This window comes from Streptomyces roseoviridis, from assembly GCF_039535235.1.
In the GTDB taxonomy this organism is placed as follows: Bacteria; Actinomycetota; Actinomycetes; order Streptomycetales; family Streptomycetaceae; genus Streptomyces; species Streptomyces roseoviridis.
Genome location: NZ_BAAAWU010000001.1, coordinates 1,426,738 through 1,484,408, shown reverse-complemented (window position 1 = coordinate 1,484,408; position 57,671 = coordinate 1,426,738). Strand labels below are relative to the sequence as shown.

General features: G+C 74.8%; 47 protein-coding genes, 1 pseudogene and 1 riboswitch (1 of these 49 running past the window's edge). Of the genes and pseudogenes, 26 read left to right on the top strand and 22 right to left on the bottom strand.

What is annotated here, in order from left to right:
* Positions 1-50: 50 nt before the first annotated feature.
* Positions 51-314 carry a hypothetical protein gene (locus ABD954_RS06745; RefSeq protein ID WP_345484866.1) on the top strand — a complete coding sequence of 88 codons (264 nt, stop codon included), beginning with the start codon at positions 51-53 and terminating at the stop codon, positions 312-314.
* On the opposite strand, the gene ABD954_RS06740 is transcribed toward ABD954_RS06745, so the two are convergent.
* The 5 genes from ABD954_RS06740 to ABD954_RS06720 form a co-directional block, all read right to left on the bottom strand.
* A complete protein-coding gene (locus tag ABD954_RS06740; protein WP_345484865.1) occupies positions 311-3,547 on the bottom strand; it encodes a HAMP domain-containing protein in 3,237 nt (1,078 codons plus the stop codon). The two genes, ABD954_RS06745 and ABD954_RS06740, sit on opposite strands and share 4 nt — an antisense overlap.
* Positions 3,548-3,704: 157 nt before the next feature.
* The gene (locus ABD954_RS06735; protein WP_345484864.1) at positions 3,705-4,133 is read right to left on the bottom strand and encodes an ATP-binding protein; all 429 of its coding nucleotides are present in this window, start codon (positions 4,131-4,133) and stop codon (positions 3,705-3,707) included.
* 56 nt (positions 4,134-4,189) lie between these two features.
* Positions 4,190-4,732, bottom strand: a complete 543-nt coding sequence (locus tag ABD954_RS06730) for an ATP-binding protein (RefSeq protein ID WP_345484863.1) — start codon at positions 4,730-4,732, stop codon at positions 4,190-4,192.
* A complete protein-coding gene (locus ABD954_RS06725; protein WP_345484862.1) occupies positions 4,729-5,169 on the bottom strand; it encodes an STAS domain-containing protein in 441 nt (146 codons plus the stop codon). Before ABD954_RS06725 ends, ABD954_RS06730 begins: the two co-directional genes overlap by 4 nt.
* A 39-nt stretch (positions 5,170-5,208) precedes the next feature.
* A complete protein-coding gene (locus ABD954_RS06720; RefSeq protein ID WP_345484861.1) occupies positions 5,209-5,610 on the bottom strand; it encodes an STAS domain-containing protein in 402 nt (133 codons plus the stop codon).
* 89 nt (positions 5,611-5,699) lie between these two features.
* Positions 5,700-5,895, top strand: a riboswitch (cobalamin riboswitch).
* 39 nt (positions 5,896-5,934) lie between these two features.
* On the opposite strand from ABD954_RS06720, the gene ABD954_RS06715 reads away from it, so the two are divergent.
* Genes ABD954_RS06715 through ABD954_RS06705 form a run of 3 tightly spaced genes read left to right on the top strand, consistent with a single transcriptional unit; the run spans position 5,935 to position 8,806 of the window.
* Positions 5,935-6,999, top strand: coding sequence for an ABC transporter substrate-binding protein (locus ABD954_RS06715; protein ID WP_345484860.1), 1,065 nt, complete (start codon positions 5,935-5,937; stop codon positions 6,997-6,999).
* A complete protein-coding gene (locus tag ABD954_RS06710; RefSeq protein WP_345484859.1) occupies positions 6,996-8,027 on the top strand; it encodes a FecCD family ABC transporter permease in 1,032 nt (343 codons plus the stop codon). The genes ABD954_RS06715 and ABD954_RS06710 overlap by 4 nt, the downstream gene beginning before the upstream one ends.
* Positions 8,024-8,806 carry an ABC transporter ATP-binding protein gene (locus ABD954_RS06705; RefSeq protein WP_345484858.1) on the top strand — a complete coding sequence of 261 codons (783 nt, stop codon included), beginning with the start codon at positions 8,024-8,026 and terminating at the stop codon, positions 8,804-8,806. The genes ABD954_RS06710 and ABD954_RS06705 overlap by 4 nt, the downstream gene beginning before the upstream one ends.
* A 7-nt stretch (positions 8,807-8,813) precedes the next feature.
* Here ABD954_RS06705 and ABD954_RS06700 read toward each other — a convergent pair whose 3' ends face one another.
* Together ABD954_RS06700 and ABD954_RS06695 are read right to left on the bottom strand one after the other, a co-directional pair.
* Positions 8,814-9,845: a questin oxidase family protein gene (locus ABD954_RS06700; RefSeq protein WP_345484857.1), complete on the bottom strand. Its 1,032-nt coding sequence runs from the start codon at positions 9,843-9,845 to the stop codon at positions 8,814-8,816.
* A gap of 96 nt (positions 9,846-9,941) precedes the next feature.
* A complete protein-coding gene (locus ABD954_RS06695) occupies positions 9,942-10,853 on the bottom strand; it encodes a LysR family transcriptional regulator (RefSeq protein WP_345484856.1) in 912 nt (303 codons plus the stop codon).
* Between the two features lie 131 nt (positions 10,854-10,984).
* Here ABD954_RS06695 and ABD954_RS06690 point away from each other — a divergent pair, with 131 nt between their 5' ends.
* The 3 genes and pseudogenes from ABD954_RS06690 to ABD954_RS06680 all read left to right on the top strand — a co-directional run bounded on the left by ABD954_RS06690 (position 10,985) and on the right by ABD954_RS06680 (position 14,477).
* A complete protein-coding gene (locus tag ABD954_RS06690; protein ID WP_382745986.1) occupies positions 10,985-11,878 on the top strand; it encodes a DMT family transporter in 894 nt (297 codons plus the stop codon).
* A gap of 110 nt (positions 11,879-11,988) precedes the next feature.
* Positions 11,989-13,485, top strand: a pseudogene (locus ABD954_RS06685) (leucyl aminopeptidase); the annotation flags it as partial.
* A gap of 92 nt (positions 13,486-13,577) precedes the next feature.
* On the top strand, positions 13,578-14,477 hold the full coding sequence (locus tag ABD954_RS06680) for a PhzF family phenazine biosynthesis isomerase (protein ID WP_345484855.1): 900 nt from the start codon (positions 13,578-13,580) through the stop codon (positions 14,475-14,477).
* A 267-nt stretch (positions 14,478-14,744) separates the two neighbouring features.
* On the opposite strand, the gene helR is transcribed toward ABD954_RS06680, so the two are convergent.
* Entirely contained in the window at positions 14,745-16,898 is a 2,154-nt protein-coding gene (helR, locus tag ABD954_RS06675) for an RNA polymerase recycling motor ATPase HelR (RefSeq protein ID WP_345484854.1), read from the bottom strand.
* A 680-nt stretch (positions 16,899-17,578) separates the two neighbouring features.
* Complete coding sequence (locus ABD954_RS06670; RefSeq protein WP_345484853.1) at positions 17,579-19,738, bottom strand: hypothetical protein; 2,160 nt, start codon at positions 19,736-19,738, stop codon at positions 17,579-17,581.
* A 271-nt stretch (positions 19,739-20,009) separates the two neighbouring features.
* Between ABD954_RS06670 and ABD954_RS06665 the strand changes: the two genes are divergently transcribed.
* Complete coding sequence (locus ABD954_RS06665) at positions 20,010-20,801, top strand: bestrophin-like domain (RefSeq protein WP_345484852.1); 792 nt, start codon at positions 20,010-20,012, stop codon at positions 20,799-20,801.
* Between the two features lie 68 nt (positions 20,802-20,869).
* On the top strand, positions 20,870-21,811 hold the full coding sequence (locus tag ABD954_RS06660) for a nucleoside hydrolase (protein WP_345484851.1): 942 nt from the start codon (positions 20,870-20,872) through the stop codon (positions 21,809-21,811).
* 36 nt (positions 21,812-21,847) lie between these two features.
* Here the strand turns inward: ABD954_RS06660 and ABD954_RS06655 are convergent, their stop codons facing one another.
* The gene (locus ABD954_RS06655; protein ID WP_345484850.1) at positions 21,848-23,050 is read right to left on the bottom strand and encodes a YncE family protein; all 1,203 of its coding nucleotides are present in this window, start codon (positions 23,048-23,050) and stop codon (positions 21,848-21,850) included.
* Positions 23,051-23,142: 92 nt separating this feature from the next.
* Here ABD954_RS06655 and ABD954_RS06650 point away from each other — a divergent pair, with 92 nt between their 5' ends.
* The 11 genes from ABD954_RS06650 to ABD954_RS06600 all read left to right on the top strand — a co-directional run bounded on the left by ABD954_RS06650 (position 23,143) and on the right by ABD954_RS06600 (position 36,688).
* Positions 23,143-24,120, top strand: a complete 978-nt coding sequence (locus tag ABD954_RS06650) for an ABC transporter substrate-binding protein (RefSeq protein ID WP_345484849.1) — start codon at positions 23,143-23,145, stop codon at positions 24,118-24,120.
* Positions 24,117-25,301, top strand: coding sequence for a FecCD family ABC transporter permease (locus ABD954_RS06645; RefSeq protein ID WP_345484848.1), 1,185 nt, complete (start codon positions 24,117-24,119; stop codon positions 25,299-25,301). The genes ABD954_RS06650 and ABD954_RS06645 overlap by 4 nt, the downstream gene beginning before the upstream one ends.
* Positions 25,298-26,305, top strand: coding sequence for a FecCD family ABC transporter permease (locus tag ABD954_RS06640; protein ID WP_345484847.1), 1,008 nt, complete (start codon positions 25,298-25,300; stop codon positions 26,303-26,305). Before ABD954_RS06645 ends, ABD954_RS06640 begins: the two co-directional genes overlap by 4 nt.
* Before the next feature lie 18 nt (positions 26,306-26,323).
* Positions 26,324-27,169: an ABC transporter ATP-binding protein gene (locus tag ABD954_RS06635; RefSeq protein ID WP_345484846.1), complete on the top strand. Its 846-nt coding sequence runs from the start codon at positions 26,324-26,326 to the stop codon at positions 27,167-27,169.
* A 55-nt stretch (positions 27,170-27,224) separates the two neighbouring features.
* Positions 27,225-27,338, top strand: a complete 114-nt coding sequence (gene amiA, locus ABD954_RS06630) for a streptamidine family RiPP (RefSeq protein ID WP_241270818.1) — start codon at positions 27,225-27,227, stop codon at positions 27,336-27,338.
* 103 nt (positions 27,339-27,441) lie between these two features.
* Complete coding sequence (locus ABD954_RS06625; protein WP_345484845.1) at positions 27,442-28,338, top strand: hypothetical protein; 897 nt, start codon at positions 27,442-27,444, stop codon at positions 28,336-28,338.
* A complete protein-coding gene (locus tag ABD954_RS06620; protein ID WP_345484844.1) occupies positions 28,335-29,876 on the top strand; it encodes a CocE/NonD family hydrolase in 1,542 nt (513 codons plus the stop codon). Before ABD954_RS06625 ends, ABD954_RS06620 begins: the two co-directional genes overlap by 4 nt.
* Entirely contained in the window at positions 29,873-31,252 is a 1,380-nt protein-coding gene (locus ABD954_RS06615; RefSeq protein WP_345484843.1) for a YcaO-like family protein, read from the top strand. The genes ABD954_RS06620 and ABD954_RS06615 overlap by 4 nt, the downstream gene beginning before the upstream one ends.
* Positions 31,253-31,260: 8 nt before the next feature.
* Positions 31,261-32,523: a nitroreductase family protein gene (locus tag ABD954_RS06610; RefSeq protein ID WP_345484842.1), complete on the top strand. Its 1,263-nt coding sequence runs from the start codon at positions 31,261-31,263 to the stop codon at positions 32,521-32,523.
* On the top strand, positions 32,520-34,268 hold the full coding sequence (locus ABD954_RS06605; RefSeq protein WP_345484841.1) for an ABC transporter ATP-binding protein/permease: 1,749 nt from the start codon (positions 32,520-32,522) through the stop codon (positions 34,266-34,268). Before ABD954_RS06610 ends, ABD954_RS06605 begins: the two co-directional genes overlap by 4 nt.
* A gap of 509 nt (positions 34,269-34,777) precedes the next feature.
* Positions 34,778-36,688, top strand: coding sequence for an ABC transporter ATP-binding protein (locus ABD954_RS06600; RefSeq protein ID WP_345492000.1), 1,911 nt, complete (start codon positions 34,778-34,780; stop codon positions 36,686-36,688).
* Between the two features lie 33 nt (positions 36,689-36,721).
* On the opposite strand, the gene ABD954_RS06595 is transcribed toward ABD954_RS06600, so the two are convergent.
* From ABD954_RS06595 to ABD954_RS06580, 4 genes are all read right to left on the bottom strand, one after another.
* Complete coding sequence (locus ABD954_RS06595) at positions 36,722-38,008, bottom strand: ATP-grasp domain-containing protein (protein ID WP_345484840.1); 1,287 nt, start codon at positions 38,006-38,008, stop codon at positions 36,722-36,724.
* Between the two features lie 103 nt (positions 38,009-38,111).
* On the bottom strand, positions 38,112-39,314 hold the full coding sequence (gene rocD / locus ABD954_RS06590; protein WP_345484839.1) for an ornithine--oxo-acid transaminase: 1,203 nt from the start codon (positions 39,312-39,314) through the stop codon (positions 38,112-38,114).
* 24 nt (positions 39,315-39,338) lie between these two features.
* Positions 39,339-40,571: an ATP-grasp domain-containing protein gene (locus ABD954_RS06585; protein ID WP_345484838.1), complete on the bottom strand. Its 1,233-nt coding sequence runs from the start codon at positions 40,569-40,571 to the stop codon at positions 39,339-39,341.
* A 154-nt stretch (positions 40,572-40,725) separates the two neighbouring features.
* Positions 40,726-41,766: an inosamine-phosphate amidinotransferase 1 gene (locus ABD954_RS06580; RefSeq protein WP_345484837.1), complete on the bottom strand. Its 1,041-nt coding sequence runs from the start codon at positions 41,764-41,766 to the stop codon at positions 40,726-40,728.
* 248 nt (positions 41,767-42,014) lie between these two features.
* On the opposite strand from ABD954_RS06580, the gene ABD954_RS06575 reads away from it, so the two are divergent.
* A complete protein-coding gene (locus ABD954_RS06575) occupies positions 42,015-42,551 on the top strand; it encodes a hypothetical protein (protein WP_345484836.1) in 537 nt (178 codons plus the stop codon).
* A gap of 66 nt (positions 42,552-42,617) precedes the next feature.
* Positions 42,618-43,709 (top strand): winged helix DNA-binding domain-containing protein, encoded by a 1,092-nt coding sequence (locus ABD954_RS06570; protein WP_345484835.1) that lies wholly within the window; start codon positions 42,618-42,620, stop codon positions 43,707-43,709.
* 45 nt (positions 43,710-43,754) lie between these two features.
* Here ABD954_RS06570 and ABD954_RS06565 read toward each other — a convergent pair whose 3' ends face one another.
* Entirely contained in the window at positions 43,755-44,564 is an 810-nt protein-coding gene (locus tag ABD954_RS06565; RefSeq protein ID WP_345484833.1) for a helix-turn-helix transcriptional regulator, read from the bottom strand.
* Between the two features lie 110 nt (positions 44,565-44,674).
* Here ABD954_RS06565 and ABD954_RS06560 point away from each other — a divergent pair, with 110 nt between their 5' ends.
* Positions 44,675-46,405, top strand: a complete 1,731-nt coding sequence (locus ABD954_RS06560) for an AMP-binding protein (RefSeq protein WP_345484832.1) — start codon at positions 44,675-44,677, stop codon at positions 46,403-46,405.
* Complete coding sequence (locus ABD954_RS06555) at positions 46,402-48,012, top strand: AMP-binding protein (protein ID WP_345484831.1); 1,611 nt, start codon at positions 46,402-46,404, stop codon at positions 48,010-48,012. The genes ABD954_RS06560 and ABD954_RS06555 overlap by 4 nt, the downstream gene beginning before the upstream one ends.
* 7 nt (positions 48,013-48,019) lie before the next feature.
* Here ABD954_RS06555 and ABD954_RS06550 read toward each other — a convergent pair whose 3' ends face one another.
* From ABD954_RS06550 to ABD954_RS06540, 3 genes are all read right to left on the bottom strand, one after another.
* Positions 48,020-48,562 carry a GNAT family N-acetyltransferase gene (locus tag ABD954_RS06550; RefSeq protein ID WP_345484830.1) on the bottom strand — a complete coding sequence of 181 codons (543 nt, stop codon included), beginning with the start codon at positions 48,560-48,562 and terminating at the stop codon, positions 48,020-48,022.
* A gap of 304 nt (positions 48,563-48,866) precedes the next feature.
* Positions 48,867-49,652 carry a TIGR04222 domain-containing membrane protein gene (locus tag ABD954_RS06545; protein ID WP_345491998.1) on the bottom strand — a complete coding sequence of 262 codons (786 nt, stop codon included), beginning with the start codon at positions 49,650-49,652 and terminating at the stop codon, positions 48,867-48,869.
* 122 nt (positions 49,653-49,774) lie between these two features.
* Positions 49,775-50,848 (bottom strand): hypothetical protein, encoded by a 1,074-nt coding sequence (locus ABD954_RS06540; protein WP_345484829.1) that lies wholly within the window; start codon positions 50,846-50,848, stop codon positions 49,775-49,777.
* 183 nt (positions 50,849-51,031) lie between these two features.
* Here ABD954_RS06540 and gcl point away from each other — a divergent pair, with 183 nt between their 5' ends.
* Positions 51,032-52,819 (top strand): glyoxylate carboligase, encoded by a 1,788-nt coding sequence (gene gcl / locus ABD954_RS06535; RefSeq protein ID WP_345484828.1) that lies wholly within the window; start codon positions 51,032-51,034, stop codon positions 52,817-52,819.
* 192 nt (positions 52,820-53,011) lie between these two features.
* Here gcl and ABD954_RS06530 read toward each other — a convergent pair whose 3' ends face one another.
* From ABD954_RS06530 to ABD954_RS06515, 4 genes are all read right to left on the bottom strand, one after another.
* Positions 53,012-53,530 (bottom strand): HEAT repeat domain-containing protein, encoded by a 519-nt coding sequence (locus ABD954_RS06530; protein WP_345484826.1) that lies wholly within the window; start codon positions 53,528-53,530, stop codon positions 53,012-53,014.
* A 437-nt stretch (positions 53,531-53,967) separates the two neighbouring features.
* Positions 53,968-55,425, bottom strand: coding sequence for a catalase (locus ABD954_RS06525; protein ID WP_345484825.1), 1,458 nt, complete (start codon positions 55,423-55,425; stop codon positions 53,968-53,970).
* Positions 55,426-55,636: 211 nt separating this feature from the next.
* Entirely contained in the window at positions 55,637-56,527 is an 891-nt protein-coding gene (locus ABD954_RS06520; RefSeq protein WP_345484824.1) for a 2-hydroxy-3-oxopropionate reductase, read from the bottom strand.
* A gap of 66 nt (positions 56,528-56,593) precedes the next feature.
* Positions 56,594-57,427, bottom strand: a complete 834-nt coding sequence (locus tag ABD954_RS06515) for a TIM barrel protein (RefSeq protein WP_345484823.1) — start codon at positions 57,425-57,427, stop codon at positions 56,594-56,596.
* 141 nt (positions 57,428-57,568) lie between these two features.
* On the opposite strand from ABD954_RS06515, the gene ABD954_RS06510 reads away from it, so the two are divergent.
* Positions 57,569-57,671, top strand: partial view of a thiamine-binding protein gene (locus ABD954_RS06510; protein ID WP_345491996.1) — the start only. The gene runs 173 nt beyond the window's last position; only the first 103 of its 276 coding nucleotides appear in the window; the start codon lies at positions 57,569-57,571; the stop codon falls past the right edge of the window.

The window sequence follows — 57,671 nt, the reverse complement described above, 5'->3', positions numbered from 1 at the left end:
ACGACTGCACCGCGGCGGACGGCCCGACCGCGGAGGGCGATTCCACCGCGGTGGGCGGCTCGTCCGTGGTGGGCGGCCCGACCGCGGTGGGCGACTCGTCCGCGGCGGGCGGCCCGACCGCGGTGGGCGACTCGTCCGCGGCGGGCGGCCCGACCGCGGTGGGCGACTCGTCCGCGGTGGGCGGCCGGACCGCGGTGGGCGGCTCGTCCGTGGTGGGCGGCCCGACCGCGGCGGGCGACTCGTCCGCGGTGGGCGGCCGGACCGCGGAGGGCGATTCCACCGCGGCGGGCGGCTCGTCCGCACCGGGCGGCTAACCGCCCAGCTGCCGCCGGATCTTGACCATGAGCTCCGCCTCGTCCACCGGCTTGGCGAGGTAGTCGTCGGCGCCCGCCGCGAGGGCCCGTGCCCGGTCGTCCGGCATCGCCTTCGCGGTGACGGCGATGATCGGCAGGCCCGTGCGGCCCGGGAGCCGACGGATCTCCTCCATGGTCCGGTAGCCGTCCATGCCGGCCATCATGATGTCCATGAGGACCAGGCGGACCTCCTCGTGGCCGGCGAGCACGCCGATCGCGCGACGGCCGCCGTCGGCGGTGAGCACCCGCAGGCCGTGCGCCTCCAGGACCTCGGTGAGCGCGAAGACGTTCCGGACGTCGTCGTCGACCACGAGGACGGTGGCACCGGACCGCTCCGGCGACGCGACCGGCGCCTCCCGCCCCTCCCGCCGCCCCTCCCGCCCCTCCCGCCGCGCCTCCGGCGCGGCGCCCGGAGGCAGCGCACCGGCGAGCGGTCCGGCCGGCGGTTCGACGTCCGGTGCGCCGGGGGGTACGGCGAGCCGTCCCGCCTCCGCAGCGGCCCGGGGACCGGGCTCGGCACCCGCCTCCGCACCGGCCTCCGGTCCCGGCTCGTGCCGCACCGGGCGCTCGGGCAGGTGGAAGGTGAAGCGGCTGCCGCGCCCGGGGGTGCTCTCGACCTCGATCGTGCCGTCCAGCAGCGTCGCCACCTCCCGGCTGATCGACAGACCGAGGCCCGTCCCGCCGTACTGCCGCGCAGTGGTCCCGTCGCCCTGCTGGAACGCCTCGAAGATGTTGCGGAGCCGGTCGGCGGGTATGCCGACGCCGGTGTCGGCGACCCGGAAGGCCAGCACCGGCCGCCCGTCGCGCAGCACGGCCGGGATCTCGTCCGGGGGCGTGTGCTCCACGGTGAGCTCGACCCGGCCCTCCTCCGTGAACTTCATCGCGTTCGACAGCAGGTTGCGCAGCACCTGACGCAGCCGGCCCTCGTCCGTGGTGAGGTACGCCGGTACGTCGGGCGCGACCGTGACCGTGAAGTCGAGGCCCTTCTCGTCCGCGATCGGCCCGAAGGTCGCCCCCAGCGACTCCATGAGCTTGGACAGCGCGAACGGCTCGCGCCGCACCTCCATCTTGCCCGCCTCCACCTTGGACAGGTCGAGGATGTCGTTGATCAGCTGGAGCAGGTCCGAACCCGCCGAGTGGATGACCTCCGCGTAGTCGACCTGCTTCTCCGTCAGGTTGCCCTCGGGGTTCTGGGCGAGCAACCGGGCCAGGATCAGCAGGCTGTTGAGTGGGGTCCGCAGCTCGTGGCTCATGTTGGCCAGGAACTCGGACTTGTACATCGAGGTGCGCGACAGCTGCTGCGCCCGGGTCTCCAGCTCCTGCCGGGCCTGCTCGATGACCCGGTTCTTCGACTCGATGTCCTTGTTGCGCTCGGCCAGCAGGGCGGCCTGTTCCTGGAGTTCCGCGTTGGACCGCTGGAGCTCGCGCTGCCGCGCCTGCAACTCCTGGGTGCGGGAGCGCAGTTCGTCGGCGAGGTTACGGGACTGGGCGAGCAGCTCGTCGGTGCGGAGGTTGGCCACCAGGGAGCTGAGGACCGCGCCCGCGCTCACCACGAAGCGGTCGAGGAAGTCGCGCTGGAGCGCGCCGAAGGGCTGGAGCGAGGCCAGCTCGACGGCTCCCAGCACCTGGTCCTCCACCACGATCGGCAGCACCACCAGGGCGGCCGGCTCGGCGCTCCCGACGCCCGAGGAGACGGTGGCGTAGCCCCGCGGCACCGGATCGACCAGCAGGGTCCGCCGGTCCCGCGCCGCCTGCCCGACCAGCCCCTCGCCGAAGCGGAAGCGGCGCCGGGGGCCGCCGGGGCCGAGCGGCAGCCCGTACGAGGCGGCCAGGACCAGCTCCGGCCCCTCCCACTCCTCCGCGCCGCTCCCGGCACCGTCCGGCACCGGCTCCGCGCCGGGGCCGTGCGGGTCCGCGCCCCGGTCCGGGTCCGTCGTCGCCTCGCGGCCCTCCGCGACCAGGAAGAAGGCCCCGTACTGCGCCGACACCAGCGGCGGCACCTCCGCCATGATCAGCTCGGCGATCTCCGGCAGCCCTCGGGTGCCCTGGAGCAGGGCGGTGATCCGGGCCAGGTTCGTCTGCAGCCAGTCCTGCTCCTGGTTGGCGCGGGTGGTGGCGCGCAGCGACTCGACCATCGAGTTGATGTTGTCGCGCAGTTCGCCGACCTCGCCGGGCGCCTCGACGGTGATCGACCGGGTCAGGTCGCCCTCGGCGACCGCGCTGGTGACCTCGGCGATCGCCCGGACCTGCCGGGTCAGGTTCCCGGCGAGTTCGTTGACGTTCTCGGTCAGCCGCGCCCACGTGCCCGAGACGCCCTCGACCTCCGCCTGCCCGCCCAGCTTCCCCTCCGTGCCCACCTCGCGGGCCACCCGGGTCACCTCGGCGGCGAACGAGGACAGCTGGTCGACCATCGTGTTGATGGTGGTCTTCAGCTCCAGGATCTCGCCCCGGGCCGCCACGTCGATCCGGCTGGTCAGATCGCCCTGGGCGACCGAGGTGGTGACCTGCGCGATGTTGCGCACCTGGTTGGTCAGGTTGTCGGCCATGGAGTTGACGTTGTCGGTGAGGTCCTTCCAGGTGCCGGACACCCCGCCCACCCTGGCCTGGCCGCCGAGCAGCCCCTCCGTACCGACCTCGCGGGCCACCCGGGTGACCTCCTCGGCGAAGGAGGACAGCCGGTCGACCATGGTGTTGATGGTCTCCTTGAGCTCCAGGATCTCGCCGCGCGCGTCCACCCGGATCTTCTGCGTGAGGTCGCCCCGGGCGACGGCGGTCGCCACCTGGGCGATCGAGCGCACCTGCGAGGTCAGGTTGTCGGCCATCGTGTTCACGCCGCTGGTGAGCTCCCGCCAGGCACCGCGCGCGAGCGGTTCGCGCACCCGGCCGCCCAGGAGGCCCTGCCCGCCCACCTCGCCGGCGACGCGGGTGACCTCGGAGGTCAGCAGGGAGAGCCGGTCGACCATGTCGTTGTAGACGGTCGCGATCTCGCCCAGGACGCCGTCGGAGCCCTCGGCGAGGCGTACGGACAGATCGCCGTCCCGTACGGCGGTGAGCCCGGCGAGCAGCCGGCGCAGGGCGTCCTCGCCGGGTGGGGAGCCGCCGCCGTCGCCGCCCCACCCGTTCCGGCCGCCCCCGTCGCCGGGGGCGTCGCCGCCGTGACCGCGGTTGCGGTGTGCTGCTCTGCGCTGTGCCATGGAGGACCTCGTCCGCAGGTGGGCGCCCTACCCGTCCACTCTAGGTCCGCCCCCGGAACGGGTCCTCCGGAACGATCCGGCACCGAGGTCTCCCCGGGGGCTCGCTCCCTCGCCCCTCGCCTCCGCCGGCCTTCGGCCTCCGGCCTTCGGACACGGTCTAGCGCAGGACGTCCACCGTGAACCACACCGTCTTCCCGGCGCGGCCCCGGGGCACCGTGCCCCATTGCGCCGCGAGCCGCTGGAGCAGGTAGAGCCCGTGACCCGAGGGGCGGCCGGGGCGGTGCGGGCCGTGCGGCACGGGGCGGCGCGGGTTGCCGTCGCTGACCTGCACCCACAGCGCCCGGCCGCGGCCCTCCAGGCACAGCTCGTACGGGGCGCCGCCGTGCAGGCGCGCGTTGGTGACCACCTCGGAGACCAGGAGCAGGACGTCCTCGACCGGCTCGCGCCCGCGCGTCCCCGCCCGGCCGAACCACGCGGCGAGCGCCCGCTGCGTCAGCGCGCGGCACTCCGCCAGCATGCCGGGACCCTCCGCCAGCTCGTAACGCGCCGACCGGCGGGTGGTCACGGTCTCCTCTCCCGTGGACATGCGCTGCGGATTACCGCTGACGGCCGGGTCAAACACCCGGCCGCCCGGTCGGCGGATCAGACGCCCGGCGCGTCGCCGCGCGACCACGGCGGCGGGGACGGCGGGCCGACCTCCAGCCAGACCACCTTGCCCGGGCTTCCGTCGTCCTTGGCCGCCGATCCCCAGTCCTTGGCCAGCCGGTCGAGCACCATCAGACCGTGGCCGCCGGGCAGCGAGGGCGAGCGCGGCACGTTCGAGCGGGGGGCGGCGGGACTCGCGTCGTACACCTCCACCCGGAGGTGGCCCCGGGAGTGGCGCAGGACGAGCTGCTGCGGTCCGCCGGCGTGCAGACAGGCGTTGGTCACGACCTCGGAGACCATCAGCAGGACGTCCTCCGCCCGCTCGCGGTCCTCCGGCGTCGCTCCGGGCAGCCAGCCCCAGTCGGTGAGCGCCGCGGCGGTGAAGTCGCGGCAGCGCGTGACCGCGCCGCCGGCGCCGTGCAGCAGCAGCCGCCTGACCTGCCCCTGCGCGAGGTTCCCGGTGCCTTCGGGACCGCCGGCCCCCCTGGGGTCGCCGGTGCTCCCGGTGTTGCCGGCCCCCGCGGTGTCCCCGCGCCTCATGACCCCTCCGCCGCTGGTGACCCGTTCGTCGCCGGTGATCCCTCCGCCGACGCGCCGCCCGTCGCGGGGGTGTCCGCGAGTGCGGCGGCAGTGTCCTCGTATACCCGGAAGACGGCCCGGGCACCCGTGATCTCGAACATCCGGTTCACCGGGGCCCGCAGCGCGGCGAGGTCGAGTCTCCCGCCGGCGTCCAGCATCCGTAGTCTGGCCCGCAGGAGGACGTTGAGCCCGGTCGAGTCGCAGAACCGCAGCCCCGCGCAGTCGACGACGATCCGTCCGGCGCGGGCGTGCCGCACCAGCGCCTCCTTCAGCGGGGCCGCCGTGTCGTGGTCGAGCTCGCCCGTGACGGTCACCACGACCGTGCCGGGTTTTCGCCCCTCCAGGACGTCGACGTCGAGCCGTCCCGCGAAGTCCTCCGCTGCCTCCGTGGCTCCCATGCGGTCAGCTCCCTTCTGTCCTCGGCGGTCCCACCATGATCAGGCGCAGCGCGGGCCGACACGATCCTCCACGACCGTGAAGAGGCCCAGTGTGCCCGTCAGGGCGAACAGCTGGCGCAGTTGCCGGGGCAGGGGCCCCGCGACCACGAGACGGTGGCCGGCGAAGTGGGCGGCCACCAGCTCGTGCAGGAAGGAGGAGTCCCCGAAGACGACCCGGGAGACGTCGAGGACGACCTCGCGGCTTCCTTCGGGGCGCGCCTCGGCGAGCGCCCGGCGCAGACAGCCCACCGTCTCGATGTCGAACTCGCCGTTCGCCGACAGGACGACGACGCCCGGCGCGGGCGAGAACTCGCGCACGACCCACGCCGTGCCCGACGAAGCCCGGTACGTACGGGGCTCCGGAGCCGAGTCCGGGGGTGGCACGGGCTGCGCGTGGACCATGGCGGCACCTCCGTCCAGCACGTGCCCCGATCCGGACCCCCTATGCACACGGGCCGGCCGCGGGACGCCCGTGGAGCGATCTTGGGCTGTGGTAGCTTGCCGTAGCCAGTCGAACTCCCGTGCGTGACGCACGGTGGTCAGGGAATCCGGTGCGAATCCGGAACTGACGCGCAGCGGTGAGGGGGACGGGCGGGGCACGACGCCACTGGGCCGCGGAACGGCCCGGGAAGGCGCCCCGGCCGAGCGAACCCGAGTCCGAAGACCTGCTGGCGGACCGTACGGACCGGGCCTCGCGCACAGGGCCCCCGACCACCAGGATGAGCCGTGCCCCTGCACCGTCCCGCGCCCCCGCACCCTTCCGCCCGTCCCGCGGCCCTGCTGCTCTGCGGGGTGCTGCTCCTCACCGCCTGCGGCACCGCGCCCACCACGACCGCCGGCGGAAAGAACGGCTCCAAGGCCGCCGCGTCCGCGACGTCCCTGAAGAACTGCGGCCGGACGGTCCAGGTCCCGCCCGGCGGCCCCCGGCGGGCCGTCTCGCTCAACCAGGGCACCACCGAGATCATGCTGGCGCTCGGCCTCGCCGACCGCATGGTGGGCACCGCCACCTGGACCGACCCGGTCATGAAGGGGCTGGAGAAGCCCGCCGCCGCCGTGCCCCGCCTCGCCGAGAACAACCCGTCCTTCGAGAAGGTCCTCGACACCGAACCCGACTTCGTCGCCGCCTCCTTCGCCTCCACCCTCGGCAAGGGCGGCGTCGCCACCCGCGAACAGTTCGAGCAGCTCGGCGTCCCCACCTACCTGTCCCCGGCCGACTGCGTCGGCAAGGACAACTCCGGCGGCGGCGACGGGAAGCGGACCACGCCGCTCACCATGGAGACCGTCTACGGAGAAGTGCGCGACCTCGCCCGGCTGTTCGGCGTCGAGGACCGCGGCGAGCGGCTCGTCGCCGAGCTGAAGGGCCGCGTGGCCAAGGCCACCACCGGCCTGCGCGCCGCGGACGTCCGCGTCCTCTACTGGTTCTCCGACGCCCGCTCGCCGTACATGGCCGGCTGCTGCGGAGCTCCCGGCGTCATCACCCGGGAGACCGGCACCCGGAACGTCTTCGACGACACCACCGAGGAATGGCCCCAGATCGGCTGGGAGACCGTCGCCGACCGCAACCCCGACCTCCTGGTGATCGGCGACCTCACCCGCAAGGCACAGTCCGGCGAGAGCGCCGCCAAGAAGATCGAGTTCCTGGAGTCCGACCCCGTCACCCGGAAGATGGACGCCGTACGGAACAAGAGGTACGTGCTCCTCAGCGGCCAGGCCATGAACCCCACCATCCGCACGGTCGAGGGCATCGAGCAGGTCGCCGCGGCCCTGCGCGCCGCCGGCCCCGCGAAGTGACCGGCGCGACCGCCCGGGCCGGCACGCTGCTGCGCGCCGCCGCCGGCTGCGCCGTCCTCCTGCTTTCCCTCGCCGTCGCCGTCACCATCGGTCCGGCCCACATCGGCGTCACCGACGTCTGGTCCGCCGTCTCCGCCCACCTCGGCGGCGCCCCCTCCGGACTCGGCCCCATCCGCGAGGGCATCGTCTGGAACCTGCGGCTGCCCCGCACACTGCTCGCCGCCGTGTGCGGGGCCGGGCTCGCGCTCTGCGGAGCGGTGATGCAGTCGCTGCTGCGCAACCCGCTCGCCGACCCCTTCGTCCTCGGCGTCTCCTCCGGAGCCTCGACCGGCGCCGTCGCGGTCGTCGTCCTCGGCGCCGGCGGCGGAGCCGTCTCCGTCTCCGCCGGCGCGTTCGCCGGCGCCGTCTGCTCCTTCGCCGCGATGCTGCTGCTCAGCCACGTGCTCGGCGGCACCACCGACCGGGTCGTGCTGTCCGGCGTCGCCGCCATGCAGCTGTTCTCGGCGCTCACCTCCTTCGTCGTCGTCACCTCCGCCGACGCCGAGACCACCCGGGGCGTCCTGTTCTGGCTGCTCGGCTCGCTCAGCGGCGCCGGCTGGACCGACGTGTGGCTGTGCCTCGCCGTCCTCGCGCTCACCCTGGCCGTCTGCCTCGCCCACGCCCGTACCCTCGACGCCTTCGCCTTCGGCCAGGACGCCGCCGCCACCCTCGGCGTGCGCGTCGCCCGGACCCGGCTCGTGCTGCTGACCGCGACCGCCCTGCTCACCGCGGCCCTCGTCAGCTCCGCGGGCGCCATCGGCTTCGTCGGCCTCGTCGTGCCGCACGCCGCCCGCGCCCTGGTCGGCTCCGGCCACGGCCGGGTGCTGCCGGCGGCGGCCCTCGGCGGGGCGGTGTTCCTCGTCTGGGTCGACACCCTCGCCCGTACCGTCCTCGAACCCCAGGAGGTACCGGTCGGCGTCGTCACCTCCCTCGTCGGCGTCCCCGCCTTCGTCCTCGTCCTGTACCGGAGCAGGAGCACCCACCGATGACCCTGCGCGCGGAACGCGTCACCCGCACCGCCGGCGGCCGCCTGATCCTCGACGGGGTCACCGTCACGCCCGCGCCCGGCGGCGTCACCGGCCTCCTCGGCCCCAACGGCTCCGGCAAGTCCACCCTGCTGCGGCTCCTCAGCGGAGTCCTCGCCCCCGCCTCCGGCGTCGTCACCCTCGACGGCCGGCCGCTGCCGGAGCTGCGCCGCCGCGAGGTGGCCCGCCGCGTCGCCGTCGTGGAACAACAGGCCGACACGCTCGTCGAGCTGACCGTCGCCGACGTCGTGCGCCTCGGGCGCATCCCGCACCGTCGCGCCTGGTCCGCCCCGTCGGCCGCCGACGAGCGCGCGGTCGGCGACGCCCTGCGCCGCACCGGCCTGACGGACCGGGCCGCGCAGCCCTGGCACACCCTGTCCGGCGGCGAACGCCAGCGCGTCCAGATCGCCCGCGCCCTCGCCCAGGAGCCCCGCGAGCTGCTCCTCGACGAGCCCACCAACCACCTCGACATCCAGCACCAGCTGGACCTGCTCGACCTCGTCACCGGCCTCGGCGTCACCACGATCGTCGCCCTGCACGACCTCAACCTGGCCGCCGCCTACTGCGACCGGCTCGTGGTCCTGCGCGGCGGCCGGGTGACGGCCGCCGGTACGCCGCGCGAGGTGCTCACCGCCGAACGCGTCGCCGAGGTGTACGGCGTACGCGTCGAGGTCACCCACCCCGACGCCGGTGACCGTCCGCACCTGCGCGTCCTCGGCTCCCTGAGCCGCAAGGGGAGTTGACGGCGCGTCAGCCGAGCGGGGTGCTCAGTTCGACCGCTCGCAGCGCCGCCGCCAGGGACCGTTCGTCGCCGACGTCCAGGGCCGTGTCGGTCAGCTTGATGACGTGCTCGTCGCCGTGGGCCAGGGCGCGGGCGAAGACCTCCTCGGCGGTGAGGGATCCCGGCGGCGCCGGCTCGATCCCGGTCGCCGGTGCGTACATCGCGGTCACCGCCGCGGACGCCGTCCACGCGGCCCGCAGGCTGGGCACCCACAGGGCGCGGGGGAGCGCGGGCAGGGCGCGCAGCACGGCGTTGGGGGCCGTGGCCGCGTGGACCAGCATGGTCTCCTCGCCGTGACCGTGGGTGGCGTAACGGTGGGTGGCCGCCCGGACGAGTTCGGCCAGGCGCCGGCGCGCCGTGTCGGGGTCGTCGACCGAGGCCGCCCACACCGGCAGGCGGCTCACGCGGCCGAGGCGGGCGGGGAAGCCGCCGTCCTGCCCGTCGATGCGCGGCACCGCGTCGAGGGCGTCGGCCGCGCTGTCGGCACCGGGCAGCGGGGTGAGGTCCGCGACCGGGCGGTGGCGGGCGGCCCAGTAGCCGAGGCCGTGGGCCAGCTCGGTCAGGCGCGGCGCGGTGGGCTCGCCGGCCAGCAGGGTGCGCACCGCGTGCCCCACGCGGATCACCGGGTGGGTGGAGCCCCCGTACATCCCCGGCAGCAGCCGCGGCCACCACTGGGCGAGCACGTCCCGCCAGGGCCGTTCGGCGAGTTCGCGCCCGAAGTGGGCGATCCAGTCGGCGGCCCGGCGCGGATCCCCGAGCGCCGTGCGCCAGTTCGCGGCCGTGACCGGAGCGACCCCGGCCGGGAACTCCTCCAGCTTCGGCGCGTACCGGTCGAGCCAGCGGTGCACCGCCCGCGCCTGCCCGTGCGCGGCGAGGGCCTCGACGGCCATCGGCGCGTGGTTGGTGAGCCGCCCGAGCCGCTCGGGTCCGGCGGCGTGCAGCCGCTGGAGGGCCTCGTCGAGGGTGCCGGTGGGATCCGTGTCCGTGCCTGCGGTGTCCATGGGGCGACGGTAGGCAGGCGCACCGGCCCGGCGTAACCGACCGAAGTCCCGGTCCCGGTCCGCACCGAGACCTACGACGCCGGTCCCGCGCCCCCCTCAGCCCCTCGCCGCTCCGCCCGCCCCGGCCGCCTCCCGCAGCGCGCCCAGCAGGGTGCGCAGGACGGGCTGCTCCAGGGAGCCGGCCCGGATCACGGCGTGGATCGCCCTGACCGGCTCGGGGCGCCGGACGCGGCGGACCACGACGCCCGGAGTGCGGGCGCTCAGTCCGAGCCGCGGGATGAGACTGATGCCGAGGCCGGCGGCGACGAAGCCCTGGGCGGTGGCGTAGTCCTCCGACGTGGCCGTGAAGTCCGGGCTGAAGCCCGCGGCCGCGCAGGCGTCGGTGATCGCCGTGAGGCAGGGACCGGGGGGTTCGCTGCCCACCCAGGGCTCGCCGGCCAGATCGGTGAGGTCGAGGACGCGCCGGGCGGCGAGCGGATGTCCGGTGGGCAGCACCGCACGGTACGGGTCGTCGAGCAGGTGCACGACCCTGACGCCGTGCCGGAGGGCGTCGTCCGGCGGCCGTACGACGACGGCCAGGTCGGCGTCGCCCCGGTACACCTCCGCAAGGGCCTCGTCCGGATCGGCCAGCCTCGGGTCGATCGCCACCGCCGGGTGCTCACGGCGCACCCGGGCCAGGGCCGGAGCCAGCAGGGTCGGCCCGACGGAGGCGAAGTAGCGCAGCGTCAGCCGTCCCTCGCGGCCGGCGCGCAGATCGGCCAGCGCGGTCTCCGCCTCGGCGAGGTGCTCGCTGACGACGGCCGCGTACCGGGTGAGCAGCATGCCGGCCGCCGTGGGCCGCACTCCCCGGCCGACCCGTTCGAGCAGCGCGATCCCCGTCTCCTTCTCCAGGGCCGAGATCTGCTGGCTGACGGCGGAGGGGGTGTAGCCGAGGTGGGTGGCCGCGGCCGTCACCGAGCCGCTGGTGATCACGGCGCGCAGCACCTGCATGCGTCTCACATCGATCATGTAGCAGAGCTTAAAGGAGGTGCAGAACCTTTTTCTTGTCCTTCCAGGACGAGTGCGGCAGCGTTCGTCCCGGACCGAAACGGGAGGCGACGGTGAACGGTGTGTGGGACAAGGGCCGGGCGTGGGCGCGGATCGCCGTGCTCGCGCTGCTCTGGGGATCGACGTTCCTGTGGATCGAGATGGCCCTGGAGGCGCTGGCCCCGGTCCAGGTGACGTTCGCCCGGTGCCTGCTCGGGGCGGTCACCCTGCTGGCCGTCTGTCTGCTCTCCGGCCGACGGCTGCCCCGCGGCCCGGCGGTCTGGGGCCGGGTGTTCGTGGCCGCCTTCTTCTGCAACGCCCTGCCGTTCGCCCTGTTCAGCTTCGGACAGCAGAGCGTCGACTCGGGTGTCGCGGGCGTCCTGAACGCCACGACCCCCCTGTGGTCCCTGCTGCTCGGCGCGGTCGTCGGCACCGAAGGCGGCCTGCGGCCGGCGCGGGTGGCCGGACTGCTGCTCGGCTTCGCCGGAGTGGTGCTGATCTTCGCGCCGTGGCAGGCCCGGGAGTCGGGCGGCTGGGGAGCCCTCGCCATCGTCGGCGCGGCGGCCGGCTACGCGGTCGGCTTCCTCTTCATGAGCCGCCACCTGGCCGGCAGGGGCATCCCGACCATCGCGCTGTCCGCGGCGCAGCTCGTCGCGGCGACCGCGCTCACCGCGCCGACCCTGGTGGCGGGCGGCCTGACCCCGGTCGAGATCACCCCGCGGCAGCTGATCGCCACGGTGGTCCTCGGCGTCGTCGCCACCGGCGTCACCTTCCACCTCACCTACCGGAACATCGCGGCCGAAGGCGCCACCAACACCGCGGCCGTCGGCTACCTGCTGCCGGTGGTCTCGGTCGCCCTGGGCGTCGTCGTCCTCCACGAGGACTTCAGCCTCCGGATCGCCCTGGGAATGGTGGTCGTCCTGGCCGGAGTCGCCCTGACCCGCCGGTCGACCCCCCTCGGCCTCTCCCGCCCCCTCCCTCGACAGGAACAAGACGTACGACAGTGACCACGGTGACAGCAGTGACAGAAGTGACAGCAGTGACAGCGACGGTGGCACCGACAGCAGCGACAGCCACGGCCGTGACGGCAGCGAGGCCATGGACGACAGCGACGGCGGTGACGGTGGTGGCCGGCCGGTCCGCCGACTCCGCGCCCGCCGACTGGCTGGTGCTCGGCGTCGCCCAGGGCGCCCACGGGCCGGTGCCGGTGCCCGTGCCGGGGACGGATACGGGAGCGGGGTGCGAGGCGTTCGGCGACAGCCTGCCCCGGCTCCTCGCCGCCTTCGGGGCGACCGGAGCCCCGGGCGAGGCGCTCCGGCTGCCCGCGCCCGCCGGCGTCCGGGCCGGGCTGGTCCTCGCGGTCGGCCTCGGGCCCGCGCCCGACGACGGTGCCGGCCACGACGCCGAGGCACTGCGCCGGGCCGCCGGAGTGGCCGCACGCACCCTGGCCGGCACGGACCGGATCGCCCTCGCGCTGCCGGCCGCGACCGGCGAGGCCGTGGAGGCGGTGGCCCAGGGCGTCCTGCTCGGGGCCTACGACTTCGCCGCCTACCGCACCACCCGTCGCACGAAGCCCGTCCGTGAGGCGGCGATCCTCGTGGCCCCGGACCTCCAGGCCCCCGCGGAGGACGCCGTACGGCGCGCCCGCGCGCTGGCGCAGGAACTGAACCGGGCCCGCGACCTCGTCAACACCCCCGCCAACGACCTCTATCCGGAGACCTTCGCCGACCTCGTCGCCGCCGCCGGACGGGAGCAAGGGCTGGCCGTCCAGGTCCTCGACGAGGACGCGCTCGCCGCGGGCGGCTACGGCGGCATCCTCGGCGTCGGCCAGGGGTCGGTGCGGCCCCCGAGGCTGGTGCGGATCGCCCACACCCACCCGCGGGCGACGACGACCCTCGCCTTCGTCGGCAAGGGCATCACCTACGACTCCGGCGGCATCTCCCTCAAGCCCGTCGGCGCCAACGAGATCATGAAGCGGGACATGTCCGGCGCGGCGGCCGTGTTCGCCGCGGTCCTGGCCGTCGCCCGGCTCGGCCTCGCCGTCAACGTCACCGGCTGGCTCGCCCTGGCCGAGAACATGCCGTCCGGATCCGCCTTGCGCCCCGGGGACGTCCTGCGGATGTACGGGGGCCGAACGGTCGAGGTGCTCAACACCGACGCCGAGGGACGCCTGGTCCTCGCCGACGCCCTCGTACGGGCCGGCGAGGAACAGCCGGACGTCCTCGTGGACGTGGCCACGCTGACGGCCGCGACCCGGTTCGGCCTCGGCGACCACGTCTTCGCGGTGATGGGCGACGACGCCTGCCGCGACCGGGTGCTGGCCGCGGCCCGGGCGGCCGGCGAGCGGGCCTGGCCGATGCCCCTGCCCCCCGAACTGCGCCCCGGCCTGGACTCCCGGGTCGCGGACCTGGCCAACTACGGCGGGAGGATGGGCGGCGGGCTCGTGGCCGGCCTGTTCCTGCGGGAGTTCGTGCCCCCCGGCGTCCCCTGGGCGCACCTGGACATCGCGGGACCGGCCTTCAACGAGGGCCCGCCGTACGGCTACACGCCCAGCGGCGGCACCGGCTGCGCGGTGCGCACCCTGGTCCGGCTCGCCGAGAACGCGGCCACCGGTGGCGGCCCCGGGCAGCCGTCGCCGGGCGCCGCCCCGGCCGCCCCCGCCGGTACCGGGCCGACCGCCGCGCCCGCCGGCGGAACGGAGGGGCGGTGAGCGTCCTCTACCAGGTCGACGCGTTCACCCGTACGCCCTTCAGCGGCAATCCCGCCGGAGTGGTGCTGACGGCCGACGCCCTGACCGACGCGCAGATGCTCGCCGTCGCCCGGGAGCTGAACAACTCCGAGACGGCCTTCGTCCTCGGCGCCGACGGCACCGACCACGACGTACGGGTACGGTTCTTCACGCCCACGACGGAGGTCCCGACCTGCGGACACGCCACCGTGGCCACCCACTTCGCCCGAGCCGTCGAGTACGGACTGCCCGCCGGCTCGCTGGTCCAGAAGACCGGTACGGGGCTGCTGCAGCCGGTGTGGATCCACCGCGAGGGCGACCGGGTGCGGATCGGCATGCGGCAGGGCGCGGCCTTCTTCGGCCCCGAGCTGGACGGCTCCCAGGTCGGAAGGCTCCTGCGCGCCCTGGGAGCCTCCCCGGAAGACCTCGCGGACGGCGGCCCGGTGCAGATCGTCTCCACCGGACACGCCAAGGTCCTGGTCGAGCTGCGCGACCGCGCCGTCGTGGACGCCCTGCGACCGGACCCGGCCGCCCTGGTGGCCCTGAGCCGCGAGATCGACACGAACGGCTTCTTCGTCTTCACCCGCGCCACCGGCGAGGAGCACCTGCTGACCTGGTCCCGGATGTTCGCCCCCGCGATCGGCATCCCCGAGGACCCCGTGACGGGAAACGGCCACGGCCCCCTCGGGGCGTATCTGCTCCGGCACGGACTCGTTCCCGCCCCGGACGGCCGGCTGAGCTTCACGGGACGGCAGGGAGCGGCCATGGGACGGCCCGGACACGTCCGGGTCGACGTCGAGACGGCGGCCGACGGGCGACTCCTCGTCTCGATCAGCGGGAGCGCGGTGACGGCGTTCCGCGCCGAGCTGCCGGTGTGACGGGGCGGACCGCGGGATGCCCCCGGCGTCCGGTTCCTTCCAGCGCTCGGCCACCGGGGCCGCCGGCCCGCGCCGGGACCGGCGCGGGCGGGTGCCGGTGAGCGGCGACGGCCGTCCCCCGCGCCGCGAAGCGCCGCCACCGGGACGGCCGATCGGCGCGCCGTCGCCCGGACTCGCCCCGGGGGCGGAGGGACGGGCGGGGGAGGACCGTGAGGGGACGGAGACGGAGCTGACGGTCCCCTCACCCGGCGCCGACCCGACGGTCGGTCAGGAACTCCTGAGCACGACGAGCTGCCGCGTCGCCCGGGTCATCGCGACGTAGCGGTCCACCGCACCCTCGACCCCCTCGCCGAAGTGCTCCGGGTCCACGAGCACGACCAGGTCGAACTCCAGGCCCTTGGAGAGCCCCGGCGTCAGCGACCGCACCCGGTCGGTGCCCCGGAAGGAGGGATCGCCGATGACACAGGCGATGCCCTCGGCGTGCTCGGCGAGCCAGGCGTCGAGGACCGCGTCCCGGTCCGCGGCCGAACCGTGCACGACGGGAACGCCGGTGCTGCGCACGGACGTCGGCACGTTGGCGTCCGGCAGCGCCGCCCGGATGGCCGGCTCCGCCTCGGCCATCACCTCCTCCGGCGTACGGTAGTTGATGCTCAGCGAGGTCACCTCGATCCGGTCGAGGCCGATCCGCTCCAGGCGTTCCCGCCACGACTCCGTGAAGCCGTGCCGGGCCTGGGCGCGGTCCCCGACGATGGTGAAGCTGCGGGACGGGCAGCGCAGCAGCAGCATCTGCCACTCCGCGTCGGTCAGCTCCTGCGCCTCGTCCACCACGACGTGCGCGAACGGGCCGGCCAGCAGATCGGCTTCCTTCCCGGGCAGCGCCGCCTCGTCGACCAGGCTCTCCTGGAGGTCCCGGCCGTGCAGCATCGTCACCGCGCCCTCGCCGTCGTGGTCGGCCGCGAGCACATCGGCGATGACGCGGGCCATGCGCTCCCGCTCGGCCGCGACGGCGGCGTCGCGCCGGCGCTTGCGCCGCGTGGCCTGCGGGTCGCCCAGCCGCTGCCGTGCCGCGTCCAGGAGCGGCAGATCGGACACCGTCCACGCCTGCGGGTCGGCCCGCTGGAGCCTGCGGACCTCGTCCGCGCCGAGCCACGGAGCGCACAGCCGCAGATACGCGGGGACGGACCACAGGTCCCCGACGAGGTCGGTCGGCTCGATCAGCGGCCAGGCGCCGTCGAGGGCGTCGCCCAGCTCCTTGTCGCGCAGCAGCGCCTGCCGGAACTCCTCCTCCGACACCTCCTCGTCGAGGACGCCGTCCAGCCGGTCGAGGACGATCGTGCCCAGCTCCTCGCGGATCCGGTCCCGCGCCTCGTTGTGCGGGGTGCCCTCCGCGGCCTCGAACGCCTCCGCCCAGTCGTCGGCGTCGATCCGCACCTGCGCCCAGGGGGTCGAGACCCGCACCGTCGCGGTGGGCGGCTCCTCGTAGAACCGGACCGCCATCTCGATCGTCCGGACCATGTCCGCGGACGACTTCAGGCGGGCCACCTCCGGGTCGCTCTCCTCCCCGGCCGTCGCACCCTCCGGTACGAGGTCCCGCACCGTGCAGGTCTGCACGCCCTCCTCGCCGAGACTGGGCAGGACGTCGGAGACGTACGCCAGGTACGGCTGGTGCGGGCCGACGAACAGCACGCCGCCGCGGCGGTGCCCGAGCCGCGGATCGGCGTAGAGCAGGTGGGCCGTGCGGTGCAGGGCGACGACGGTCTTGCCCGTGCCGGGGCCGCCGTCGACGACGAGCGCGCCGCGGGACCCGGCGCGGATGATCGCGTCCTGGTCGGCCTGGATGGTGGCGAGCACGTCCCGCATCCGGGCGGACCGGTTGCCGCCCAGGCTCGCGATGAAGGCGGACTGGTCGTCGAGGGCGGCGTGCCCCTCCAGGCCCTCGTCGGTGAAGACCTCGTCCCAGTAGTCGCTGACCCGGCCGTCCGTCCAGCGGTACCTGCGCCGGCTGGCCAGGCCCATCGGGTCGGCGTGGGTGGCCGCGAAGAACGGCTCGGCGGCCGGGGAGCGCCAGTCGATCAGCAGCCGGTGCCCCTCGGCGTCGGTGAGGCCGAGCCGGCCGATGTAGAGGGGTTCGGAACCGTCCGCGGCGACGACGCGGCCGAGGCACAGGTCGAGGCCGAAGCGGCGCAGGGTGCGCAGGCGCCCGCTCAGCCGGTGGATCTCGGCGTCCCGGTCCATCGCCCCGCGGCCGGCACCGCCCGGCGCCCTGCGCAGCACGGCGAGACGCTCGGACAGATCGGCGATCGACTCCCGCAGGCTCTCCGCGATGGCCGCGAAGTGCCGGTCGTCGGCGGAGATCAGGGCCGGGTCGGCCTTCGCGGAGAGGTGGTCGGAAAGGGCGAAAGCGCTGGTGGTGAGATTCATAGATGAGCGATTGTGTGGCATCACGGGGGCCTTGCCGCAAGCCCCCCGGTGCGCTATAAGTTAAGAGTGGCGAGGAGAGGGTGCACCCCCCCTCGCCTTTGTCGTTCCCTCGCCTTCGTCGTCCCGCGCAAGCCGGCTGCCGACGTGCGACGCCGTCAGGGGTGTCGGCAGAACTCGGAGTGCCTCTCGTGGCGGAAGCCACCCTGCGGCCTGCGACCTGCGGGCAGCGGGGGGCCCACGGCGTGGGCCGTCCGGTCCGCTGCCGACGGCCCCGCGCCGCCGGACTGCCGGACGGCTCCCCGTCGACCCGTACCCGCCGTACGGCTGGAGTCCCGTAGCCAGCCGCCTCGCCGCGGTCGGGGCGCAGGCCGAGGAGCCGCCGCCCACCCGGCCCGGCGCCCGCCGCAGGCTCCGGCCAGGTGCCTGAAGTGACGGGCCGTCAGGCGTCCAGGCGTTCAGGCGGTCCGGTTGCTCCGGCGGGAGCACGAGGCCGAGGGCGGGCCGCGCCGTCCGGTCACGTCGGGACGCCCGCGCCTCCTTCCCCACCAGACGGCGCAGGCCACGGTCCGCCTCCCCCGGTGCCGGCGGCGTCGCCGCCGATCCCGACCGCCGGTCCCACGAGGGCCGGGGCACCGGCCGAGACAGCGGCGGCAAGGCCCGTGGCAGCGGCCGCCGCTGCGTCACCGCGTGGCCGGGGCCGTGGCGGTGAAGGACGAGAGGAGCTCTCGGGCGCGGATGCGGAAGGTCTCGTCCCGGCGGATGATCCGGTCCTGCACGCCCGAGCGGATCGTCCGCAGGTCGCCGTCGGCGAGGGCGGCGAGGCGGCGCAGCTGCTCGGGCGAGAGCGCGACGGCGCCCAGGGCTTCCAGGGCGTCGCAGGCACCCTCCGGGTCCGCTTCCCGCTCGGCGGAGCGCAGAACGGCCTCGGCGAGCGCCGTACGGTCCAGCTCGGCCGGTTCCGCCACGGACACGAGCGCGAGCACCGCCGCCGGCACCCGCGCCGGATCGTCGAGCAGGGCTCGCACGCGGGGGGCGAGCGGCCGACCGGCCGGACCGAGGAGGGCCGTCACCCGGGCGGCCCGCACCGCGGCCCACCGGCTCCAGGGCCCCGGCTCCGCCCGTGCGAAGACGGAGTCGAGGGCGGCGACCGCCGTGGCGGCGTCCCCGGTGATCCGCCACAGGGCTTCGGCCAGTGCGGTGTCCGCGTCCAGGTCGGGCGTGGTCGTCCCGCCGCCCGGTCCGCCGAGCGCGGCGCGCAGCGCCGGCGCCAGGTCCCCCGCCCGGGACCCGAGGGCCGCCGCCGTCACCGCCGCCTCTTCGACCCGGTGCCGGTCCTCCCGGAGCTCCGCCGCGAGGAGGTCCACCAGGAGCGGGTGCCCGCCGGTGACGTCGTCGAGGGCGCGGGCCGCCGGAAGCGACCCCTGCTCGGCGGCCGCGCGCAGGTTCCGCGCCGCCTCCGCCCGCTCGGCGGGTCCGGCGGCGCGGACGATCGCGGCGATCGCCGGGGCGGCGTGCGACGGGGCGTGGGCGAGCGCCCCGTACAGCTCGGGCAGTGCCGGTACGGCCCGGGGGCCCCAGCCGCCGAGCAGGGCCGTCAACTGCCACGACTCGTTGCCGCCCAGAGCCTCCGGGCTGCCGAGGCGGCGCCGTACGGCGGAGAGCAGGTCACCGTCGTACGGGAAGGGGACGTGCGTGCCGTCGGCCGGGAACCCGGCCGCGGCGGACAGCGCCCGCGGCCGCACACCGAGGCCCTCGGCCAGCGGTCCGGCCGCCCGGTCGGGTGCGGCGAGGACGAGCGCGGCCAGGGCGCGGTCCGCGATGTCGTCCTTCCGCCCGGGGTTCCTCGCGGCGGTGCGGGCCAGGAGGTCGGCGGCCGGAGCGGCCGTGCGGCCGAGCCGTCCCAGCAGCGACGCCGTCGCGAGGACGGACCCCTCGTCGACGGCAGCGGACCGCAGCGCCTCCAGCAGGCGCACCGGAGCGCTCCGGGAGAGCATGCAGGCACGGTCGGCGGCCCACCGGGCCTCGGCCCGCACGTCGGCCCGGTCGTCGCGCAGGGCCGCGTCGACCAGCGCGATCGCCGCCTCCCGGTCCGGCGCCCGGTCCCGTAGCAGCAAGGTCTCCACGACGTCCGCGAGCGGCTCGGTGCGGTCCAGGTCGAGGCCGCCCACCAGGGGACCGGCCGGCAGAACGGCCAGCATCGCCGCGTGGTGCGCCGTCGTCCACGGCACGTCCGCGTCGAGGCAGGCGAACACCGCGGCCAGACGCAGCTCGGGCGCTTCCGACGGGGCCAGGGCCGCGGCCGCGACCGCCGCGCCGGCCGCCGGGTCGAGGCGCGCGATGCCGGCGAGGACCTCCGCGCGCACCGTGGCCTCGGCCTCCTCCTCCCAGCACCGGCGCAGAGCCGGAAGCACGACCCGGGCCGCACGCGTGTGGGACACGGCCCACGCGGCGGTCCGGCGGACCTCCGGCTCCCCGGCCGTCAGCAAGGGCAGCAGCAGCGGGAGTTGGCGCGCCACGGCCTCGCGGACCGCCCCCGGCGCCACCCCGTACGCGTCCTCGCTCTCGGCCATGCCGCCCAGCAGCGCCAGGACGTCCACGACCCGGTGCCCCGCCGCCGCGATCCTCGCCAGGAACGGCACCGCCTCCGCACTGGCGGCGTACACCGTCCCCTGGTGCAACACGCTTCCGTACAGCTCCGACAGCGCTTGGCCGGCCGCCTCCTCCGCGGGGCCGGCCAGCGCGCGCAGCAGCTCCGGCAGATCGTCGGCCGGCCCGTAGGCATGGCGGAGGGAGGACCAGGGACGCGCGTCCAGGCCGTCGAGCGGGTGTACGAGTTCCATGCGGAGATCGTGCCAGTCGGGTCCGACAGCGGGCCCCGGCGCCCGGCGCGCACCGAGCGCCGGGGCCCGGTCCTCGCGTTCTGCTCCTGTCCTCCGGCCGTCATGCGGGTCACTCGATGGGGTGGACCGACCGGGCCCCGGCAGGTGCCCCGCCCCGCGCCCGCCGCCGCGGCGGCCTTGTCGTGCGCCCCTTTTCGTGCCCCCGAGCCGCCGTCCGGGGCGCGATCGGGGCGCACGCCGCCCCGTACGCCCCTGCCTAGACTCCCCGCACATGTCGCTCTGGCTGCTCAACCACTTCAGCACCTTCACCCTGGCCGTGCTCACCGTCGGCGGCACCGTCGCCGTGGCGGTCACCGGCAGCGTGCTGCTCCGCCGCAGACACCCGTCGCTCGCCCGCGGCGAGCACAACGACATGGTCGGCGTGACGCTGGGGATGTTCGGCGCGATCTACGGGATCATCCTCGCGTTCGTCATCGTCACCCTCTGGACCCAGCTGGAGAACACCCAGACCATCGTGGCCACCGAGGCCACCGACACGGCCCTCATCGCCCGCGACGCCGCCGCCTTCCCGCCGCCGGTCCGCGCCCGTCTCGACGCCGCGCTCAGCGACTACGTGCACGCCGTCGTCGAGGACCAGTGGCCCCAGATGCGGGCCGGCACGCCCAGCCACGGCGTCACCGCGGGCCGGCTGCAGACCGTCTACGAGGTGCTGCAGGGCTACGAGCCCAGGACGACGCGCGAGAAGGTCTTCTACGAGAAGGCGGTCGGCCACCTCGACGACGTCGCCTCCCAGCGCCGTGCCCGGCTGACCATGGCCGAGCAGGAACTGCCGCCGCTGCTCCAGGCGCTGGCCTTCGGCGGCGCGCTCGTCCTGATCCCGCTCACCTTCCTGTACGGCATGCGCAAGCTGCGCGTCCAGATCCTCTTCGTCGGCTCGGTCGCCGCCCTCATCGGCTTCAGCCTGCTCCTCGTCTTCGTCCTCGACCGCCCGTTCGCCGGCGAACTGAGCGTCAGCCCGGCCCCGTACCGGGAAGGGGCGCTGGCACGGTACTGGGCCCCCTGAGCGGCACGACGGGCGTCGCGGCCCGCGGCGTGCCGCGCGGGACGGGCCGGGTGTGGGACGGTGAGGAGATGCCGGTCCCTGTGATCCTCGACTGCGACCCCGGTCACGACGACGCCTTCAACATCCTGCTCGCCGCCGCGCACCCCGCCGTCGAGCTGCTCGCGATCACCACCGTCGCGGGCAACCAGACCGTGGAGAAGACCACGCTCAACGCCCGCCGGGTCTGCTCGGCGGCCGGGATCCGGGGCGTGCCGATCGCGGCGGGCCGGGACCGGCCGCTGCACGGGCCGCGCCGGGTCGCCGAGAACATCCACGGCGGCTCCGGTCTCGACGGTCCCGGTTTCGGCGAGGGCGAGCCGGACGTCCCGCAGGACCCGCGCGACGCGCTCACCCTGATCCGGGACACCCTCCTCGCGCACCCGTCGCCGGTCACGCTCGTGCCGACCGGGCCGCTCACCAACGTCGCGGCCTTCCTGCTCGCCCATCCCGGACTCGCCGCGCGCATCGAGCGGATCGTGCTCATGGGCGGCTCCACGGGCCGCGGCAACACCACGCCCGCCGCGGAGTTCAACATCCTCTGCGACCCGGAAGCCGCCGACATCGTCCTCGGCAGCGGGCTGCCGGTGACGATGTTCGGCCTCGACGTCACCCACCAGGCGCGGGCCACGCCCGAGGTCGTCGCCCGGATCGCCGCGCTCGGCACCCCGCTGAGCCGGCTCTGCGTCGAGCTGCTCACCTACTTCGCCTCCACCTACCGCGAGGTCTACGGGCTCGACGCGCCGCCGCTGCACGATCCGCTCACCGTCGCCCACCTCATCGACCCGTCGCTGGTCCGCCTGGTGCGGGCGGCGGTGCGGGTGGAGCTCAGGGGCACCTACACCCGGGGCGCGACGGTGGTGGACCTGGACGGGGTGACGGGCCTGCCCGCCGAGACCGAGGTGGGCGTGGAACTGGACGCGGACGGGTTCTGGGACCTGATCGTGGAGGCGGTGCGGGTCCTGGGTGGCTGACGACGCGGGCCGGGGAAGGCCCACGCGACCGTCACGTCAGCGGCCCACGGGATCGCCTTCGGCGCCGTCGCCGGGGGCGACCATCATCAGGTGACCCCCGTGGTCCAGGGGCGTGCCGAGGCGCACCCGGGTCCTCTCGTGGCCCGTCCACGCGTCGACGAGGTGCACTTCGCCGTGGCCGCCGCGGCTGACGGCCACCCAGTCGGAGCCCGGTGAGGCGGCGACCGCCCGGCGCTGGACGCCCTCCCACGGGGTGCCGCCGCGGCGGGGCGCGCCGTCCATGGCGGGCAGCGGGACCCGGCGCGTGGTGTCGTCGGGGCCCAGAAGCACCAGTTCGTCGCCGTCGGGGTGGACGCGGGTGAAGGCGGTGTGGCTCCGGGCGAGGGCGAGCCGGAAGACCAGTCCGGGGCCGAGACCGGTGCGGGAGGTGCGGCCCGTCTCCAGGTCGTGGCACCACGCCTCGTTGGTCCACTCCGGCCAGGCCAGCGGGTCCGGAGCGCCACCGCGCAGGGTGCTCCAGAGCGCCCGCCGGCGGGTGTCGAGGCGGAGGTACCAGCCGCGGGCGGGCGATCCCCACGGGATCGGCGTCCCGGCGACGAGCCCGCCGTCCTTCCCGCGGGCCGTGTGCACGCCCTCGCCCGTGGCCGCGAACACCCGGCGCGCGGCGGGGTCCTGTGCGTCGCCGTGCCCGTCGTCGGGCAGCGGCAGGAGGGCGTGCGGGGTGACGACGGGGCAGCCGGGCGGTGCCGCGAGGAGGTCGGCGAAGCGGTGGGCGGCCAGCGCACCGGGTTCGCGGTGGCGCAGCACGACGAGCGGATCGTCGCCGCCGAGCACCGTCACGCCGGGTTCACCGGCCCGGGTGCGCACCCGGGCGGCGTCCCCGTCGGCGAGGTCGACGACGGTCAACACGTCCGACCAGGGCGTGGAGTTCCGGCCCAGGCCGGTGGTGACGGCGAGCAGCCGGCCGGCCGGATCGCAGGCCAGGTGCTCGGCCGGTACGGCGACGGGAACCGCGCGTTCCACGAGTTCGTCCCCGAAGGGGTCGAGCACCAGGAGCTCGCCCCGGCGGTCGTCGACACAGGCCACCCTGCCCCCGGGCAGCGCCAGGAACCCGGCGTGCTCGGAGAGTTGGCGGCCGGTCAGGCGCGCGGTGACGGTGCCGTCGGGGACGGACACGACGTACACCGCTCCGGCGATGTGGTCGGAGACGAGCAACGCGGGAGCGGTGGCAGCGGTCATGGGGGTCCTCCGGAGGGCGGTCTGGTGAAAATGATTATCATGTATCTTCGGTGCGTCGTTCCGGTTTCCCGAGAAAAAGAGCGAGGACAGCCATGCTGCGCGCACCGTCGAGATCCGTCCGCAAGTGGCTCACCGCGGCAGTGGTGGGTTCCGTCCTGGTCGGCTGCGGCGCCCCCGCCGCCGACCCCGCCGGGGACAAGGCGCGGCCCACCGCGAAGACGGAGGTCACCGTCCGGCCCATCGAGGCGGCGACCGAACTGACCGACGTCAACGGCGTCCGGGTCTCCCTGGACCGCCCGCCGCGGCGGATCGTCTGCCTCTTCGCCCTCTGCGACGACATCCTGACCGAGCTCGGCATCGTCCCGACGGCCACCAACAGCACCCTGCTCGCCCACCCCGGCTTCCTGGGCAAGGACAAGGCCGCGAAGATCCCCGTCGTCCCCGGCGGATTCATCGCCCCCGAGGTCGAGGCGATCCTCTCCCACAAGCCGGACCTCGTGATCGGCCTGGGCGACACCCACGGCAAGCTCGCCCCGGCGCTGAAGGGTGCCACCACCTTCTGGGCCATGCAGCCGGAGACCTGGGAGGACAGCGTGGGCTACCTCCGCGACACCGCCGCGCTCACCGGCCGCACCGCCGAGGGGGAGAAGGCGGAGAAGACCTTCCGCACCAGGCTCGCCGCCGCCGAGAGGACCCCCAGCGACAAGACCGCCCTCGTCATCTACGGCAGCGACGAGAACTTCGGCGTCGCCACCCCCGAGGGCGACGTGACCGCCAGCCTCTTCCCCAGGATCGCCGACTACCCGTGGAAGTCCCGCGGCGTCGACGGTAGTTACAGCATGGAGGAGATCCTCGCCAAGGACGTCGACGTGCTGTTCGTCGAGACGATGAGCTTCGGCGACGCCGACGGCAAGCTCTCGGAGAAGCTGGCGAAGAACCCCCTGTGGGGCAAGATCCCGGCCGTCAGGAACGGTGACGTCCACGAGGTGAACCCGGAGGTGTGGGCCAAGGGCCGCGGCACCCGTTCGCTGGGCATCGTCCTCGACGAGGCCACGGCCGCACTGCGGTGAGCAGCTCCTTCCGGCAGCCCCTCCTCGCCGTCGCGGTGCTCCTCGCGGCATCGGTCTGCGCCCTGTGCCTCGGTACTCCCTTCGTCCCACCGCACCGGCTCCCCGGCGCGGTCCTGGACGGGGACACGACCCTGGCCGGGATCGTCGTCACCGAACTCCGCGTCCCGCGCCTGGTCCTCGCCCTGACCGCCGGCGCCTGCCTCGGCGCGGCGGGGCTCGTGCTCCAGGAGGCGCTCCGCAACCCCCTGGCGGTGCCGGAGATGCTCGGCGTCTCCTCGGGAGCGGCGCTCGGGGTGGCCGCCCCCCTGGTCCTCGCCCTGTCGCTGCCGGCCGTGGTGCAGCCCCTGCTCGGCCTCGGCGGAGCCGTGCTCGGCGGCGGGCTGACCCTGCTCGCCGCCGGACTCGGGCGCAGCCCGTCCGCCGTGCTGCTCACCGGCGCCGCGGTCGCGGCCGCGCTCCAGGCCGCGCTGCTCGTCCTGATGGTGATGGCCGACCAGCTCGACCTCCAGCTCATCTACCGCTATCTGCTGGGCTCGCTGTCCGCCCGGACCTGGGACGACGTGACGGGGCTCTGGCCGTGGCTGCTCGTAGCGCTGCCGGCCCTCGTGCTGTGCGCGCCGGTGCTCTCGGTGATGCGGCTGGGAGACGAGGACGCCGAGGCGCTGGGCGTCCGCGCCCAGCGGGCCCGGCTGGCCGCGCTGGCCGTCGCCGTCGTGCTGATCGCGCCCGTCACCGCCGTGTGCGGGCCCGTCGCCTGGGTGGGCTTCCTCGCCCCGCACCTGGCCCGGTGGTTCGCCCCGGGGGACGGCGCGGTGCGCTGGCTGCCGTGGTCCGCCGCGTGGGGCGCCGTCGTCGTGACGGTCGCCGACCTCCCGGCCCGGCTGGCGCTCGCGCCGGTGGAGACACCGGCCGGCGCCTGGACGGCCCTGCTCGGCGTGCCGGCCGGGGTCGCCCTGATGCGGTCGGGCGGCCGCAAGCGCCGTACGCACGCGGTCGATGCCGTTTCGGACGCCTCGGTCGCGCCGGCCGCTTCGGGGGGACCGGGTGGACCGGGGGGTTCGTCCCGCCCGGACGCCCTGAGCGCCCCGGACGGCCCGGACGGCCCGGGCGCTCCGGACGGCGGGGGCGCGCCGCTGCCCGCGCCACGGGCCGCCACGACGGAGAGGGAGGAGACGCGGTGAGACGGCGTTTCGCGGTGCTCGCGGTTCTGGCCCTCGTGTGCGCCGGGTGGGAACTGGTGGCCGGACGCGGCATGTCGCCGGGTGCGGTCGCGGAGGTGCTGGGCGGCGGCGGAGACGCGACCGAACGGCACATCCTCCTCCAACTGCGGCTGCCCCGCACCCTGGTGGCCCTCGGCGCGGGCGCGTGCCTGGCCGTGGCCGGACTCGTCCTGCAGTCCGCGCTGCGCAACCCCCTCGCCGGTCCCGAGGTGACGGGGGTGACACCGGGGGCGGTCCTCGGGGCCGTCACCGCCACGGCCCTGGGGCTCGCCGGGTGGGAGTCGCCCCTGGCCGTCGTCCTCGCCGCGTGCGCGGGCGGATGCGCCGGAGCGCTGCTGCTGTGGCTGCTCGTCGGCCGCTCGGGCGGCGACCCGGCCAGGACCGCCGTGCACGGGGTGCTGGTGTCGGCCGTGCTCGGCGGGCTCACCGCGATGGTGCTGCTCGTGAAGCCGGGCGAACTCGGCAGCGTGGTGCAGTGGCTGGTGGGCACCACGGAGGGCCGGGTGTGGGCGCACTGGCATCTGCTGTGGCCCTGGGCGCTGGTGTGGGGGACCGCGGCCTGGCTCATGACCGGCCCGCTGACCCTGCTGCGCTGCGGTGACGACATCGCCCTGGCCGCCGGCCTCTCCGCCCGGCGGGCCCGGACCCTCGCCCTGCTGTGCGCCGTGGCGCTGACGGCGGGCGCGGTGGCCGCCGTCGGAGCCCTCGGCTTCGTGGGGCTGCTCGTCCCGCACCTGGCCCTGGCCGTCTTCGGCGCCGACCTGCGGGTCAGCCTGCCGGGCGCCGCCCTGGTGGGTGCGGTGGTGGTGTGCGGGGCGGACGCCGCGGCGCAGTCGTCCTCGCGGCTGGCTGCCGAGGCGCTGGGCTCCGGGCGGCTCGTGCTGCCGGTCGGGGCGCTCACCGCCTGCCTCGGCGCCGCCCTGCTGCTGCTCGTGGTGCGCCGCGCCCCGAACCGTACGTTCTGAAGCCGACGGAGGACTGACATGACCGAGTCCACGGGCACGTCCCCGGGGGCGTCCATGGGAATACACGTCGAGGGGGTCCACTTCGGCTACCCCGCCCGGCCCGTGCTGCGGGGCGTCGACCTGACCGTACGGCCGGGCGAGCTGACCGCCCTCATCGGCCTCAACGGCTGCGGAAAGTCGACCCTGTTGAGGCTGGCGGCCGGGCTTTTGCGGCCGGACCGGGGACGGGTGCTGCTCGGCGGGGACGACCTCGCCGCCCTCTCCCGCCGCGCCACGGCCGCCCGCGTGGCCCTGCTGCACCAGTCCGCGCCTTCCGTCCCCGGCATGACGGTACGTCACCTCGTGCGGCAGGGACGGTACGCGGCCCGGGGCCCGCTCGGCATGCTGCGCGAGGGAGACGACCCCGTCGTGCGCCGGGCCCTGCGGGACGTCGGGGTGGAGGGATGGGCCGACCGGGACGTGGACGCGCTGTCCGGGGGCGAGCGGCAGCGGGTGCGGCTCGCGATGGCGCTCGCCCAGGACACCCGCGTCCTGCTGCTCGACGAGCCGACCACGTACCTGGACCTGCACCACCAGCTCGACGTGCTGCGGACGGTGGTCCGGCTGCGCGAGGAACGCGGGCTGACCGTGGTGATGGTGCTGCACGACCTGGCCCACGCCGCCCGCTTCGCCGAACGGATCGTCGCCCTGCGCGAGGGCCTGGTGGTCGCCGACGGGGCGCCGGGGGAGGTCGTCACGCCCGGCCTGCTGGCGGACGTCCTCAAGGTGGCCGGCCGGGTCGGCAGGGACCCCGAGGGCGGCTGGCCGGTGTGTTACCCAGATCACCCCCTCACCGCACTGGAAAATGAAAATCATTTCAATTAGTGTCGGTCGTGGCGCTCACCCGAGTGCGCATCTCCCTTACGAACAAGGAGAGTTCATGGACAACGAGCAGGTCTTCGCCCCGATCGCCGACCCCGGCCAGCTGGCCCACGACTCGGCCTCCCACTCCAACGCCCTCGTCGAGAACCCCTTCGAGGACACCGAGGAGTAGGCGAGGGCCTCACACCCTCGACCGTGGGCCCGCCCGTTGCCTTCCGGGCGGGCCCACGCCCGTCCCCACCCCTCTCACCAGCCCTCTCGTCAGGAGGATCGCCGTGTCCCGCAGCCGGCTCGTTCCCGGTGTCGAAGTCGTCGCCGTGCCCGGACGGGGCCTCGCCCTGCGCACCGCCGAAGGGGAGTTCCTCGAGGTCAGGACCCGGGACGCGGACGAGGGCGCCCTGCTCTCGCTGCTCTCCGGTGCCGGAGCCCACGGCGAGGCCGGTACGGGCGCAGGCGAGGCCCCGGCCCCGGCCGACGAGGAACTTCGCCATCTCGTACGGGCCTTCGAGGACGCCGGCTACCTGGCGGACGAACCCCCGCCCCCGCGGTGGCCCGCCGCCCGCCGGGACATCAGGCTCCTCGGCGCCCCTGCCCTGACCCGGCCGCTGGCCGCCCACCTGACGGCCCTGGGCGCCGCGCCGCGCACGACCCCCGCCGCGCCCCCCGCGACCTCCGCCGCGACCGCGCCGCAGCTCCGCGACCTCCTCGACGGAGACCCCGCAGCCGTGGTCTGGTGCCTCGACGGCCCCGTACCCGACGGCCTGTGGGACGCCGCCGACCGGCTGCCCGGACACGGCGTCGCCTGGCTGCGCTGCCACCGCGAGGGCTGGCAGGCGTACGTCGAACCCCTCGCCGCCGCCCCCGGAGACGTCACCTCGGCCCACCTCCGCGCCCGCCGCCTGGCCGCCACCCCCGCCCACCGCGAACTCGCCGCCTACTGGAGCGGCCCCCGGACCTCCGGCACGCCCGTCCCGCTCACCGTGCCCGCCGCCGCACTCCTCGCGGCCCTCCTCGCCGACGACCTCGCCCGGTGGGCCACCGGCGCCCCCGACCCGGCCGGCCTCCCCGCACGGCGTCGGCTCCGCCGCGTCGACCTGCGCACGCTGACCGTCACCGAGCACCCCGTCCTGCCGGTGCCCGACGTCGCACCGATGCCGGGGAAGACCGGATGACCACCCCGCAGACCGCCACGACGGTCGAGGGACTCGCCACGGACGTCTGCCTCCCCGACGGCACCGCACCCTTCCCCGCCGTCCTGATCCGCACCCCCTACGACCGCGCCCGGCACCTGGCCGAGGCACGCGGCTGGGCCCGCCGGGGATTCGCCGCCGTCGTCCAGGACGTGCGGGGCCGCCACGCCTCGCCGGGGGAGTGGCGCCCGTACGAGAACGAGGCCGCCGACGGGGCGGCGACCGCCCGGTGGATCCGGCGACAGCCCTGGAGCGACGGACGGCTCGTCGCCGCCGGTGCCTCCTACGCCGCCCACTGCGCCCTCGCCCTCGCCCTGGACCCCGGGACGGGCGAGGAGGCCCGGCCGGACGCCGTCATCGCCGCCGTACCCGCCCTCGGCGCGGCCGAGACGGCCCGCGAACCCTCGGGCCCCGAACGGCTCCTCGCCCGCGCCGGCTGGTGGGCCGCCCACGGAGACCGGCCGGACTCCGACGAGCACGCCCTCGCCAAGGCCCTCGCCGCCGACCCCGCTCTGCTCGCCCACCTCCCGCTCACCGCCCTGCCCGAACGGCTCGGCCGGTCCCTGCCCTCCTGGAGCGGCCTCTGGCGGCACCACGACCGCGGCCGCCTCACCGCACGCGCCCCGCACGCCGGCCCGCCGCTGCTCGCGGTCGGCGGCCACCACGACCACTTCACCGAGGACACCGTCGCGCTGTGGCACACCTGGGGCGGCCCCTCCGCCCGCCTGCTGCTCGGCCCCTGGGGACACGGCCTCGCCGCCGCGCCCGGACCCGACGCCGGCCCCGCGCACCGCGTGGTCCTCGGCGAGCTGTACGCCCGGTGGGCGCGCCGGGCCCTCGCCGGCGACCTCGCGCCCGGCCGCCACGGCGCACTGGCCCTGGGCGGCGCCGACCTGTGGCTGCCCGCCGACACCGAGGGCGAACCGCGCCCCGTGCCGCTGCGGCCGCTGCACGGCGCCGTCTTCACCGCCGACCCCGCCCGCCCCGTACGCTCCGACGACCTCACCGTGCCCACCTCCGAGCCCGCCGACCGCTGTCTGCTCGTCACCGCGCCGCTGCCGCGTCCGCTCGACGCCGTCGGGCCCGTACGGCTGCGGATGCGGGCCACGGCCGACACCCCGTACGCCGACTGGGCCGTGCGGCTCGTCGCCCTCACGCCGCAGGGGCGCGCCGAACGGCTCGCCGTCGGCGTCCTGCGACGGGGCGGGGATCCGGCCCGGCGGTGCGAGGACCCGGCCGCGCGTCACGAGACTCCGCCCTCCCCGCGGGCCGAGGAGTTCACCGTCGAACTCGGGCGGCTCGCGCGCCGGTTGCGGGCCGGCACCCGCCTGCGCGTCGAGATCGCCGGACACCACTTCCCGGCCCACGCCCGCCACACCCACACCGGCGAGGACCCCGTCACGGCCGAACGGCTGCTCGCCTCCCGGCGGGAGGTCGACCCGACCGGCGTGACGCTGACCCTGCCCGTCCTCCCCTCCCGACCCACGCCCACCGATCCCGCCAAGGAGATCCTGCGATGACGGCGCTGCCGCTGGAAGCACTCGTCGACCCCGTCTGCGGCATCGTCCGCAAGGTCAAGCCCGTCGAGCACCCCGCGGGCGCCCCGCCCCGCTACACCGCGCTCACCGCCGAGGTCTCCGACGCCCGCCGGCTCGGACTGTGGCCCGCCGACCGGGTCTCCCTCGGCACCACCTTCGGCGACCCCGAACAGGCCAGGATCGCCGCGATAGCCGAGGGGATGGAGCGCTACTGCGGCAACCGCGTGCCGCCGCCCGGCCACCCCGACGCCCCGCTGCGCGCCACCGCCGCCGAGCTCGCCGAGAAGGGCCTGCGGCTCTACGGGCCCGACGACCTGCCCGCGTACGCCCCCTGGCAGTACGAGCGGGAGAAGTTCCCCTACCGCCGCCTCACCGCCGACACCCCCGCGCTGTGGACGCGCGGCACCGAGCGGCTGCCCGACGGCGGGACGACCGAGGTCTGGGCGCCCGTCGCCCTCACCCACCTCAACTGGCGCCAGGGCGAGCTGCGTGAGCTGCCCCGCACCCACCACCTCAACTACGCGGGCATCGCCACCGGGCAGGGACTCGACGACGCCGTCGAACGCGGCCTGCTGGAGATCGTCGAACGCGACGCCCTGGAACTGTGGTGGCACCTCGACGGACCCGCCCGCGGCATCGACCCGGCGAGTGTTCCCGGCCTCCTCGACGACCTGGCCGGATCGGCCCTCGACGTCCACCTCGTCGAGATGCCGTCGGAGTTCGCCCCCTGCATGGCCGCACTCGTCCACGACCCGAGGCTCGGGCTGTACGCGGCCGGGTTCGCCTGCAAGTACGACCCGGCCGAGGCCGCCCGCAAGGCCGTGCTCGAAGCGGTCCACACCTGGGTCTTCACCCAGGGCCTGACCGGCCCCGACGGCTGGGTCTTCCAGGCCGTGGAGGCTGGTCTGCTGGCCCGCGGGCTCTACCTTGACCACCGCCCCGACGGACGGTATCTCGACGCGTGCGGCGCGCAGTTCGAGCACGTCCGGGACCTGGGGGCCCACGTGCAGGTGTGGCTGGACGACCGGATGGCGGCCGAGGCCCGGCGGTTCACCGACCCCGCCCGCGGGACCGTGTCCGTCGACGCGGTCGAGCCGGGCAGCCCCGCCCGCCTGGAGCGGGCGCTGCGTGCGGGCGGCCACCGCGTGATGACCTTCGACCTGACCACCGAGGACGTCGCCGAGACGTCCCTGCGGGTGGCCCGGGTCCTCGTCTCCGGGCTCCTTCCCAACGCGCCGGCCGCCTTCGGCTACTTCGGCTGCCCGCGGCTCGGCGAGGCGGCCGTCCGGCGGGGCTGGCGCACCCGGCTGCCCGCCGCACCGCAGGACTTCACCCTGGCGCCCCCGCCGCACATGTGAGGACGACCGTGGAACACCTCGCCGAGGACCACCCGGTGGACCTCCCCGCCGCCCTCGCCCTCGCCCGCTCGGCCCGGCACCCCGGACCGGACACACCCGCCGGCCGGGCCGTCCCGGCCTGGCCCGGACCGCCCCGCCCCTTCCCCCCGGCCGGACCCGCCGACCTCGACCCGGGGGCCCTGCTGCGCCTCTCCCTGGCCGCCTCGGACGCCTCCGGCCGCCTGCGGCCCACCCCGTCCGCCGGCGCCCTGCACCCGGTGGACGCCACCCTCGTCGTCGGCGCCGGCTGCTCCCTGCCACCCGGCCGCTACGGCTACGACCCCCTGCGCCACCACGTCCACCGCCTCGGCCCCCGGCCCGCGGGCACGCCGCCGGGCCTGACCGCCGAACTGTCCGTCACCCCGCGCCGTACGACGTCCCACTACGGCCACCGCGCCTGGCCCCTGCTCCTCCTCGACACCGGCCACGCCGCCGCCGCCCTCTTCCTCGCGGCCCGCGCCCTGGGCGCGGCCGAGCCCGAGATCGACCTCGACGGCCACACGCGGCACCCCCTCGCGCGGGTCCACGTCCCGCCGTGGGACGGGGGCGGACGCCGGGGCGGGCCGCCGCAGGGCGCGGACGGGCGGGGTGCGGACGGGCGGGGCGGAGGTCTGTCCGGCACGTCCGGCCGCCGGGGCGGCGGGGCTGTCTCCGCTCGGGCGGCGGGCGGCGGTGCCGCGGCCGCGGGGGCGTCCCTTCCCGGCTTCACGCCCACGCCCGAGGAGCTGCTCGCACGGCGCAGCGACCCGCCGCCGCTGCACGGCGCCCCGGCTCCGGAGGCGGTCCACGCCGTTCTCGCCGCGGCCGTACGCGCCGGAGGAGACGAACTGCGCTGGTGCGTCGCCGTCGGGGGAGCGGAGCCCGGCCTGCTGGAGGCGGCCGGGGGCGGCGCCCCGCGACGGTGTGCCGCGGGGGAGGCGCGCCCCGCGCTCGCCGCCTGGGCCGCGGGACAAGGGTGGATCGCGGGTGCGGGCGCCGTCCTGCTCGCCCGGGGGTGCCCCTCCGACGCCGACGCACCGCACATCCGACGCGCCCACCTGCGGGCCGGTTTCGCCGTGCACCTCGCCCACGTCACCGCCCGGCGCCACGGGCTCGCCGCCCGGCCCGTGGGGTCCTGGCAGCAGGCGGACCTCGGTGCCGCCCTCGGTGCCGCACCCGGCCGGGACTGGGTCGTCCACGGACTGGCTCTCGGCACCGGCACCCTCCACGCCGACGAGGAGAACACCACGTGATCGTCCATCCCGAGCTCCGCCGGGCCGCCCGCCGCGCCCGGCGCCCCCTGTTCGCCGCCACCGTCCTGCACGGAGCCGTCACCCTCACCCACCTGGCGCAGGCGGCCCTGCTCGCCCTCGCCCTCGCCCGGCTCGCCGCCGGGCACACGGGTTCGCTCGCGTGGCTGCTCGCCGCCGTGCTCGCCGTCGTCGCCGTGCGCGCCGCGCTCGGCACCTGGCAGCGGCGCACCGCGACCCGGGCCGGCGCCGAGGTCCGGGTCGGCCTGCGGGACGAACTCCTCGCCCACCTCGGCGGACTGGGCCCCGCGTACCTGACCACCGCCCGCGCCGGCGCCGTGCGCACCACCCTCGTCGACGGGGTGGAGGGCGTCGACGCCTACGTGTCCCGCTATCTGCCCCAGCTCCTGGTCACCCTGACCGTCCCGCCCCTGGTGCTCACCGCCCTGGCCGTGGTGGAACCGGCGGTGCTGCTCGGCCTCGTCCCCGCCCTGCTGCTCGCCCTGTTCGGCCCGCGCGCCTGGGACCGGCTGCTCGCCGCCCGCGGCAAGGAACACTGGGACACCTACGAGGGACTGGGCGCCGACTACCTGGAAGCCCTCCAGGGCATGCCCGCCCTGCGGGCCGCCGGCGCGGTCGGCCGCACCCGTGCCCGCCTGGAGGAGCGCTCGGCCGCCCTGCACCGGGCGACCGTCGCGAAACTGCGGGTCTCTCTGGTCGACACCGGCATCACCGACCTCGCGATCCAGGGCGGCACGGCCGCCGCCGCGCTCCTCGCCTGCTGGTCGGCCGTCAGCGGATCGACCACCGCGACCGGCACCTACCTGGTGCTGCTCCTGGCCTCCGAGTGCTTCCGGCCGGTCCGTGACCTCGCGCGCGAGTGGCACGCCGGTTACCTGGGCGTGTCGGCCGCCGACGGGATCGCGGCGCTGCGCACCGCCGAACCCTCGGTCCGCGAGACCGGAGACGTCCAGGCCGCCCCCGCGCACCGGTCGACTCCCCCCGAACTCCGCTTCGAGAACGTCTGGTTCACCTACGACGGCGTGGCCGAGCCGACCGTCCGCGGCGTCTCCTTCACCGCGCCGGCGGGCCGGACCACCGCGATCGTCGGCCCGTCCGGCGCCGGCAAGTCCACCCTCCTCGCCCTGCTGCTGCGGCACCACGACCCGCAGGCCGGCCGGATCGCCCTCGACGGGCGCGGCACCACCGAGCACTCCCTCGACGCGCTGCGCCGGGGGATCGCCGTGGTCTCGCAGGACACGTACCTCTTCCACGCCACCGTCGCCGACAACCTGCGGATGGCGCGGCCGGGCGCCACGGACGACGAGCTGACCGCCGCGGCACGCGCCGCCGGCGTCCACGACGAGATCGCCGCCCTTCCCGACGGCTACGCCACGGTCCTGGGCGAGCGCGGCGCCACCCTGTCCGGCGGCCAGCGGCAGCGGCTCGCGCTCGCCCGCGCCCTGCTGGCGGACGCGCCGGTGCTCGTCCTCGACGAGGCGACGAGCGCGGTCGACGAACGCCGCGAGGCGGACATCGTCCGCGAGCTGCTGAAGGCCGCCGGCCACCGCACCGTCCTGGTGATCGCCCACCGGCTCGCCGCCGTCCGGCACGCCGACCGCATCGTCGTCCTCGACGGGGGACGGGTGGACGCCGTGGGCGACCACGCCGGCCTGGTCGACGCCGGGGGCGTCTACGCGCGACTCGTCGAGGCCGGCCGTACCCACCCAGGAGAACTCGCCGCATGAACCACACCGCCGCCACACCGCCGACCGGCACCCCGGCCACCGGAGCCCCGCCTGCCGACATGACAGCCCCGGAGCTTCCGCCGACCGAGACCTCGCCCGCCGGAACCCCGGCCGCCGGAACCTCGGCCGCCGGAACCTCGGCACCGGCCCTTCCACCGGCCAAAACCCCGGCCGCCGAAACCCCGGCCGCCGAGACCTCGCCGACCGAGACCTCGCTCGCCGCCACGCCGCCGACCGAGACCCCGACCCCGGCCCTTCGGCCGACCGAGACCTCGCCCGCCGGGACCCCGGCGGCCGGAACCTCGGCATCGACCCTTCCACAGGCCGGAACCCCGGCCGCCGAGACCCCGCCGTCCGTCACCTGGCCCGCCGCCACGCCGCCGACCGGCACCCCGGCTCCGGCCCTTCGGCCGACTGACACCCCGGCCCCGGACCTTCCGCCGGCCGACACCCCGGCTGCCGAGACCTCGTCGACCGTCACCTCGCCGTCCGTCACCTCGCCCGCCGCCATGCCGCCGACCGGCACCCCGGCCCCGGCCCCGGACCTTCCACCGACCGACGCCCCAGCCGCCGAGACCTCGCCGTCCGTCACCTCGCCCGCCGCCACGTCGCCGACCGGCACCCCGGCCTCCGGCCTTCCGCCCACCGACACCCCGTCACCCAGCCCGTCCGCCCGCCGCGCCCCGTCCGGCGAGGGCGTCCGGCCCGAGCGGGGTGCGTTGCGCGCGCTGCTCCCCGCGCTCGCCGGGCACCGTGCCATGACGGCCCGCACCTGCGTCGCCGCGCTCCTCGAACAGGGCTCCCTGGTCGCCCTGGTGACCCTCGCCGCGCACACCGTCGGAACGGCCGTCGTCGAAGGCGGCGCCCCCTCGGCCGGCACCGTCACCGCGCTCGTCGCCCTGGTGCTCGTACGGGCGCTGACGACGTGGCGCGAGATGGACCTCTCGCACGACCTGGCCTACCGGGTCCTGGCGGCCCTGCGCGTACGGGTCTTCGACGGGCTCGCCCGCAGCGCGCCCGCCCGGGTCGCCGGCCGGCGCAGCGGGGACCTCGCCGCCACCGCCATGGCCGACGTGGAGGCCCTGGAGTTCTTCTACGCCCACACGACCGCCCAGCTCCTCGCCTCGGGAACGGTCCTGGCCGGCGGCACGGCGGTCCTCGCGGCCGTGGAGCCCTGGCTGCTCGCGGCCGTCCTGCCGGTCGCGGCGCTGCTCGCCGCGGCGCCCTTCGCGGAGGCCCGCGGACGCACCCGGCGCGGCGCCCGCACCCGTACGGCCGTCGCGACGCTGTCGGCCGACACCGTGGAGACCGTCGACGGGCTGCGGGAGCTGCTCGCCTTCGGCGCGCTCGACGGGCGCCGCCGACGCCTCGCGGAGCGCGGCCGGCAGGTGGGCGACGCCCAGCGCGCCGAGGCCACCTGGGAGGCCGGGGCCGCCGCGCTGCGCGAGCTGCTCATCGTGGCGGCGGTGCTCGGCGTGGTCGTCGCGGCGGCACAGTCCCTGACGGCGGGGCGGCTGCACGGCGCGTGGGTCCCGGCGGCGGTGGCGCTCGCCCTGGCCGTCCTCGGCCCCGTCGCGGAGTCCGCCCGGTCGCTCAGCCAGGCGGTGGCCCTGCGCGCCGCCGCCTGGCGCGTCGGAGCGGCGGTCGGCGCTCCCGCGCTCGCCCCGCCGCCCGCCGTGCCCCGCCCGCTGCCGCCCGGCCCGCTCGGCGTCCGCCTGGACCGGGTGAGCTTCGGCTACGGCGCCGGGCCGGTGCTCGACGGGCTCGACCTCACCGTCGAGGCGGGGCAGACGCTCGCCCTGGTCGGTGCCTCCGGCGCGGGGAAGTCGACCTGCGCCCACCTGCTCGCCCGCTTCTGGGACCCGTCCGAGGGCCGGGTCCAGCTGCTGCCCGCCGGGGGACACCCCGTCGACCTGCGCGAGCTCGACGACGCCGAACTGCGGGGCGCGGTGGCGCTGGTGGGCCAGGAGACGCCCCTTTTCCACGGCACCCTCGCCGAGAACCTGCGGCTCGCCGCCCCCGACGCCGGCGACGCCCTCCTCGCCGAGACGGCCCGCCGGTGCGGCGTGGACCGGATCGCGCCGATGGACACCCCGGTCGGCGAGCGCGGCGCCACCCTCTCCGGCGGCCAGCGGGCCCGCGTCGCCCTCGCCCGTGCGCTCCTGGCCCGGCCGAGGGTCCTGATCCTGGACGAGTCCACCGCCCACCTGGACAACACGAGCGACGCCCGGCTCGCCGCCGCGCTCCGGCAGGAGGGCCGCACGACGATCGTCATCGCCCACCGCCGTGCCACCATCCGCCGGGCGGACCGCATCGCCGTCCTCGAGGCCGGACGCATCGCCGAGGAGGGCACCTGGGAGGAGCTCACCACCCGCCCCGACAGCGCCCTCAACCGCAGCCTCGCCCGCCTCCCGTCCTGACAACGCCTCAGGACGGGAGGCGGGCGAGGGGGATCACGCGAGGGGCTCGGTGCGGATCCCGACGGCCGCGGCCAGCCGCTTGCTGTGCGCGATCGCCTCGGCGGTGTCGTCGCCGCGCGCGACCACGTAACCGCCGATGTCCTCGTTCCAGGTCAGCGGGGACACCACGTCGCCCGGCTCCACCATCAGCCGCAGGTCCACGAACGCCGGGTCCGCGCGCACGGCGTCGAGGCCGGTCACCTCCACCACCCGGCCGGGCTCGGGGATCAGCGCCTGCAGGGCCGCCGCGCCGCGCGGCTCGGGCGACTCGGTCAGCGGCTCCAGCAGGCCGAGCCCGGCCGCCAGCGCGTGGCGCTCCATGTCGACGCCGTACACGAGCTCCGCGATCTCGTTGAGCGCGTACCCGCCGACGCGGTTGTGCGACTCGATGATCCGCGGGCCGCGCGGGGTCAGCTTGACCTCGGTGTGGGCCGGCCCGTCGCGCAGTCCGACCGCGTCGAGGAAGTCCCGCACGAGCCCGATGGCCTCGCGCACCTGCTCGGGCGGGTGGGCGCTGGGCTGCCACAGCCCGATCTCCGCGAAGCCGGTGCTGCCGAATTCGGCGAAGCCGGTGCCGCCGAGCTCGCGGTCGGTCGTCGCCACGACCACGTGCCGGCCGTCGAAGCTCAGCGTCTCCACGCTGAACTCCGGGCCCTCCAGGTACTCCTCCATCAGGAACTCGTCGAAAGAGTCGGCGAAGGCCACGTCACCCGGGGCCCACTCCTTGTCGGTGAGGGTCCGGTACCGCTCGGCGACGGCGTCCACCTCGGCCTCGTCACGGACGCAGAACACCGCGAGGCTGCCCGACTCGCGGACCGGCTTGACGATGACCGGGAGCCCGTGCGCGGCGACGAAGTCCCGTACGTCCTGCCGGGAACGGCCGACCGCGGAGGCCACCGGGCTGATGCCCTTCGCGGCGAGGTGCCGGCGCATCCGGGCCTTGTCGAGCAGCAGTTCCACCGTGTCGAGGGACTCGCCGGCCAGGCCGAGCTCCTCGTTGATCCGCGCCGTCGGCAGCAGCGCGAACTCGGTCAGCGTCACGGCCTTCGCGAACGGGTACACCTCGTGCAGCGCCCGGACCATCGGCAGCAGCCGGTCGACGTCGCAGTAGTCGACCAGCAGCGCCTGGTCGACATGGGGCCAGTGCTCGCGGTCGTACGCGTCGGGGTGCTGGACGTACACCACGTCCAGGCCGAGTTCGCGGGCCTTGCGGACCTGCTTCAGGCGGCCGCCGACGACCAGCACGCGCGGACGGCCGGTGGGTGCGACATGGTCGGACAACGTGGCTCCTTGTCTCGGCTCTGCTCCCGGCGAGCCGCCGGCAGCGGGAAAGGCCGTCACGGCCGGAAGGGCGTGCCCGGCCCGCCCCGCGGCCGGGCACCGGTCATCCCAGGACGTCGGCGATGGCGTCGATGCCGGAGTCGAGCTCCTCACGCGTGATCACCAGCGGCGGCGACACCCGCAGGTTCTCGTCGGCCACCTTGCACAGCAGGCCGCGCTCCAGCAGCGCCTCGGACACCGCACGTCCCTTCGGGTGGCCCTCGGCGATCCGCACGTTGGCCCACAGGCCGCGGCCACGGACCTCCGCGACGCTGTCGAGCTCGTTCAGCCGGCCGTGCAGATACGTGCCGAGCTCGCGCGAGCGCTCCTGGAACTCACCGGTCGCCAGCAGCCGCACCGCCGCCCGGCCCACCGCGCACGCCAGCGGGTTGCCGCCGAAGGTCGAGCCGTGCTCGCCGGGCTTGAGCACACCGATGACGTCGGCCCGCCCGGCCACGGCCGACACCGGCATCAGACCGCCGCTCAGCGCCTTGCCGAGGGTGTACAGGTCCGCGCGGACGCCCTCGTGGTCCAGCGCGAGGGTCGCGCCGGTGCGGGCCAGGCCGGACTGCACCTCGTCGGCGACCAGCAGGGTGCCCGTGTCGTCGCAGAGCTGGCGGACCTCGGCGAAGTAGCCCTTCGGCGGGACGACCACGCCCGCCTCGGCCTGGATCGGTTCGAGCAGGACCGCCGCCGTGTTCACGCCGACCGCCTCGCGCAGCGCGTCGATGTCGCCGTACGGCACCACGCGGAAGCCCGGGGTGTACGGGCCGAAGCCGTCGTGGACGGTCGCGTCGGTGGAGAACGAGACGATCGTCGTCGTCCGGCCGTGGAAGTTGGAGCCGGCGACCACGATCTCGGCGGCACCGTCCGGCACGCCCTTGACCCGGTAGGCCCACTTCCTGGCGATCTTCACGGCCGAGTCGACGGCCTCGCCGCCGGAGTTGGAGGGCAGCACCCGCTCGGTGCCGGTCAGCTCGGCCAGTTCGCGGCAGAACGGCGCGAACTGGTCGTGGTGGAACATCCGGCTGGTCAGGGTCAGACGGTCGAGCTGCGCCTTGGCCGCGGCGACGATGGCGGGGTGCCGGTGGCCGAAGTTGAGCGCCGAGTACCCGGCGAGGAAGTCGAGGTGGCGCCGGCCGTTCAGGTCGGTCACCCAGGCGCCCTCCCCGTGGCTGAGCACGACGGGAAGCGGGACGTAGTCGTCGGCGCCCCAGCGCCCGGCGAGGGCGATGTAGTCCTCGGTGGAGGTGACGTCCGTAGTCATAGCGACACTCCTTGGGCCGGTCCCTCAGCGGGAGCCGTTGTCGTAGAGAAAGTCACGTTCGAACGCGCGCAGCTTCCGGTAGTCGGCCCGGACCTGCTCCGGATCGTCGGAGATCAGGTACACGTAGCCCGGCCAGGTCGCGACGTCGACCGTCCGCGACATCGGCTGCCCCGCCGGACGCGCCATCACGGTGTGCGCGTACGACGGCAGCGCCCGCACCGGGGCCATCGCCTCGTGGGAGGGGACCACGCCCTCGTCCCTGGGATTGATCAGCGCCACGAAACGCGGGTGCCGCAGCAGCCGGTACGCGGTCGTGGGCAGGCGGTCGAACGCCTCGGGCTCCGCCACCGACAGGGCCAGGAGGTCCACCTGGTTGACGCCGAAGCAGGCGGTGACGATCTCCGGGATCTGGCCGCCGCCGGTGCGGGCCCCGCACTCGACGAGCACGGGCCCCCTGGCCGTGAGCATGATCTCGGTGTGGGCGGCCCCGTTGTGGATCTCCAGGGCGTCGAGCACCTCGTGGGCGTAGGACTCCAGCCGCCGCGCGACCGGGTCGTCCGGCGCCAGCGGCTCGTCGTAGTCGTAGATGAAGTCGCCGCCGGGCACCCGGCGCTTGTGATAGCGCCAGATCTCGACCGTGCGGTGGCCGCCGGCCCGGCTGACCGTGTTGACGTAGTACTCGTCGCCGGCCAGGAACTCCTGCGCGAGCACCACCGTGTTGGTCATCCCGTGCCGGTCGGTGCTCGACATGATCTTCGCGTGGGCGGCCCGGATCTGCTCCGGGGACGCGCAGGCCGCCACGTTGTCCGTGCTGGAGCTGGCGACCGGCTTCAACACCACCGGATAGCCCGCGGTCGACTCGGCCCACGCGATGATCTCGTCGGCGTCGGACGAGACGATCGTCGCCGCGTGCGCGAGCCCCGCGTCCCGCAGGGCGAGCACCATGTCGTGCTTGTTGCGGCGGGCGGCGGGCCGGCTCATCCCGTTGCCGGGCGTGCCCAGTTCGGCGGAGAGGCGGTCCGCCAGCTCCACGCCCGACTCCGTACCCGGGATCACATGGCCGACGCCGTGCTTGCGCAGCACCGAGGCGGTGGCCGCGAGGTCGCCGTCGTGCCGCAGGTCGTCCACGAAGCCGTCGGCCTCGAAGGGCATGTGGACATCGGGGTGCTGCGAGTGGACGTGGACGCACTCGATGCCGTGCCGGAGCAGCGCGGCCGGCAGGAAACGCCCCGTCGAGCGGCAGTCCACGATCGCCACGCGTGTCGTTCCCGGGCGGGAGCCGGTCACCATCGTCAGCCACTTCCCCTGTGAGTCGGATGTGAGTCGGAACGTCGCCGCCGGCGCGCGGCGCGGACACGAACGGACGGCCGTCCGCCGACGCGCGGGGCGTCGGCGGAGAGCCGGACACGGCCTAGCGGTAGGTGGCGAGCTCGCCGGTGCGGCGCACGTCGAGCGTCACGCAGTGGAAACCGCCGCCGAGCGAGCGGGCGTGCGTGAGCTGCGCCGGGATGCACTCGACGCCATGGCTCTCGAGCACCCGGATCAGGTCGACCTGCCGCTTGTCCACGATGACCTTGCTGGGGCCGACCGTCAGGAAGTTCATCCCGATCCAGACCGAGCCGCGCGGGTGGGGGCCGACGAAGCCCTGGTCCACCAGCTCGGGGCACTCGATCCGGTCCCAGCCCCGCAGGAAGTCGGGCATGTTGGAGTCGTTGATCCGGGAGGGGTTCACCAGGACGAGACCGGGCCGCAGCGGCGCGATGGTGGAGTCGATGTGCGTGGAGGTGTAGAGGCCCGGGCAGGCGTGCACGGTGTACTCGCTGCCGAGCGCCGCCTGCAGCCAGCGCGCACCGAGCATGTTGCCGCTGTCGGAGACCTGGTAGAGCACGTCCGTACCGAACTTGAGCACGTTGGCCGCGTCGAAGACCGGCTCCAGGTTCTTCAGCCGCTCCCCGGGCGGCGCCGACGGCTCGTACATGTCGTCGGTCAGCTGCGGCTTGGGCGCGGAGATCCACCGCGTACCGCTCTCCAGGTACTCCACGAACAGGTCCTTGTACGCGAACCCTTCGAGCCACCGGGACCGCAGCACCATCGGCGACTCGATGAGCGTGTTGCCGACCGCGAGGAAGCCGTCGCGGGGGCAGTAGTCGTGGAAGCCGTCCGTGCTCCAGTCCGGCGTCGACACGACCGCCTTGTGGTCGCGCCCGCCGGGCCGCCGCACCTTCACGCCGAGACCGGTGAGGATGTCCACCAGCTCTTCGAGCTCGGCCTCGGTCTCCTCGACCACGTGCGCCGGGTACGGGCCGGGGACGATCTCCTGCGGATCGTCGATGTCACCGTACTCCGCGGCGAGCAGACTGCGGTCGGTCATCGGGACCCGCGCCCCTGCGATGGTCCCCACGACGATCTCTTCGAGCGGATCCCACTCGGTGTACACATCCACCAGGCTCATCGGGTTGTCCCTCCCATGCCGGGCGCCGCCGACGCGGCGCCAGTCAGCCGTTCGAACACCGCCGCCAAGACTGGCACGCGTGGCGCCCGGGCCGGGTAAGCGAAGTGCGCACCCGCGGGGGAGCGAGGTAAACGCCATACGTCCCCACGGCCGGCCCCTGCCTCGGACGCGCGGACCCGGCCGGCCGTCCCGAGGGCCGCGCCGGCCGCGGTAGGCTCCCCTGATTTCACGATCACGGGGGGGAAGCCATGTTCACGTCCTCGGTGCGCCGCACCGCCGTCGCCGTCGTCGCCCTGGCCGCGCTGGCGGTCTCCTGCGGTACCGACCCGGACCCCGGCCCGCCGGCGGACCACCGGCAGGGCGGCACCGGCGGCGTCGCCACCGTGCCCACCTCCGCGGCGGACGCCGCCGACGCCGCCGCCGAGTCCGAGGCGTCCGCCGGGGCGACGCCGGCCCCCACCGTCCCGGACGAGCTGCCGCCCGAGCGGGTCCGCGACGCGTTCGCGGGCCTGCAGGCCACCCTGGGCGACGCCTGCACGCCGGACGACTGCGCCTACTTCCTCGGCCGGGTCCACGACGAACTGCACCGCCTGGACCGGGCGATGAAGGCGGACCCCAAGGGCGCCGGACACTTCCGCCGGCCGGTCGAGCTGATCGCGGAGCTGGACGCCGAGCTCGCCGGCGACCGCTCCTTCGAGAACCTCAAGCGCCACCAGACGCTGCTGATCGGCACCCGCGACCGGATCAACACCTGGATGCAGGACCACCCGGACGACTACCGCTGACCGGACGGGACCCGCCCCGCTCATCGCGGACCCGACCTGTCCGCGATCCCCGCTAGCGTGCGCACCATGGTCCTCAGCACCCGCGCCCTCAACCGCGCCACCCTCGACCGTCAGCTCCTGCTCCGCCCCGCCCCGCTCACCGCCGAGCAGGCGGTCCACCACCTCGTCGGCCTCCAGGCACAGAACACCAAGCCCCCGTACTACGCCCTCGCCGCCCGCCTCGAAGGCTTCCGGCCCGAGGACCTCTCCGCCCTCATGGAGTCCCGCCGGGTCGCCCGCATCGTGTCGCTCCGCTCCACCGTGCACACCCACACCGCCGCCGACGCCGTCCCCCTGCGCCGCCTCGTCCAGGCCGGGGCGATCGACCGGGAACTCAAGATGTTCCGCAAGGGACTCGACGGCGTCGACCTCGACCGGCTCGTCGCCCTCACCGCGGCCCACGTCGACGAGCGGCCCCGCACCCCCAAGGAACTGCGCGAACACCTGCTCCAGGAGTGGCCCGCCGCCGACCCGCAGGCGCTGACCGTCGCCGCCCGCTGCCTGCTGCCCATGGTCCAGGTCACCCCGCGCGGCCTGTGGAGGAGGAGCGGACAGGTCGCGCTCTCCCGCGCCGAGCAGTGGTTCGACCAGAGCCCGCAGGACCCCGCCGACCTCGACGAGACCGTGCTGCGCTACCTCGGCGCCTTCGGGCCCGCCTCCGTGAAGGACATGCAGACCTGGTGCGGACTCACCCGGCTGCGGCCCGCCTTCGAGCGCCTGCGGCCCCGCCTGCTCGTCCTCCGCGACGAGCGGGGCACCGAGCTCTTCGACCTGCCCGACGCGCCCCGGCCGGACGAGGACACCCCGGCGCCACCGCGCTTCCTCCCCGAGTTCGACAACCTCCTGCTCTCCCACGCCGACCGCACCCGCGTCGTCCCCGCCGAGCACCGCGCCCGCACCTGGACCGGCAACCAGGCCCACCGGGTCTTCCTGCTCGACGGCTTCCTCGCCGGGATCTGGCACCTGGAGGAGGCCAAGGAGCGCACGACGATGACCATCGACCCGTTCACGCGCCTCACCCGCGCCCAGCGCGCCGGACTCACCGCCGAGGCCGAGCGCACCCTCGGCCTCCTGGCTCCCCGGGACGTCCCCTACGAGATCACCTACGCGACGCCCTGAGCGCGGGGCGCGGACGGTGACCCCGCCGGAGACGTGGGGCGCGCGCTACGGAAGCGCTCCCGCCCGCCGCGCCGCCACCACCGCCTCCAGGCGGGTGTGCGCCCCCAGCTTCCGCATGGCGGACCGCAGGTAGCCCTTCACGGTCTCGGGCCGCAGCCCGAGCCGCCGGGCCACCACCGCGTTCGTGGCGCCCGACGCCACCGCCGCCAGCACGTCCGTCTCGCGGGGGGTGAGCAGCACGGCGGGGCGCCGGCCGCCCTCCCCGCCGACGACGCCCGAGCTCGTCTCGAAGCGGCCGCACACCGCGAGCAGCCGCTCCCGCAGCTCCGGATCGGTCACCCGGGGGACGAGCTCGCGCAGCTCCCCGTACGCCAGCCGCATCTCCTCCCGTTCCGCCGCGAGCCGCCGCACCTCCTCCCGTACGGCCAGGGCCTGTTCGACCTCCCGGGCCGCCGCGACGGCCGCGTCGACGACCCGCTCGCCGATCGGCAGCGCGTCGCGCAGCGCCCCGTACAGCACCCCGCGGACCCGGCGGCCGACGACGACCGGCACCGCGATCACCGAGCGCAGCCCCTCCGCCGACACGGCGCCGTCGTACTCGTGGGTGATGTGCCGGGCCGAGGCGTAGTCGGTCACCGCGCACGGCCGCGACAGTGCCAGGCACTTCCCGCCGAGGCCGGAGCCGGCCGAGACCGACAGCCCGCGCAGCGCCCGCGTCACCGCCCCGTCCAGTTCCGAGATCCGCAGCGCGCGGCCGTCGCGGCCCAGCCCCCCGAACACCACCGGGAGCCCGGTGGCCCGCCGCAGCCCCCGCAGCGCGCCCCGCAGGTCCTCCGACTCCTCGTGCTCGGACACTCCCCGCTCCTCCGCCGCCTTCGCCCCTCACCACCCCCCGAACGGGGGTGGTGAGACCTGGGTCACTGATTACACGATGTGCGGGACGGGTCCCGCAACGAGGAGGACACATGACGGCAACCAGCGCGGCGCGGCCGACGGAGGCGACGGAGCGGTTCAGGACCGCCCGCGACTTCCTGCTCCGGCACCGGGAGGACTACGCCACGGCGTACGAGGGCTTCGCGTGGCCCCGGCCCGAGCGGTTCAACTGGACGCTCGAATGGTTCGACGTCATCGCCGCGGGCAACGACCGCACCGCCCTGCACATCGTCGAGGAGGACGGCGCCGAGGCGAAGCTGAGCTTCGCCGAGATGTCCGCCCGCTCCAACCGGGTCGCCAACTGGCTGCGCGCCCGGGGCGTCCGCGCCGGCGACCGGATGATCGTCATGCTCGGCAACCAGGTCGAGCTGTGGGAGACGATGCTCGCCGCGATGAAGCTGCGCGCCGTCGTCATCCCCGCCACCCCCCTCCTCGGCCCCGCCGACCTGCGCGACCGGGTGGACCGCGGGCGGGCCCGCCACGTCCTCGTCCGCGCCGAGGACCGCCCCAAGTTCGACGACGTGCCCGGCGACTACACCCGGATCGCGGTCGGGGGCGGCGACGGGGCCGGTGCCGGTGAGACGGGTGCCGACGAGCGGGGCTGGCTCCGCTACGAGCACGCGTACGCCGAGTCCGCCGCCTTCGAGCCGGACGGCGTCACCCTCGCCGACGACACCCTCGTGCTCTACTTCACCTCCGGCACCACCGCCCGTCCCAAGCTCGTCGAGCACACCCACACCTCGTACCCCGTCGGGCACCTCGCGACGATGTACTGGATCGGCCTCCAGCCGGGCGACGTCCACCTGAACATCTCCTCGCCCGGCTGGGCCAAGCACGCCTGGTCCAACCTCTTCGCCCCCTGGAACGCCGAGGCGACCGTCTTCATCCACAACTACACCCGCTTCGACCCGGCCCGGCTGATGGACGAGATGGCCAGGCACGGCGTCACCAGCTTCTGCGCCCCGCCCACGGTCTGGCGCATGCTGATCCAGTCCGACCTCGGCCGGCTCGCCACCCCGCCCCGCGAGGTCGTCGCCGCCGGCGAACCCCTCAACCCCGAGGTCATCGAGACCGTCCGGCGCGCCTGGGGCGTCACCATCCGGGACGGCTTCGGCCAGACCGAGACCGCCGTCCAGGTCTCCAACAGCCCGGGCCAGCGGCTCAAGGAGGGCTCCATGGGCCGCCCGAGCCCCGGCTACCGGGTCACCCTCGTCGACCCGGTCACCGGCCGCCCGGACGCCGAGGAGGGCGAGATCTGCCTCGACCTCTCCGACCGCCCGGTGGGCCTGATGACCGGCTACCACGGCGACCCGGAGCGTACGGCCGAGGCGATGGCTGGCGGCTACTACCGCACCGGCGACATCGGCGCCCGCGACGCCGACGGCTACATCACCTACGTCGGGCGCGCGGACGACGTCTTCAAGGCCAGCGACTACAAGATCAGCCCCTTCGAGCTGGAGAGCGCCCTGCTCGAACACGAGGCCGTCGCTGAGGCCGCCGTCGTCCCGGCCCCCGACCCGCTGCGGCTCGCCGTCCCGAAGGCGTACGTCGTCCTCGCGGCCGGCTGGGAGCCGGACGCCGACACCGCCAAGGCGCTCTTCGCGCACTCGCGCGAAGTCCTCGCCCCGTACAAGCGGATCCGCCGGATCGAGTTCGCCGAGCTGCCCAAGACGGTCTCCGGAAAGATCCGCCGCGTCGAGCTGCGCAAGCTCACGGCGGAGGGGAACACCGGCACCGAGTACACCGAGGGGGACCTCGCATGAGCGACATCGCCGCACTCTCGTACGCGCACGGGGTGTCCGACGTCCCGCTCCTCGGCGACACCATCGGCGCCAACCTCGACCGGGCCGTCGCCACCTGGCCGGACCGCGAGGCCCTCGTCGACGTCCCCACCGGCCGCCGCTGGACGTACGCCCGGTTCGGCGCCGACGTCGACCGGCTCGCGGACGCTCTGCTCGGCAGCGGCGTCGCCAAGGGCGACCGGGTCGGCATCTGGGCGGTCAACTGCGCCGAATGGGTGCTCGTCCAGTACGCCACGGCCCGCATCGGCGCGATCATGGTCAACATCAACCCGGCCTACCGCGCCCACGAGCTGAAGTACGTCCTCGACCAGGCGGGGATCTCACTGCTCTTCGCCTCGCTGACGCACAAGACCAGCGACTACCGGGCGATGGTCGAGCAGGTGCGGGGCGACTGCCCGCGGTTGCGCGAGACGGTCTACTTCGGGGACCCGAGCTGGGACGAACTCCTGGCGCGCCGGGCACCGGAGGGGGTCCGGCCGGAGCCGCTGTCCTGCGACGAGCCGGTGAACATCCAGTACACGTCGGGGACCACGGGCTTCCCGAAGGGCGCCACCCTCTCCCACCACAACATCCTCAACAACGGCTACTTCGTGGGCGAGATGATCGCCTACAGCGAGCAGGACCGGGTCTGCGTCCCCGTGCCCTTCTACCACTGCTTCGGCATGGTGATGGGCAATCTCGCCGCCACCTCGCACGGCGCCTGCCTGGTGATCCCGGCGCCGTCCTTCGACCCGGCCGCCACCCTCAGGGCCGTGCAGGAGGAACGCTGCACCTCCCTCTACGGGGTGCCGACGATGTTCATCGCCGAGCTGAACCTGCCGGACTTCGCCTCGTACGACCTGTCCAGCCTGCGCACCGGCATCATGGCGGGCTCTCCCTGCCCGGTGGAGGTGATGAAGCGGGTGGTCGCCGAGATGAACATGGCGGAGGTGTCCATCTGTTACGGCATGACGGAGACCTCGCCGGTCTCCACCCAGACCCGGCGCGACGACGACCTGGAGCGGCGCACCGGCACCGTCGGCCGGGTCATGCCGCACGTCGAGGTGAAGATCGTCGACCCGGCGACCGGCCTCACCGTCCCGCGAGGCACGGCCGGTGAACTGTGCACCCGCGGCTACGGCGTGATGCTCGGCTACTGGGAGCAGCCCGACAAGACCGCCGAGTCGATCGACGCGGGCCGCTGGATGCACACCGGGGACCTGGCCGTGATGCGCGAGGACGGGTACGTCCAGATCGTCGGCCGCATCAAGGACATGATCATCCGCGGCGGGGAGAACGTGTACCCGCGCGAGATCGAGGAGTTCCTGTACGGACACGCCAAGATCGCCGACGTGCAGGTCGTCGGCGTGCCCGACGAGCGGTACGGCGAGGAGATCCTGGCCTGCGTCGTCCCGCGCGACCCGGCCGACCCGCCGACCCTGGAGGACATCACCGCCTTCTGCCGCGACCGCCTGGCCCACTACAAGGTCCCGCGGCGCGTGGAGATCCTGGCGGAGTTCCCGATGACGGTGAGCGGGAAGGTGCGCAAGGTGGAGCTGCGCGAGCGGTACGGGGCGGCCGCGCGCTAGAGGGGCCTCACGGTGCGGCGGGGCCGGCGGCCGGCGCGGGCACCTCGCGGCGCATGCAGACCCGCGGCCAGGCGGCCAGGCCGTGCGCCGCCTCCGCCCGGCTGATGGCCCGCAGCCCCTCGGTGAGGGCGGGGTCGCCCTCGCCGACGGTGCGGAACCCGAGCCGGGCGTAGTAGGGCGCGTTCCACGGGACTTCGGCGAAGGTCGTGAGGGTCAGCGCCGTCAGGCCCTGCTCCCGGGCGGCCGCCGCCAGGTGCTCGATCAGCGCCCGGCCGACGCCCCGGCGGGCGGCGTCCGGGTGCACCGAGACCTGCTCGATGTGGGCGGCGCCGTCGACGGCGTCCATCAGCAGATACGCCACGGGCCGGTCCTCCGCGTCCACCGCCACCCAGGCCCGGCCCGCGCTGCGGTAGGAGTCGAGGACGTCGAGCGGCAGGGGTTCGTCGTCGGCGACCTCTTCCATGCCGAGGAGCCGGAAGGTCTCGCCGGCGGCGCGTTCGATGTCCTGGAGCAGGGGCAGTTCGGCCCGGGCGGCCACTCGGATGCGCATACGCCAGTATGGCGCGGCGCGGGGCGGGAGCGCCGCCGTCAGGAGGCGGGGGCGGCGGATGGGTACGGGGCTCGGCGGAGGGGTGCGGGGACGGTGCGCGGGGTGCGGGGGACGGTGCGCGGGGGAGGGCCGCCGCAGCGCCGCCCCGGCGGCCGTACGCGAAGGGTGCGGCGCGAAGGGTGCGGCGTGAAGGGTGCGGCGTGAAGGGTGCGGCGTGAAGGGTGCGGCGCGAAGAGGCCGGCGGCCCGGCCGGCCGGCGGGCCGGCCGGCCGGCGGGCCGCGCCGCTCCCGCCCGGTCCGCGGGTCACTCCGGCATGCCGCCCGGGCAGGCCGGGCCGTCCGGGGTCCAGCCGCGGCCGGCGGCGAAGCCGTCGTCGGGGGTGCGGCGGTGGCCGAGGAGGCCGCCGTCGCGGGAGAAGTGCGGCAGGAAGAGGGACAGGGCCGGGTCGCCGTACAGCGCGACGTACAGCAGCACCTCCCGGCCGTCGCTCACCGCGCGCCGGTGGGCGGGCAGCGGGTGGCGGGCGCGGAGGTCCGCGAGGAGGCGGTGGGCCGCGCGGGTGGTGGGCGGGACGCACAGCAGGGCCGCGGCGACGATCACCGGCACGGCGCCGGAGGCGAGTGCCGTGCCCGACGCGCCGGTGGTCCACAGACCCGTGCCGACCGTGACGGGCACGCACAGCAGGAGCACCCGGGCCGCCAGGAGCCGCCCCGGCGGGCGCAGCAGACCGCGGCTGCCGAGCTCCGCGGCCAGCGCGGCGAGGGCCTGGCGGGCCTTGGGCCGGGAGGCCAGGACCCGCAGCGCCAGGGCCCGCTGGAGCGAGCGGTGCACGCCGAGCTGGAGCGGGTCACGGGTCCGGCCGGCCCCGCCGTTGGCGCGAATCGTGCCCCGGCGGCCCGCCGCCACGGCACCGCGCTGGTGCAGCGCGACCACGGCCACGGTGACGGCCGCCCGCGGGCCGCCCCGCAGCAGCGCGAGCGCCTCCGGCGGCGGCTCGGGCCCTTCCTGACTGCGGGTATGCAACAGCAGCCCCGCCAGGGCCAGTTGACCGAACGCCACCCCCAGGAACCACCACATCCCCATCGTCATGGTGTTCACCCCCCGAAGGTGTTGTGCCCGGGGGAGGGGCGGTCGTCACGTGCCGATTGGCCGAATTCTTCCGCCGACCGCGCGCGAGGCGCGGTCCTCGCGCTCCGGTCTTGCCGCCTCGGTCACGGCGCTCCGGTGGCGAGGAGGTCGTGCGCGGGCGCGTTGACGGGCTGCGGGGTGCCGGTGAGGTCGAGGACGAAGAGCGGGATGCCGAGGCCCTCGGCGCGCTCGTGGGCCTCGTGGGTGTAGCCGGCGAGCGAGAAGCAGACGCTCACCGCCGCACTGCTCAGGCCGTTGAGCCACAGGCACTCCACCGCCCGCAGCCCGGTGGGCCGGGTGCTGGGGTCCACCTGTGCGACCAGTCCGGGCCCGCGCAGGTCCACGGCCGAGGCCGACCGCTCCTCGGGCTGGACGACGTCCCGGAAGCCCAGCCACCGCAGATATCCGGCCGACGCGGCGACGGCGTCCCGGGTGGTGCGGATCGTGACCGGCCGGAACGGGGTCCGGGCGGCTTCGGGCCCGGGGCGGGCGGCCGTGGGGCGGGGCGGCGGCACGGGCGAGGGGTGCCGGCGCGTGAAGGAGGAGAGCGCGTCGGGCGCGGGCGCGGGGACCGTGGCCGCCTCCTCGTCCCTGTGCCCGTCGCCACCGGTGGGCGCGGGGGCTTCCCGGCCCTTCCGGCTCCCGGCGTTCTCCGGGCCGTCCGGAGCGTGCGCCGGGCGGCCGTCCGTCCGGGGTCCGGACCCGCCCGGTTCCCGGTCGTCCCGCTCCACGGCGGAGCCGGATCCGACGGCCGTGTCCGCTCCCGCGGGACCCGCCCCGGCCGATTCCGGCCCGGCCGGTCCCGTAGCCCTGTCGGACGCGGGGCCGGGTCCCGGCCCCGTACCGCCGCCGGATCCGCCGGCCGCCCCGTGCGCTGCCTCGTGCGCCGTCCCGCCCGTCTGCCGCACCGGCACGCGCAGCACCGCTCCGCAGGGGCAGCCCACCTCCGGGTGGGGCCAGTCCGAGGCGCGGGAGCAGGCGAGGCAGTGGACGGTGACCCATTCGTCCGACCAGTTGCGGTGGGTGACGGGGACGGCGGTGGCGCCCGCGATCACCGGAGGCGCGACCGGGGTGCCGCAGGAACAGGGGAAGGCGGGCGCCGCGTACCGCAGCGAGCGGAAGCACTCCGGGCAGCGCACCTGTACCGACTCACCCACACCGAACCCCCTCTGCGTCGTGCCTCCCCATCGTCCCCCAATCGGGGCGCGCGAGGGAGCGACTTCGGCCAAAGCGTCTCTTGACGCCTCTCCCTCACCCCACCTACATTGCTTCCGTATAGCAGAACAGTACTTCCGCATTATGGAAACAAGCCGTCAAGGCCCCGAAGCAGGAGCACTCCCATGCCTCGTATGACCGCCGCCGCAGCGGCCGTTGAGATCCTCAAGCGCGAAGGCGTCACCAACGCGTTCGGTGTGCCCGGCGCGGCGATCAACCCCTTCTACCGGGAGCTCAAGAACGTCGGCGGCATCAGCCACACCCTCGCCCGCCACGTCGAGGGCGCCTCGCACATGGCCGAGGGCTACACCCGCGCCAAGGCCGGCAACATCGGTGTCTGCATCGGCACCTCCGGCCCCGCCGGCACCGACATGATCACCGGCCTGTACTCCGCGATCGCCGACTCGATCCCGATCCTCTGCATCACCGGCCAGGCTCCGGTCTCCAAGCTCCACAAGGAGGACTTCCAGGCCGTCGACATCGCCTCGATCGCCAAGCCGGTCACCAAGGCCGCGACGACCGTCCTGGAGGCCGCGCAGGTCCCCGGCGTCTTCCAGCAGGCCTTCCACCTGATGCGCTCCGGCCGCCCCGGCCCGGTCCTCATCGACCTGCCGATCGACGTCCAGCTGACCGAGATCGAGTTCGACCCGGAGACGTACGAGCCGCTGCCGGTCTACAAGCCGCAGGCCACCCGCGCCCAGGCCGAGAAGGCACTGAACTTCCTCCTGGAGTCCGAGCGCCCGCTGATCGTCGCCGGCGGCGGCATCATCAACGCCGACGCCTCCGACCTGCTGGTCGAGTTCGCCGAGCTGACGAACATCCCGGTCATCTCCACCCTCATGGGCTGGGGCACCATCCCGGACGACCACGAGCTCGCCGCCGGCATGGTCGGCGTCCAGACCGCGCACCGCTACGGCAACGCGACCTTCCTGGAGTCGGACTTCGTCCTCGGCATCGGCAACCGCTGGGCCAACCGCCACACCGGTTACAACATGGAGGCCTACACCAAGGGCCGGAAGTTCGTCCACGTCGACATCGAGCCGACCCAGATCGGCAAGATCTTCGCCCCGGACTACGGCATCGCCTCCGACGCCAAGGTCGCGCTCGAGCTCTTCGTCGAGATCGCCAGGGAGTGGAAGGCCGCCGGCACGCTGCCGGACTTCTCCGCGTGGGCCGCCTCCGCGCAGGAGCGCAAGGCCACCCTGCAGCGCCGCACGCACTTCGACGACATCCCGATGAAGCCGCAGCGCGTCTACGAGGAGATGAACAAGGCGTTCGGCCCGGAGACCCGCTACGTCACCACCATCGGCCTCTCCCAGATCGCCGCCGCGCAGTTCCTGCACGTCTACAAGCCGCGCCACTGGATCAACTGCGGCCAGGCCGGCCCGCTCGGCTGGACCATCCCGGCCGCCATCGGTGCCGCCACCGCGGACCCGGAGACCCCGGTCGTCGCGCTCTCCGGCGACTACGACTTCCAGTTCATGATCGAGGAGCTGGCGGTCGCCGCCCAGCACAAGGTCCCCTACGTCCACGTCCTCGTGAACAACGCCTACCTGGGCCTCATCCGCCAGGCGCAGGGCAACCTGGGCATCAACTTCGAGGTCAACCTCGAGTTCGAGAACATCAACACCCCGGAGATCGGCGTCTACGGCGTCGACCACGTCAAGGTCGCCGAGGGCCTCGGCGTCAAGGCGATCCGCGTCGAGGACCCGAGCAAGCTGGGCGAGGCGCTGGAGCAGGCCAAGAAGATGGCCGTCGAGTTCCAGGTCCCGGTCGTCGTCGAGGCGATCCTGGAGCGCATCACCAACATCGCGATGAGCAAGACGGTCGACATGAGCGACGTCACCGAGTTCGAGGAGCTCGCGACCGAGCCGGCCCACGCGCCCACCGCGATCAAGGCCCTGAAGGTCTGACCTTCCCCCCGTACGACCCGGGTGCCGTGACCAGGCCCCCGCCCCGAGGAGCACCGGGGCGGGGGCCTCACCGTTCGTCCGAGCCGACGTGGTGCCGGTGCCGGTGCGAGTGCCGGTGGCCGGTGCGAGTGCCGGTGCGAGTGCCGGTGGCCGGTGGCCGGTGCGAGTGCCGGTGCCGGTGGCGGCCCCGGCTCAGAGCTCGCCGCGGCGTGCGAGCTGCTTCAGCGCGTTCTCGCGGACGATCTCGTTCTCGTCGTCGCGCAGGCCCTCGAGGACTTCCCGCGCCTCCGGGCCGGGAACGGCGCCGAGCGCCCAGATCGCCTTCACGGCGAGGGCGCGGTTCTCGTCCCAGTCCAGGTGCTCGGGGACCCAGCGGCTCGCCAGGGCCAGCGTCGGCACCGTCCGGGGCGAGCGGAGCTTGCCCAGCGCCGACACGACGCCCTCGTGGCCCCTGTGCCATTCGGCGGGGAACAGCTCGGTCAACGGCTCCAGGAACTCCTCGGCGTGGGCGCCGGCGGAAGCCTTGACGATCAACGCCATCTCGACGTCGTCGGCGTCCTCGCGCTCCATGGCGTCCAGGAGCAGCCGGAGCGCCAGGACCCGACCGTCGGTCTCGCCGAAGTGGGCGAGCACCTCGTCCAGCGTGCGCGTCCGGCCCTTGCCCGGTACGAACACCAGGCCCATGACCAGATCCTGCTCCTCAGGGGTCATCGCCCCACCGCCTCCGCCGCGCTGTCGTTCTCGTCGGAGCCGGTCGGCCCCTCCCAATACGTACACGTCCACGTACACGTACACGACAGAAGAGCGCGGAACCAGGGACCGTAAACCTGGTTCCGCGCTCTCGTGATGCCCGCCCGACGGTGCGAGGCTGGCGCGACAGGACGTTCGCGCCGCCGGGCGGAGTACGGGCCCCCTTCTTGTGCGAGAAGGGGGCGTTGGGACCGCGGTGGTGCCGACGGGCGCCGTGAGCGTCCCCTTCCTTCAGGTCAAGAAGGGGAGTTCGCGGGCCCTTACCACCGCACTGGCTCGGCGCCACCGCGGTCCTCACGCTGTCCGGTTCGCCGACCACCCCTCATCCGGGCCGGCGATCCGGACCGCGTACGGCACTGACCTCCCGTCAGGTGCCGTACGCAGTCGGGGGTGGAGGATCAGTCCTCGCGCAGGGCGCGGACGGCCTCCTCGACGCGCCGGCCGTACTCGGGGTCGGCGGCGGCGAAGTGGGCGATGTTCTTCTCGATGATGTCCTCGCGGGAGACCTGCGACAGGCCGCCGGCGATGTTGGCGACCAGGCGGGCCTTCTCGTCCTCGGACATCAGGCGGTAGAGCTCACCGGCCTGGAAGAAGTCGTCGTCCTTGGTGTGCTGCGGGGCCGCGTGGGTGCCGGTCCAGCCGTGGATGGCGAGCGGCGCGGACAGCGGGACGTCGGTCTGGCGCGGACCGGAGTACGAGTTGGGCTCGTAGTTCTTGTCGTGGCGCGAGCCGTTGCGGGTGGCCATGAAGCCGTCCCGGCCGTAGTTGTCGGCCACGGTCGCCTTGGGGGCGTTGACCGGCAGCTGGGTGTGGTTGACGCCGAGGCGGTAGCGGTGGGCGTCCGCGTAGGCGAAGAGGCGGCCCTGGAGCATCTTGTCCGGCGAGGGGCCGATGCCCGGGACGAAGTTGTTCGGGGAGAAGGCGGCCTGCTCGACCTCGGCGAAGACGTTGTCCGGGTTGCGGTCGAGGACCAGCCGGCCGACGCGCTGCAGCGGGTAGTCCGCGTGCGGCCACACCTTGGTGAGGTCGAAGGGGTTGAAGCGGTAGTCCGCGGCCTCGGCGGCGGGCATGATCTGGACGTAGAGGGTCCAGGACGGGTTCACGCCGCGCTCGATGGACTGGAGCAGGTCGGTCTGGTGCGAGTTGGCGTCCTTGCCGACGACCTCGGCGGCCTGCTCGGCGGAGAGGCAGCGGATGCCCTGGTTCGTCTTGAAGTGGTACTTGACGAAGAAGGCCTCGCCCGCCTCGTTGGTCCACTGGTAGGTGTGCGAGCCGTAGCCGTTCATGTGACGGTACGAGGCGGGGATGCCGCGGTCGCCCATCAGCCAGGTCACCTGGTGCGTCGCCTCGGGGGAGTGCGCCCAGAAGTCCCAGACGTTGTCCGGCTCCTGCTTGCCCGTGAACGGGTCGCGCTTCTGGGAGTGGATGAAGTCGGGGAACTTGATCGGGTCCTTGATGAAGAACACCGGGGTGTTGTTGCCGACGAGGTCGTAGTTGCCCTCCTCGGTGTAGAACTTCACCGCGAAGCCGCGCGGGTCGCGGACCGCGTCCGCGCCGCCGAGCGAGTCGGCCACGGTGGAGAAGCGCAGGAACAGCTCGGTCTTCTTGCCGACCTCGGAGAGGAAGGCGGCCTTGGTGTAGGCCGTGACGTCGTCGGTCACCTCGAAGAAGCCGTACGCACCGGAACCACGGGCGTGCACCACGCGCTCCGGGATGCGCTCGCGGTTGAAGCGCGCGAGCTTCTCCAGCAGGTGCTGGTCCTGGAGCAGGATCGGGCCACCGACGCCGGCGGTGGCGGAGTTCTGGTTGTCGGCGACGGGCGCGCCGGACTCGGTCGTAAGCACTCGCTGGACCATCTTGTCGGGTCGACCTTCCGTACGGGAGAGCTGCACTGCTGACTGCGGGTGAGTGCTCTGGAGCGTAGGGACGCGCCGCGAACAACGTCAACAGTTTGTTGAAAATGAAGTCTGGTGTTCCGGGCGGCGGCGACGCCTGGGCGCGACAGGACAGGTTGTCAGCGCCGCCGCCGCCCGGAAATCTGGGCCCCCGTCACGGACGGGGGGAGGGTCAGACCTGCTGGCCGGAGAGGCGCTCGACGGCGCGCAGCAGGGCCGAGTGGTCCAGGCCGCCGTCGCCCTGGGCGCGCAGGGAGGCGACGAGCTGGGCGACCACGGCGCCGACCGGGAGGGCCGCGCCGACGTTGCGGGCGGCGTCGGTGACGATGCCCATGTCCTTGTGGTGCAGGTCGATCCGGAAGCCGGGCTTGAAGTCCCGGTTCAGGAAGTTGTCCTTCTTGCGGGTCAGGACCGTGGAGCCGGCCAGACCGCCGTTGAGGACGTCGAGGGCGGCGTTCAGGTCCACGCCGGACTTCTCCAGGAAGACCACGGCCTCGGCGCACGCCTGGATGTTGACGGCGACGATGAGCTGGTTGGCCGCCTTCACCGTCTGGCCGGAGCCGTGCGGGCCGCACAGGACGATGGTCTTGCCGAGGGCCTCGAGGATCGGCAGGGCCGCGTCGAAGTCGGCCTTCTCGCCACCCACCATGATCGACAGCACGGCCTCGATGGCGCCGGCCTCGCCGCCGGAGACCGGGGCGTCCAGGACGCGCAGGCCCTTCTCGGCGGCGTTCTTCGCGAGGTCCACGGAGGTCTGCGGGGTGATCGACGACATGTCGATGATCAGGGCGCCCGACCTGGCGTTCTCCAGGATGCCCTCGGGGCCGTAGGCGATCGCCTCGACCTGCGGGGAGGCGGGCACCATCGTGATGATCACGTCGGCGTCCTTGACGGCCTCGGCGATCGAGCCGGCCGCGGTGCCGCCGGCCTTCGCCAGCCGGTCCAGCTTGTCCTGCTCCAGGGTGTAACCGGTGACCGAGTAGCCGGCCTTGATCAGGTTCTCGGACATGGGCGAGCCCATGATGCCGAGTCCGATCCACGCGATGCTGGGGAGGTTGCTCATTGGGGAGGGTCCTTCTCTGAAGCTTCGTACGAAAAGGTCGGGGGTCGCCTGGCGGAACGCCTGGACTTACTTGGCCGCGCGGGCCTCTTCCGGCAACCATCCGAAGGAGGCGGCGGCGTCGGCGGCCTTGTACTCCAGGCCGACCCAGCCGTCGTAACCGGCCTTCTTCAGCTCGTCGAGCAGCTGCTCGAGCGGGAGCTCGCCGGTGCCCGGCGCGCCGCGACCCGGCATGTCGGCGATCTGGACGTGGCCGGTCCGGTCGGCGTACGCCGCGATGACCTCGCTGACGTTCTCGCCGTTCATCGACAGGTGGTAGATGTCGAGCAGGAACTTGGCGTTGCCGAGTCCGGTGGCCGCGTTGACCTTGTCGACGATCTCGATCGCGGAGGGGGCGCTCACCAGCGGGTAGAGCGGCGACTCCGGCTTGTTGAGGGTCTCGATCAGGAGGATCGCGCCGACCCGGTCGGCGGCGCGGGCCGCGAGCACCAGGTTCTCCAGGGCGAGCTCGTCCTGGACGGCCGGGTCCACGCCCTCGACGCGGTTGCCGTAGAGCGCGTTGAGCGCCTTGCAGCCCACCGAGGCGGCGAAGTCCGCGGCGACGTCGATGTTGGCCCGGAAGCGGTCCGACTCCTCACCGGGCACCGAGACCGCGCCGCGGTCCGGGCCGGGGAGCTGTCCGGCGTAGAAGTTCAGGCCCACCAGCTGGGTGCCGGCGTCCTCCAGAGCCTTCTTGAGGGCGTCGAGCTCGCTCTGGTCGGGGGTGGCGGTGTCGATCCAGGGCCACCACAGCTCGACCGCGGTGAAGCCCGCCGCGGCGGCGGCCGCGGGGCGCTCCAGGAGCGGGAGTTCCGTGAAGAGGATCGACAGGTTCACATCGAAGCGCTGGTCCGTGTATCCCATGAGGGGTCGGCGCTCCTTCCGTATTGCGGAAGTAACTTTCTGTCTGACGGAATGTTGCAAGCGGAGCGCCGCTCTTGTCAAGAGGTCCCCGCAGGTCCGGGGCTCCCGCGGCCGCCGAAGGGCCCGTAGCGTGGGGGCATGGTGCGTTTGAGAGTGGAGTTCACGACCGAGCCGTTCGACCTCGACGAGGCCCCGGCGCACGCGGTCGTGGCGCGTGAGGTCATCCAGTCGGCCCAGCTGGACG

Bases quoted from the DNA above. Each gene is read 5' to 3' on its own strand.
- ABD954_RS06740 (WP_345484865.1), bottom strand. From the start codon at position 3,547: ATGGCACAGCGCAGAGCAGCACACCGCAACCGCGGTCACGGCGGCGAC.
- ABD954_RS06735 (WP_345484864.1), bottom strand. From the start codon at position 4,133: ATGTCCACGGGAGAGGAGACCGTGACCACCCGCCGGTCGGCGCGTTAC.
- ABD954_RS06730 (WP_345484863.1), bottom strand. From the start codon at position 4,732: ATGAGGCGCGGGGACACCGCGGGGGCCGGCAACACCGGGAGCACCGGC.
- ABD954_RS06725 (WP_345484862.1), bottom strand. From the start codon at position 5,169: ATGGGAGCCACGGAGGCAGCGGAGGACTTCGCGGGACGGCTCGACGTC.
- ABD954_RS06720 (WP_345484861.1), bottom strand. From the start codon at position 5,610: ATGGTCCACGCGCAGCCCGTGCCACCCCCGGACTCGGCTCCGGAGCCC.
- ABD954_RS06705 (WP_345484858.1), top strand. From the start codon at position 8,024: ATGACCCTGCGCGCGGAACGCGTCACCCGCACCGCCGGCGGCCGCCTG.
- ABD954_RS06700 (WP_345484857.1), bottom strand. From the start codon at position 9,845: ATGGACACCGCAGGCACGGACACGGATCCCACCGGCACCCTCGACGAG.
- ABD954_RS06695 (WP_345484856.1), bottom strand. From the start codon at position 10,853: ATGATCGATGTGAGACGCATGCAGGTGCTGCGCGCCGTGATCACCAGC.
- helR (WP_345484854.1), bottom strand. From the start codon at position 16,898: ATGAATCTCACCACCAGCGCTTTCGCCCTTTCCGACCACCTCTCCGCG.
- ABD954_RS06670 (WP_345484853.1), bottom strand. From the start codon at position 19,738: ATGGAACTCGTACACCCGCTCGACGGCCTGGACGCGCGTCCCTGGTCC.
- ABD954_RS06665 (WP_345484852.1), top strand. From the start codon at position 20,010: ATGTCGCTCTGGCTGCTCAACCACTTCAGCACCTTCACCCTGGCCGTG.
- ABD954_RS06660 (WP_345484851.1), top strand. From the start codon at position 20,870: ATGCCGGTCCCTGTGATCCTCGACTGCGACCCCGGTCACGACGACGCC.
- ABD954_RS06655 (WP_345484850.1), bottom strand. From the start codon at position 23,050: ATGACCGCTGCCACCGCTCCCGCGTTGCTCGTCTCCGACCACATCGCC.
- ABD954_RS06650 (WP_345484849.1), top strand. From the start codon at position 23,143: ATGCTGCGCGCACCGTCGAGATCCGTCCGCAAGTGGCTCACCGCGGCA.
- ABD954_RS06635 (WP_345484846.1), top strand. From the start codon at position 26,324: ATGACCGAGTCCACGGGCACGTCCCCGGGGGCGTCCATGGGAATACAC.
- amiA (WP_241270818.1), top strand. From the start codon at position 27,225: ATGGACAACGAGCAGGTCTTCGCCCCGATCGCCGACCCCGGCCAGCTG.
- ABD954_RS06620 (WP_345484844.1), top strand. From the start codon at position 28,335: ATGACCACCCCGCAGACCGCCACGACGGTCGAGGGACTCGCCACGGAC.
- ABD954_RS06615 (WP_345484843.1), top strand. From the start codon at position 29,873: ATGACGGCGCTGCCGCTGGAAGCACTCGTCGACCCCGTCTGCGGCATC.
- ABD954_RS06600 (WP_345492000.1), top strand. From the start codon at position 34,778: ATGCCGCCGACCGGCACCCCGGCCCCGGCCCCGGACCTTCCACCGACC.
- rocD (WP_345484839.1), bottom strand. From the start codon at position 39,314: ATGACTACGGACGTCACCTCCACCGAGGACTACATCGCCCTCGCCGGG.
- ABD954_RS06580 (WP_345484837.1), bottom strand. From the start codon at position 41,766: ATGAGCCTGGTGGATGTGTACACCGAGTGGGATCCGCTCGAAGAGATC.
- ABD954_RS06575 (WP_345484836.1), top strand. From the start codon at position 42,015: ATGTTCACGTCCTCGGTGCGCCGCACCGCCGTCGCCGTCGTCGCCCTG.
- ABD954_RS06570 (WP_345484835.1), top strand. From the start codon at position 42,618: ATGGTCCTCAGCACCCGCGCCCTCAACCGCGCCACCCTCGACCGTCAG.
- ABD954_RS06560 (WP_345484832.1), top strand. From the start codon at position 44,675: ATGACGGCAACCAGCGCGGCGCGGCCGACGGAGGCGACGGAGCGGTTC.
- ABD954_RS06555 (WP_345484831.1), top strand. From the start codon at position 46,402: ATGAGCGACATCGCCGCACTCTCGTACGCGCACGGGGTGTCCGACGTC.
- ABD954_RS06550 (WP_345484830.1), bottom strand. From the start codon at position 48,562: ATGCGCATCCGAGTGGCCGCCCGGGCCGAACTGCCCCTGCTCCAGGAC.
- ABD954_RS06545 (WP_345491998.1), bottom strand. From the start codon at position 49,652: ATGACGATGGGGATGTGGTGGTTCCTGGGGGTGGCGTTCGGTCAACTG.
- gcl (WP_345484828.1), top strand. From the start codon at position 51,032: ATGCCTCGTATGACCGCCGCCGCAGCGGCCGTTGAGATCCTCAAGCGC.
- ABD954_RS06530 (WP_345484826.1), bottom strand. From the start codon at position 53,530: ATGACCCCTGAGGAGCAGGATCTGGTCATGGGCCTGGTGTTCGTACCG.
- ABD954_RS06525 (WP_345484825.1), bottom strand. From the start codon at position 55,425: ATGGTCCAGCGAGTGCTTACGACCGAGTCCGGCGCGCCCGTCGCCGAC.
- ABD954_RS06520 (WP_345484824.1), bottom strand. From the start codon at position 56,527: ATGAGCAACCTCCCCAGCATCGCGTGGATCGGACTCGGCATCATGGGC.
- ABD954_RS06515 (WP_345484823.1), bottom strand. From the start codon at position 57,427: ATGGGATACACGGACCAGCGCTTCGATGTGAACCTGTCGATCCTCTTC.